The organism is Pseudomonas sp. B20, from assembly GCF_020515755.1.
Classification (GTDB): Bacteria; Pseudomonadota; Gammaproteobacteria; order Pseudomonadales; family Pseudomonadaceae; genus Aquipseudomonas; species Aquipseudomonas syringae.
Window position 1 is genome coordinate 1 of record NZ_JAHPJG010000034.1, and the last position, 52,311, is coordinate 52,311.

Here is a 52,311-nt window from a genome sequence, read left to right on the forward strand (position 1 = left end):
AGCGGACTTGTGCGTAACGATGGGTACTCCGCGTGGGCATGCGGTTCCGGAAGCTCTTGAAGCGTCTAAACGCTCTTCATCACTCCCGCACACGCCGCCTTGTACGCTTCGTGCTGATACTTGTTCAGGGTGTCGGGCAGGGCGAAGGTGTGTTTCTTGTTCTGCGCATTGACGGTCTGCGGTGAGATCAGCACCACGTTGCAATCGGACATAAGTTGAAAGATGGTTTCGATCTTGAAAGTGGTCGGGCCGCCAGCGAATTCGCCTTTCTTGCTGCGCTTCTTGATAACCACATGGCTGATGCCGTTTTCACGCACGAAACCGGCAAGTTGCGTGGAGAAGGCTTTGACGTTGGCGGCCTCGTCATCGTCCTCCAGTGCAAGCTTCTTCGTGGCGAGCGGCAGGTGCTCGATGTCGCCATTACGTCGAGTGGCGAGGGCGAAGATGGCTTCGCTGCCTTTGATTTCTACACCGCAAATAATCATGAGAAAACCTGATGAGCTCGTTCATATAAAGAGGCAGGTTATCTCATCGTAGACGTTATTCCTGAGCTATCGACTCCAGATACTCCGAACGCTCGTCACTCATGCGCGCAATGCAGTCGTTTTCGCTGATGGTGAAGGCCTTGCTGCCCGCTGCAGAAGGAAAGACCTCAACCGCGCAGTCGGCGTCACGTAGCTTTTCCCAGGCTTGCTGGGCGGTCTTGAGTTTGCTGGTAAAGTCGTTGAACTGCGTCTTGTTGGCAACGAACTGCGACTGAACGCGCTTGAGCAGGTTGTCGAAGTTCTCCTTGAGCAACTGTTCGGCAGTGGTGCGGCTGTAGGCCGAGCATTCCAGGGTCTGCTTGTCGTCCTCGACACCGTCGCAGGGCGAAGCGTCCGGATTCTGAGCGGCGTGTACGCCTGTCACAGCCGTCGTCATAAGGGCCAGGGTCAGCAAAAACGTTTTCATCGAGTCGCTCCGATCCATTGATAGGCTCGATTCTGTCTCAAGCGCGAGACATTGAACAGGTTTACGACATCGCACGACGACTCGCCGTCCCCCTTTGTCGCATCTTGACGCTTTCGGCAAACCCCCTGTCGTTTTTGCACCCGGTTCCCCTGACCCTCCGGCATATGCTGACCCCATTAGCGCCGACAGCCGATTCGGCGCACCGGAATCAAAAAAGGGGACAGCCTGATGAGCCCAGCCGAATTGCACGCCGACAGCATCGTTATTGACGGGCTGATCATCGCCAAATGGAACCGCGAGCTGTTTGAAGACATGCGCAAGGGCGGCCTGACCATGGCCAACTGCACCGTGTCGGTGTGGGAGGGCTTTCAGGCGACCATCAACAGCATCTGCACCAGCCAGAAACTGATGCGCGAAAACAGCGACCTGGTCATGCCCGTGCATACCACCGCCGACATCCGCAAGGCCAAGGAACTTGGCAAGACCGGCATCCTGTTCGGCTTCCAGAACGCGCACGCCTATGAAGACCAGATCGGCTACGTCGAGATCTTCAAGAAGCTCGGCGTCGGCATCGTGCAGATGTGCTACAACACCCAGAATCTGGTGGGCACGGGCTGCTACGAGCGCGACGGCGGGCTGTCGGGTTTCGGTCGTGAGATCGTCGCTGAAATGAACCGCGTCGGGGTGATGTGCGACCTGTCCCACGTCGGCTCGAAAACCTCGGAAGAAGTCATTCTCGAATCGAAAAAGCCGGTCTGCTATTCCCACTGCCTGCCGTCCGGCCTCAAGGAACACCCGCGCAACAAGTCCGATGCCGAACTGAAGTTCATCGCCGATCATGGCGGTTTTGTCGGCGTGACCATGTTCGCGCCGTTCCTGGCCAAGGGCATCGAGTCGACCATCGACGATTACGCCGAAGCCATCGAATACGTGATGAACATCGTCGGCGAAGACGCCATCGGCATTGGTACTGACTTCACCCAGGGTCACGGCCAGGAATTTTTCGAGTACCTGACCCACGACAAAGGTTACGCCCGCCGCCTGACCAACTTCGGCAAGATCATCAACCCGCTGGGCATCCGCACCGTGGGGGAGTTTCCCAATCTGACTGAAACGTTGCTCAAGCGCGGTCACTCCGAACGCGTGGTGCGCAAGATCATGGGCGAGAACTGGGTCAACGTTCTGGCCGACGTCTGGGGCGAGTAACCCGCCCGCCATACCTTATCGAATTGAACCCCCACGGCCCTTCGAGCGGTGGGTGTAGCCCGAATCATCTGGAGTTTGACCGCCATGGCTAAAATCGCCCCGCAACTGCCCATCGAAGTCGACAGCGAAACCGGCGTCTGGACCTCCGATGCGTTGCCGATGCTCTACGTGCCCCGGCACTTTTTCGTCAATAACCACATGGGCATCGAAGAAGTGCTGGGCGCCGATGCCTACGCCGACATCCTCTACAAGGCGGGTTACAAATCCGCCTGGCACTGGTGCGAAAAGGAAGCCGAATGCCATGGCCTGGAAGGCGTTGCGGTGTTCGAGCACTACATGAAGCGCCTGTCGCAGCGTGGCTGGGGCCTGTTCAAGATCCAGGACATCGACATCGAGAAAGGCACTGCCAGTGTGAAGCTGGAACACTCCTGTTTCGTGTACGTCTACGGCAAGGTCGGGCGCAAGGTCGATTACATGTTCACCGGCTGGTTCGCCGGGGCCATGGACCAGATCCTCGCAGCCAGCGGCAGCGCTGTGCGCACGGTTGCCGAGCAGGTTTACGGTGGTTCCGAAGAAGGTCATGACGACGGTCTGTTCGTCGTCAAGCCGCTGTAAATCGAGGATCGGGTTATGGCTTTCGAAGCGATGTTCCAGCCGATCCAGATCGGCAAACTCACCATCCGCAATCGCGTGCTGAGCACCGCGCACGCCGAGGTTTACGCCACCGATGGCGGCATGACCACGGATCGTTACGTGAAGTACTACGAGGAGAAAGCCAAGGGCGGCATCGGTCTGGCCATTTGTGGCGGCTCTTCAAGCGTGGCCATCGACAGCCCGCAAAGCTGGTGGAAGTCGGTCAACCTGGCAACCGACAGGATCATCCCGCACTTCCAGAACCTCGCCGACGCCATGCACAAGCATGGCGCCAAGATCATGATCCAGATTACCCACATGGGCCGTCGCTCGCGCTGGGATGGCGATCACTGGCCGACCCTGCTATCGCCGTCGGGCATCCGTGAGCCGGTACACCGGGCAACCTGCAAAACCATCGAGCCCGAAGAAATCTGGCGGGTGATCGGCAATTACGCCAGCGCTGCGGCGCGTGCCAAGGCCGGTGGCCTGGACGGCGTCGAGTTGTCGGCGGTGCATCAGCACATGATCGATCAGTTCTGGAGCCCGCGGGTCAACAAGCGTACCGACGAGTGGGGCGGCAGTTTCGAGAACCGCATGCGCTTCGGTCTGGAAGTGATCAAGGCGGTGCGCCAGGAAGTCGGCCCCGACTTCTGTGTGGGGCTGCGTCTCTGCGGCGACGAGTTTCATCCCGATGGCCTCAGCCACGAGGACATGAAGCAGATCGCCAAGTATTACGACGACACCGGCATGATCGACTTCATCGGCGTGGTGGGCTCGGGCTGTGACACCCACAACACCCTGGCCAACGTCATTCCGAACATGAGTTATCCACCGGAGCCGTTCCTGCACCTGGCGGCCGGGATCAAGGAAGTGGTCAAGGCCCCGGTGCTGCACGCGCAGAACATCAAGGACCCGAACCAGGCAACCCGAATTCTGGAAGGCGGTTATGTCGACATGGTCGGCATGACCCGTGCGCACATTGCCGACCCGCACCTCATCGCCAAGATCAAGATGGGCCAGATCGATCAAATCAAACAATGCGTCGGCGCCAACTACTGCATCGATCGCCAGTATCAAGGGCTGGATGTGCTGTGCATCCAGAATGCCGCGACGTCCCGCGAATACATGGGCGTGCCGCACATCATCGAGAAATCCACCGGACCCAAGCGCAAGGTCGTGGTGGTCGGGGCCGGTCCTGCCGGGATGGAAGCTGCACGCGTCTCCGCAGAACGCGGCCATGACGTGACCCTGTTCGAGAAGAAGGACTTTATCGGCGGGCAGATCACCACCGCATCGAAGGCACCGCAGCGCGACCAGATCGCCGGCATCACGCGCTGGTTCCAGCTGGAGCTGGCGCGCCTGAAAGTCGACCTGCGTCTGGGGACCGCCGCGGATGCGGCAACCATTCTCGACCTGCGGCCCGACATCGTGGTGCTGGCGGTCGGCGGTCATCCGTTTCTGGAGCAGAACGAACACTGGGGGGCCGCTGAAGGCCTTGTGGTCAGCAGTTGGGATGTGCTGGACGGCAAGGTGGCGCCGGGCAAGAACGTGCTGGTCTACGACACCATTTGCGAGTTCACCGGCATGTCGGTGGCCGACTTCCTGGCCGACAAGGGCTGCCAGGTCGAAATCGTCACCGATGACATCAAGCCGGGCGTGGCGATTGGCGGAACCTCGTTCCCGACCTACTACCGCAGCATGTACCCCAAGGAAGTGATCATGACTGGCGACATGATGCTGGAAAAGGTCTATCGCGAGGGCGACAAGCTGGTGGCGGTGCTGGAAAACGAATACACCGGGGCCAAGGAAGAGCGGGTCGTCGATCAGGTGGTGGTGGAAAACGGTGTGCGTCCGGACGAAGCGATCTACTACGCGCTCAAGGAAGGCTCGCGCAACAAGGGCCAGATCGACATCGACGCGCTGTTCGCCATTCAGCCACAGCCATCGTTGAGCCAGCCGGGTGACGGTTACCTGCTGTTTCGTATCGGCGATTGCGTGGCGCAGCGTAATACCCACGCGGCGATCTATGACGGCTTGCGGCTGTGTAAGGATTTCTGAGAGCAGCTGCAAGTTGTTAGCTTCAAGCGGCAAGTAAGCGCTTCTGTTCCGTGCTTTTTCTTGAAGCTTGTAGCTTGCAGCTTGAGGCTTTTGCCTTGAGAGCGACATGATGCTAGACACTCTTCTTCCGATCCTGCTGTTCAGCGCCCTGGCCCTTGCGGCGCTGGGCGCCTGGCGGCGGGTAACCCTGTGGCGCAACGGCCGGTCCTCGAAAGTCGATTGGCTGGGTGGGCTGCTGGCCATGCCCAGGCGTTACATGGTCGATCTGCATCATGTGGTTGCGCGTGACAAATACATCGCCAACACCCATGTGGCCACCGCGGGCGGCGCGGTGGCCTCGATTGTGCTGGCGATTCTGGTGCACGGTTTCGGTCTGCATAATCGCCTGCTTGGCTATGCGCTGCTGTTGATGACGGCGGTGATGTTTGTCGGTGCAGTGTTTGTCTATCTTCGTCGTCTCAACCCGCCTGCGCGCCTGTCGAAAGGCCCGTGGATGCGCCTGCCGAAAAGCCTGATGGCGTTTTCCGCGAGCTTTTTTCTGGTCACTTTGCCGGTTGCCGGCATTCTTCCCGAGCACTTCGGCGGCTGGGTGCTGGTGGTCGTTCTTGGGCTGGGCGTGCTGTGGGGTGTGAGCGAACTGTTTTTCGGCATGACCTGGGGCGGGCCGATGAAGCACGCCTTCGCCGGTGCGCTGCACCTGGCCTGGCATCGCCGGGCCGAGCGTTTTGGTGGCGGACGTTCCACGGGCCTGAAACCGCTGGACCTGAACGATCGAACCGCACCACTGGGCGTGGAGAAACCTCAGGATTTCACCTGGAATCAACTGCTGGGCTTCGACGCCTGCGTGCAGTGCGGCAAGTGCGAAGCGGCCTGCCCGGCGTTTGCGGCAGGCCAGCCACTGAACCCCAAAAAGCTGATTCAGGACATGGTGGTCGGCCTTGCCGGTGGCACCGATGCAAAATTTGCGGGCAGTCCGTATCCGTCGCTGGACGGCAAAGGCAAACCGCTGGGCGAGCATGGCGGCAATCCTCATCAACCCATCGTCAACGGGCTGGTGGATGCCGAAACGCTGTGGTCCTGCACCACATGCCGGGCCTGTGTCGAAGAGTGCCCGATGATGATCGAGCACGTCGATGCCATCGTCGATATGCGCCGCCATCTGACCCTCGAAAAGGGCGCTACGCCGAACAAGGGCGCCGAAGTGCTGGACAACCTGATCGCCACCGATAACCCCGGCGGGTTTGCGCCGGGCGGGCGAATGAACTGGGCGGCGGATCTGAACCTGACGCTGCTCAGCGAGAAAAAAACCGTGGATGTGCTGTTCTGGGTGGGTGATGGCGCGTTCGATATGCGTAACCAGCGTACCCTGCGCGCGTTCGTCAAAGTCCTCAAGGCGGCCGGTGTGGATTTCGCCGTGCTGGGCCTCGAAGAACGCGACAGCGGCGATGTGGCGCGACGTTTGGGTGATGAAGCGACCTTCCAGACGCTCGCCCGACGCAACATTCAGACCCTGTCCCAGTACAGTTTCCAACGCATCGTGACCTGCGACCCGCACAGCTTTCATGTGCTGAAAAACGAATATGGCGCTTTTGGCGGTGACTATCCGGTGCAGCATCACAGCACCTTCATGGCTGAACTGGTACGCAACGGCGCCCTGACGTTGGGCCAGCACAAAGGCGCCAGCGTGACCTATCACGATCCGTGTTACCTGGGCCGTTACAACGGCGAATACGAGGCGCCGCGTGAAGTGCTGCGTGCGCTGGGGATCGAGATCAGGGAAATGCAGCGCTCGGGCTTCCGTTCCCGCTGCTGCGGTGGCGGCGGTGGCGCGCCGATCACTGACATTCCCGGCAGGCAGCGGATTCCTGACATGCGCATGGACGACATTCGTGAAACGGCTGCCGAAGTGGTCGCGGTAGGTTGTCCACAGTGCACGGCCATGCTCGAAGGCGTTGTCGAACCGCGACCGCTGATCAAGGACATTGCCGAACTGGTGGCCGATGCGCTGATTGAGGACGTTATCCCCAACACGCCAGCGTCTGCCAAACGCGAACCTGCGGAGGTGCTCTGATGAGCGACATTATCCGCCGTGATCCACGCGCCGAGTGGATCGCCCGCAATCGACTGCATCCGTTGCACGCGGCCATGCAGCCTGCGCAGAGCAGCTGGATGGGGCCGAATGGCCTGATGCGCAAAAACGTGCATGGTCAGGGTTTTATCGGCCCCAACGGTATCAAGCGTATTGACCGCAGCGGCGCTCAGCAGGGCGGCGCGGTCAAGCGTTCGGTTGCTGCCGACGTGCAGCTGCCGCTGCATACCGTAGCCGAGCCAGCGTTCTATATCACGGTGGTGCCCGACATGGTCGGCGGCCGTCTGAGCAGCCACGACCGTGACTTGCTGGGGCTGGCGCGTCAGTTGGCGGGGGCCGACGGTGCCGTGCTGGCGGTGGTGTTCGGCGAGCACAAGGAGGCTGCATTCGACACCGCGGGCGTGGATCGGCTGTTGCTGATCGACGGTGCCGAGTTCGACGGTTACTCACCGGAACAGCGCGTGCAGGGTTTGCGGGCTGTGGATAACCAGTTCAACCCGCGCCACTGGCTGTTGCCGGACAGCCGCAGCGGCGGTGGCGAACTGGGTAGACGTTTTGCCGCCAGCATCGGCGAGCGACCCGCAACGCGGGTCTGGCAGGTCAAGGACCAACTGTGCACAAGTCGGGCAGGCGCTGGCCGCGAAGACCTGGTCCGGCCTCTTGCGCGCCTGATTCTCGCTGCTGTGGAGTGCGCCGAACCGGTCAGCGAAACCCGTCACGAGGTATTACCGGTCGAGTTGTCCACAGGCGTGGCGCGCAGCCTGCCGCGTATCGAGGACCTGGGGGCGGTAGCCGTCGATCCCCGGGTTATCCCCATGGCTGAAGCCGAATTCATTCTGTCTGGCGGCAATGGCGTCAGGGACTGGGACTTGTTTCATCAGGCCGCTTCGGCACTCGGGGCCACCGAAGGGGCGTCGCGGGTGGCGGTGGACGATGGTTTCATGGGCCGCGAGCGGCAGGTCGGCGCGAGTGGCACCTGGGTGACCGCAAGGGTGTATGTTGCCGTCGGTATTTCCGGAGCTATCCAGCATCTGCAGGGCATCGGCGCCTGTGACAAGGTCATTGCGATCAATCTGGATGCGGGGTGCGACATGGTCAAGCGCGCTGATCTATCGGTTATCGGCGAGAGCGCCGAAGTGCTCACGGCGCTGATCGCCGCAGTCGAAGCCTGGCGCAGCGGAGGTAAGCGCGATGCAGCCTGAAATGTCTGTGGATAAGCATGCGGTACAGATCATCAGTCTGGTGTCCATCGGCGCGCACCCGACATCAGGTCGTGCGCGCCGCGCCGAACAGGATGCGCGGGCCGTCGAGCTTGGCCTGCAACTGGCTGGGGATAACTTGCAGGTGCTGCACGCTGGCAATGCCGAAGAACCGGCGCTGCGCGCTTACCTTGGCATGGGGCTCAACGAGCTGCATGTGCTGGAGCAACCCGAGGGCGCCGATGCGCTGGTTGCGTTGACTGACTACCTCCGCGATTCTGCCGCACAGGTGGTGTTGGCCGGCAGTCAGGCTGAAACCGGTGAAGGGTCGGGCATGCTGCCCTTTCTGTTGGCCGAGAGGCTGGGCTGGCCGCTGGTGACCGGTCTGGCTGAAGTCGAGTCGCTGAATAACGGCACCGCGCTGGTGTTGCAGGCTCTGCCTCGCGGTCAGCGTCGTCGGCTGAAGGTTCGTCTGCCGTTTCTGGCCACTGTGGATAACGCAGCTCCCAAACCCCGGCAGAGCGCGTTCGGGCCTGCACAGCGTGGCACGCTGGACACCGAAATGGTTCAGGTCGTTGCCGATGAGTTATTGACCGCCCAAGCGCTGCAGCCAGCCAGGCCGCGACCCAAACGCCTGAAAGTGATCAAGGCCAAGAGCGGCGCTGATCGCATGAAAGCCGCCACTGCCAAGGCCAGTGGCGGCGGGGGCCAGGTGCTGAAGGGGCTGCGCCCTGAAGAGGGCGCAGCCGCGATTCTGAAGCTGTTGATCGATGAGGGCGTCGTCAAGTAAGGCTAGGGTCCTGTGCTGGCCTCTTCGACGGGCGGTTTGTCTTTCTGTTGGGAGGCAGGCCGGAAGTAGGCATAGGAAATACTCCCGCCCAGACCACCGCCGTTGCTGACTTCAACTTTGACATCCGCGGTTTCGTAACTGCGGTTGAAACTCGAAATCGTGATGGGTAACAAAATGGCTCGTTTGAACGTTACGCCTGTGCGGCCTTGGCTATAACCACCTTCTGGACTGCCAGTCACCGAGAACATCGATCCCTTGCCGGCCTTGAGTATTTTCGCCGAGCGTATTTCATCGTTGTCGCAGCCATAGTTGTTGTTGCCACTGCCCATCTTGAATTGCCTGTCGACGTTGAAGGGAACGGTGCAGACAATATTCTGTGTTGCCCCATTGCCTTCATAGAACACAATGCTTGCGTCACTGATGTCGTTATCGTCTGGCTTGTTAAGCACTCTTATTCGTGAAACCTTACCGTCGAGCCCGTTATTGCGAGAGGCGAGCTTACGGTAATAGAACGTATCGGTCGTGCCCTCGAATGAATCGACTCGCACCCTTTTGCCCATGGGGACCGATTGTTTGACGTCTATGAACGTGAAGTCATCCTGCCGGTCACCGTTGGGGTTGTCGTACAGTTCGATACGCGTGCCTGCGCGGACGCCCTCCAGTTCCATGGACCTGAGCTCATCGTTTTCACACCCGTTCGATGCCAGCCTTATGTCATATTGAACGCCGCTGTTGCCGCCGCTCTGATTAACCGGCAATACGCAGGAGGTGTCCCCTCCACGATCGGCATAGTTGCGTTCGTAGAAATAAAGACCGCCTTGAGACAGCGCTGCAGCATAGGGGCGCGTGTCGCCCACCTGGTTGAAATCAACGGCGAGATAGTTGGGTTTGCGCCAACCGGTCGGTTCGCCGCAATAGTGCTCCACTCGGCGCTGCAACAGCGTCAGGTTGTTATCCATGTCCGCGGCATGAGCCGTACTACTGCCAAAGGAATGGAATTGATTGAGGACATAGGTCCGCGGTAATTGCCCGTCAACCGTACGTAGCGAAAGGGCCATCGAGCCGTAGCGGCTCACGCACTGCCAGTTATGGCTCGCTGCTGTGTTGCCCAGGTTAAAGGTGTTCTCGACTTGCGTGTTCGGGGCCCAAAGAACCTCGGCCTTCTTGCCGTTCAGTAGATATACCTTGGCCACTTCTCCCTCCGAGAACATGACGAGGCGTTTATTCGTGCTGATCATTTCCTGGAGCGTTGGCCAACTGATGTGATCGGACACATGACTGTAGTCGGCTATTTCAGGGACTCGTTCCAGCACCGGGCGCAGCTCGTCTGAGGTCAATGTCGATTCGAACAGCAGGGAAATGACGGCGTTTCGGTCTTTCTTCAAATAGGCTAAAAACTCTTTGAGTAAGTCGCTTAGCAACGGGTTACTTGACGAACACCTATCGGAGAATACGGCGTGGCATACTCGAACTCTGCCAGCATAATCCCTGTGGATATCCAGCATGAACCCTCTCATACCGCGCTCCAGTTGCGGGGTCAGGTCGTTCATATAAGCATTGTGCGCCGTAGCCCATGTGTACTTATCGAATGTCTTGGTAAAGTCATTGATGCCCGGCGCTGCATAGGCATCCTTGTTGACAATGACCCAGTAGGCGTTTTCTGTTCCGGAGGTCGGGTAATACCAGAAATGCGCGGCCGCGTTGCCGGAAAATTTCGAACGGTAAAAGGTAATGTTATTCAGAGCGTGAATGGCGCCTGGGTAAGTAGGCTCGTCCCATTCCTTCGGATCCTGCCATGTCCCTGCATGATGCCCGGCATAGGTCCAGAAACCGTTATTCGTCTCACCAACAGGGTAGTACCAGTTGTGCCGTGCAGGACTGCCTTCCTGCAAGGCCTTGAAGAACCACGTTTGGCCATTTTGATCGTAGCGATGAACCTCCCCCACGCGGGTAAACTCATTCCACGTTTTGGGATGGGCAGGGCTACCCTCATTTTTGTAGAGGTATGTCCAGTCTGCCGTGCTGTATTCCGAGGTTGGAAAGTACCGGCCATAGTCGGCTGGGCGACCTTCTTTTTCAGCGCGGAATAACAACCGTTCGCCGTTGTAGTCGTAACTGTAGATATCATCCGCGTAGGCGTAGTCGTTCCAGGTATTGGGCACGTTGAAGGTCCCCCGTCCCTTGCGGAAGAACTCCCACCATGTAGAACTCTTGTCGGCATCGGGGTCGCCTTTTACGGGTTGATTCGTGGGGTAGTCTTTTTTTCCTGTAAATTTCGACCTGAACAGCATCGGCTGATAATCGATTACTTTCTGATGTATGAGCCCGGCCTGCGTCCAGTCAGATATCCCTTTGGGCTCGCTGCTGGTTCCGTTGAGATGCGTCACCCGAAGAAACTTCCAGGCGGGTGACTTTTCGACTGGAGCCGGAGGCTTCTTTACTTCGTCTGCATCCAGCGGCTCACTGGGTGGCGAAGTCCATTTATCCTGTTCTGGAATGCCTTCCTTGTCGGAGTTCACGCTAAACAATAAACGCATCCCGCTGACTTCACGCACATGAACGGCACCGCGCCAGCTGACTTCGTCCCACTCCTTGGGGTCATCGAGCGTGCCCGCGTTTCTCGAAATGCCATAGAAAATCCAGTTTTCGGTGTCTCCTCGGCTGGCGGGGAATGGCCAGTCGTTTAATGAAGGAACACCGCTGTTTTTCGCGATGAAATAATGATCACCGTCCACTCGGGTTGTTTTTACATAGTCGCCCGGTATGACGGGCTCCTTCTCATCCTTGGGATCGCTGATAGTACCGGCGTGTCTTTCGGTTGCTGCGTATAGGTAATAGGCATTGCTCGTGGCGTCTGTGGGGTAGGTCCAGTTCTGCTGGTTGGGTATCCCGGCGATCCTCGCTTTGAAATAGAAGCGTATACCGTCTTTTTCTACGCGATGAATCGCTCCCCTCCAGGTGACTTCATCAGGTCCATGAGGGTCGGCAAAAGTGCCTGCATGCGACGTCGTGCCGTAATAGGCCCACTGCTCGGTGCTGCTTTCATCTGTCGGGTAGTACCAGCCATGGTCTGAGGGTGTCCCTGTCATCTGTGCCTGGAAATAGAGTGTCTTGCCACCATGCTCATAGCGGTGCAGCCGGCCGGGCCAGGTATATTCGTCCCACTCTTTGGGATCGCTCAGGAGGCCTGAGTGCTTGCTGATGCCCAGGAAGTGCCAGGACTCGTTATCCGTCGGCGTCATTGGCCGCTCGCCTACCTCTACACCCATTTCGCCGGATTTTTTGGCCTCGAACAGAAACTTCGTTTCCCGGTCCTGATGGATGGCGCCCGCCCAGGTGGGCTGATCGAAATACTTGGGACTGTTCAGCGTGCCTTGATAAATCGAGTAGCCAACGTGTTCGAAGTTGTTTTCGTTCCCGTAGCCCTCTTCATCATCCAGGACATGCCCCCAGATTTTCGATCTGTAGAACCATCGCGTAAAGCTTTCGCCAATGAAGGTGGGGCGCTTCACTACATGCAGTGCGCCTGGCCAGGTTGCATCGGATTCAGGTTTCGGATCGAGCCAGCTGCCGGCGTGAATGCCCATGTCCAGATAAGACCATTGCTCGTTACTGTCAGGCGGTGTCGGGTAGTGCCATCCTTCCTGGCCGGGCGCGCCGTCAATGAGAGATCTTGCGAAGTAAGCCTTTCCATCGACTTCAAAGCGGTGAATCGCGCCAGGCCAGGTGATTTCGTAAGCATCCTTGGGCGATTGCAAGGTGCCTGCAAACGCACTTTTGCCGATATACGACCAGTCTTCATTGTTTTGCTGCGAGTCAGGCAGTGCGCGTTCAGCGTTGAAAATCCCGGCAAAACGAGCCTGATAATATTCGTCTGCTGTGCGGATAACCTTGACGGTGTCTCCAGGTCTGATCACCTCACCCGACTGTACCGGATCGCTCTGTGTGCCTTCATGGGCAGCCCGGCCTATGAAGGTCCACCAGGCATTGTCGGTTTCCGTCGCAGGCAGGGGGTGTTCGGCGCCGATGACTGCCAGGTTGCCCACAATTTTCGAGCTGTAATAGCGTCTGGTGTTTCCGTCTTGCTTCATGTGGATGGCGCCGGTCCAGGTCACTTCCTGCTGATCCTTCGGATCGATAATCTCGCCCGAATGCCTGGATTCCCCGACCACCGTCCAGTAATCATTGTCTCCGTCTTGCGGAATCGGCCAGTTGTTTTCGGCAAGCAGTCCATCGACTTTGGAAAGCAGATACAGCGTACGGTCTCTGGCTTGCACCGCATGAATTTTTCCGGGCGAGGTAAAGCCGGAGGAGCCTTTCGGATCGGCCCAGGTGCCTTCTGGAACGTTCGCGCCCAGAGACTCCCAGTACTCGTTGTCAGTCCCGGGCGCGGGGTAACTCCAGTCATTGGCCTGGGGTACGCCGCGTGCGAGGGCGCGGTAATAGACGTGTTGGCCTTCAATGGTAGTGGCGTGAATCAGCCCCTGGCTGGTCATTTCATCGAAGCCTTTCGGATCGGCAAAAGTGCCTTTGTGTCGCACCAGGCCCATCACTTTCCAATACTGTGTGTCGCCCGCAGTCGGCAGAGGCCAATTGTCGGCGATCGGACTTCCCGACTGCTGAGCGATGTAAAGCTGACTCCTGCCGGATGAGCTGTACTCGTGAATAGCGCCAACCCAGGTCTGGCCGCTCAATGTTTTGGGATCGGCGTAAGTGCCAGCCTGATCAGAGGTAAACATGAACTCCCAGAAGTCTGTGCTTGCCAGCTCTTCGGGATAAGGTGTTTGCGAAGAGGGCTTTCCGGTCATCTTCGATTTGAGAAGCGCTCGTTGGCCATTGATGTTGGCCACGTGTACCGCATCCGGCCAGGTAGGATCGGTGAAGGGTTTGGGGTCCGAGAAAGTGCCTGCGTGTTCTCCGGCGTACTCATAGAAGTCGTTGGATTCTTCACCTGAGGGATATACCGCCCCTACATCCTGGGCAAATCCGGAAAACCTGGTGCGAAAGAGTTTTTGACGGGTCAGGCCAAGCTGGTCGGCAAAGATTGCGCCGGGGGTGTTGATGTCGTTACGTTCGCGTGGCGTGTCGGCGCTGCCGCCGTTGAGTGAGGACACGTAGCTCCATTGATCATCGCTTGTTTCGCCCACCGGATAAATCCACCCGCCTGCGACCGGTTGAGCCTGCTGCCGGGCTGCAAAAATCAAGTGTTGATTCTCATCCAGGTGCAGTGCGCCCGGCCATGTGGCCTCATCACGGCCTTTCAGGTCGTCTGCCGTACCGGCATGTTTGAACACCGTGACGAACTCCCAGTGGGTGTTACTGGCAAGATCACCTGGGTAAGGCGTCGCTGCAGAGGGCGTGCCGTCGAACAGTGAGCGCAGCACTGCACGCTGACCCTTGATCGAGGCTTCATGCAGTGCGCCGATCCGGGTGATGTCATCGAAAGGCTTGAAGTCACTCCATGTGCCTGCATGCCGGCCTGCGTAGACCCAATAAGGATCGACGATACCCACCGTCGAGAAGCTGTCGAGATCGTTGGCGGGATAGCCCTCGTAATTGGAAACAAAGAACATGCGCTTGCCCGGAACAGTGCCATCGACGTAGACCGAACCTGCCTGGCTGTAGTCATCGAAGTGCCTGGGGGCTTCGAAAGTGCCCAGCGGTTGTATCACCGGAATATATGACCAGTGCTCGTTGCTTTCTGGTGTGGCTGGCAGCGGCCAGTCATGCTCGGAGGGCAATCCTTCTGCCAGCGAGACGAAATAGACCGGGTTGTGGTCAATCAGCGTTTCATGCACTGCGCCGGGCCAGGTAAATTCTTGTTGGGTCTTGGGGTCGGCTACTGTTCCTGCATGGAGCGAGACCCCCAATAACTGAAACTCGTCGGTCTGGCTGTAATCCCAGCCGGTTGGCGGCGCGGTCCAGGGTTTCAGCGCACGGTACAGCGCTTTTCCCTGGCCCTGCGGGGCTGAATGGATAGCGCCAACCCACGTTTCGGTGTCCAGATCAGTCCTGGGGTCCCACCAGGTTCCGGCATTCTGGGTGATGCTGCGCACGCCCCAATAAGTGGTATTGGTGGGCGACGTCGGGTAAGGCTGTTCAACCGCCCCTGAAAAGTGTGTCGCGAACGACACCCATTTGCCCTGCATTTTGGCTCGATGCAGTTTTTCGAGTGCCGTGTTTTCTCCGAAGGCCTTCTGGTCTGTGTACGAGCCTTCGTGTACACCACGATAATCCCAGTACTGATTGCTCTGCGGGCCGCCTGGGAATTCTGCATTCAGAAGGGGCGCAAACCCGATAAATGTGGAGGCGTAGTAGTGACTGCGTAGCGGGCTCAGCGGGCTACGATAATAAGAGCCCTTCGACACGCTCATGTCGGTCCAGGGCTTGGGGAGGGCGGCCGGAATGTCTGACACAGTCCCCGCCAGCTTCCAGTACCCTGCGCCTTGCTCTGTGCCGGGTGCAGGCCATCCATCGACGCCTGGGCGTCCGGTGTGCTGCGCAAGATAAACGGTTTTGCTCTGTTCGAAATAGACGAAGACGCCTGGCCAGACCAGATCCTGATCGGTCTTCATCGCTTGAGGCGTGCCGGGTTTATCGAAGAATCCGATGAAGTCCCAGAAATCGTTGCTCTGCGCTGTCGTCGGATAGGGCGTCTGCGGACCGGGCACTCCGCTGATTTTCGAGCTCAGCAAGGCGCTTTTGCCTTCGATCATCGCCAGGTGCAGCGCGCCCTCGCGGGTCGGCTCGTCGAACGGCTTTAGGTCAGGGCCCAGACCTGAATGCTGGCCTGCATAGGTCCAGAATTGCGTCGAATGTGGTGTGTCGGGCAGGGCTGGATCGAGCTGATCAGGCTGGCTGTCGAAGGCTGCGATGTAGAACGCGACGGACTGGCCCGTGTGGGCGGAGAACACGGCTCCCTCGAAAGCGGGTTCTCCGGCTAGTCGTGGTTGTTCGAACGTGCCCGCATTCACTTCCTCGCGGACGCCCGGCACCTGCGCAGCTGACACCGCGGGTGGTGCTATGGAAGAGGGGGCGTCTGGCGCAGCACTGACGAGCCAGGCCAATAGCAGGCCTGTGATGAACGCAACTGACAATACAGTCCTTTGATATTTTTTCATGACACTGGTGCGTCCATTCACAGTGGCTCGGAATCGCGTCTTTATTAATCGAAGAGCGCTGAAAAAAGCCTATGCGCATGGCGCGCGTCGAGGTACTCGCAAACCTGATAGGTTGACGTGGCAGCTCGCCGGGACGGACTTACACACAATCCCTGTGCGTGTGCCTGTGGATAAAGTGTTCGTTAACCGCTGAAGCTCTTGTGGCACGTGGCTTGTGACGTAGCGATCAAAAATTGATCAATCTAAGTGGTTATTTCCATTGAGCTTTTTGTGGATAAGCATTCAGGCGCTATCTGTCAGTCACTCATTTTGCCCACAATCTCTGTTGGTGTGACTGTGGACAACTTGTTCGTGGTTGCCTGCAGGCCTTATATTCAGAGGGTCTTGAGCTGCTGTTCAAAAAATGATCAGGGCGGTGTGTTGCTCGTGAAATCTTCTGGAAAGGGAGGTTTTTTCAGCCATTTCAGACATTGTCCACAGGGCATGGGGGATCTGGGCAAAGTTGTACCCAAAGTCTGTTGGCGCTTCTGTGGATAAGGTGTTCGTGCTCGTCTGTAGCCCAATGAAACCAAGTGCTACAGAGATTTGGTTAAAAAACATACAGACTGTGTGGCTGAGGTGTTCCACGGTAAGCCGTTGTTGTACGGGCTATTTCCGGACCGATAAAAAAACGACTTACCCATAAACGCTTTTTGGGCGCTGTGGATAAGTCGTTCAGTGATTACATCGTCACCGTCTGTTTATGAGCCAGGGCAGGTACGCGTGCGGTCACTGCCATTCTTTCGGCCAGTCGCGGAAACCTCTGCCAGCTGCTTGCTCCGTCCAGGGCGCCCATAGTGTCGGCGCACCGCCTGGGTACCAGTCTATTTGTGACGTGTGAGGATTGAGGCAGATGTAAGAGGCACCAGCATGCATCACCTTATCCCCCTTCACGTAGTCGGTATCTGTTTTCCATTCAGGCAATGCGGCGCTGGTCGAGGCCTGCACAACGTTGCTTGGGCCGGATAGTGCGTCCTCAGTGTCGTACGCGCCGACGATAAACTGATACACCGTGCCAGGGGTCAAACCTTCAAGGGTGCACGCGAGTATTTCTGGTCCGACAGGCACCCTGGCCGCGCCAATTCTATATACAGAGTAAAATTTGATGCCTGGAACACTGTCAGACTTGTCCCAGGCCAACGAAACACTGGTAGTCGTTGCGCCTGTCTGACGCAAGTTGCCGGGTGGCGTAGGTCGATCAGGTGATGCCTCGGTTTTTGTCGTTTCGAGGATTTCTTCAGACAGTTCGGAACTGATCCCTTGGCTGTCAGTGGCTATGATCTGATAACCATAAAGGTTGCTGTGCGAAAGACCCCCGTCGGTGAAGGGAGGGGTTGCGTCGCTACCCAACGAGAGCTTATCCCGGAAGAGCTCATACTTGAATGGACCGCTGGCATCCGTCGAAACACTCCAGTCCAGCGTTATCGACGTGGTGGTCCGCCCGGTTGACCTGAAGTCGACAGGCAATGAAGGTCTATAGGGTTCCGAATGGGTTGTGACTTCCACCTCGTTGCTGATCTCCGACCACTGACCCTGTATATCTTTTGCAACAACGAAGTAGGTATACGTTCTGTCCGCTATGAGGTTCTCATCGGTATAGACGCGCGGTTGGTCAGCAGGGACCTTCATAAAAGGCCAGCGATCCCGTGCAATTTGATACTCGAGGAGTCCAGCTTCGCTGCTGGACTGTGTCCATTCCAGCGACACACTTGTATCGGTGACGCCTGTCCGGCTCAAGAACGGTGGTGTCGGTTTCGCCCCGCCGCCGTTTCCTGCCTGGGTACTCACGCTGATCGCTGGAGAGAATGCCGAGGTGTTGTTCATGACATCGATGGCACGTACCTGATAACTGTAAGTGGTACCGGGCTGAAGGCCAGTGTCTTCATACGAAGGACTGTCCGCAAATAGCGATACGCTGTTGTCGCGGCGCAGCTCATAGCGCAGTACCGGGTTCTGGCCTACCGACAGCGACCAGACGAGCTTCACCGAATCCGGGGTTTGTCCGGTTGACCTGAGGTCAGTGGGCACTGAAGGCTTGTCCGGTATGGGCGTTTCGCCGCCGGTGAGATAACCGTAGCGTTTGGCAAACTCCCAGTCATAGGCGCGACCTTTGCTGACACCGTCATCCCGGTTATCGCCGTCACTGCCTTTACTAATGCCGTTATCCCAGTTGACCGACCAGGTCATCAGGCCGCGAATCGGGTTGCCTTCGTCCCGCAGTCTGTCCAGGGCGTATGTCACGTCGGCCGGATTGATCACATAACCTGTTGCGGCGGCGTCATTATTGGTGGGCAAGCCGATCGCAAGCCTGTTCGCCGGGATTTTGGTAAAGCCACGCGTGCCGTGGATCAGGCTGTCGGTCAGGTAGTAGAGAAATTCCTTCTTGTGGGCATCATCGTTTTGCGCCACCCACAGATTGGCCTCATCGACCCATATACCGTCGGCACCCTGGTTATAGTATTGAGGCGCGATAAAGTCATAGAGGTCCTCAAGCGCTTCGATATACGCGAGGTACGCGCCGCCACTTTTGAAGGACGTCAGAAAGGCGACGAATTCTTTCAGAAACGGAAACTGGGTGGTGATTTCCTTCAATAGCGGTGTATCGCGGGTAGCCGATCGCAGGTAGGGAAATTCCGGGGCCATGCTGATAATGAAGTGCTGGCCTTCGGTCTCGTAATGTTCGCGGACCATTCTCAGTGCGGCGGGTAACACGGTGCGGTTATCGGCAAAAGTGATGGCAGCCTGTTCGAGATCAATGTCCAGGCCGTCAAAGCCATAGACTTCGACCAGCCGAATAATCTCGTACGCCAGCGCTTCTTCCTGACCGGCATGCAGCTCAATATGCGCATCGGCCCCGCCCAGCGAGATCAGCACCGCACGGCCCTGGGCATTGAGTTCTGCCACCTGCGCACGGAACTGTTCATCACTCATGTCATAAGGCTTGAAGGTTGGTATGCCGGCGCCTTTCATGAAGGCCACTGCGATGACGTTGTACGCTTCATGTATGCCTGTCAGCGGCATTTCGGCAAACATTCCCTGCTGGTAGCCCTGGCCGGGTTCCGAGCGCCAGTTATGCCAGAAACCCATGAGGATATTTTTCCCTGATATATCCGTCATGGTCGATGCGGCGTCGACCTTTTTGTTTTTATATTGATTGATGATTTTTGGGTTGAGCATGATTCGTGTCTCCGTCCGTTGGATTGACTTCAACGAGAGTTGATCACGAAAGTTTTTTTCACGTAACTGTCAGAAATGACGGTATCGGCGGGAGGGCTTTTGTGTCGGCGTGGCTCGGGCTGACTCGCTTCCAGAATGAAGTGAGTCAGCCCTTGAGGATCGCGTTGGCGGGGTAGACGCTACTCGTGATTGACCGCTACGCCTTTCAAATACGGTGCAGGCTCTGCGCCGAGGTTTTCGAGCATGCGCGAGCTGTACCAGTCGACGAAGTTGACCACACCGAACTCATAGGTTTTCGAGTAAGGGCCGGGTTGATAGGCGCTGGAGTTGATGCCGCGCTGGTTTTCCTCGGCCAGACGACGGTCCTGATCATTGGTGGCGTCCCAGACCTGGCGCATACGCTCGACGTCGTAATCCACGCCTTCGACCGCATCCTTGTGGACAATCCATTTGGTGGAGACCATGGTTTCCTGTGCGCTGATCGGCCACACCGTGAAGACGATGATGTGATCGCCCATGCAGTGGTTCCAGGAATGCGGCAAATGCAGAATGCGCATGGAGCCCAAGTCAGGGTTCTGGATGCGGCCCATCAGTTTCTTGCAGCCGACCTTGCCGTCCATGGTCATCGACACTGTGCCTTTGAGCAGCGGCATGCGCACGATACGGTTACGTAGGCCGAAACTGGCGTGGGCGTACGGAATTTTCTCTGCATCCCAGGCGGCTGCAGACGCGGCCACATGATCCTTGAAGGTCTGATCGGCACGGGGATCGGTGACGTCGTCCCATTCCAGCAGGGTCTTGAGCAATTCCGGGTGCGAGCCACTGCAGTGGTAACACTCGCGGTTGTTTTCCAGCACCAGCTTCCAGTTGGCCTTTTCCATCAAGGTGGTTTGCACCGCCACCTTGGTGTTCTCCATGTCATAGGGTTCCATGTAGTGCCGCAGCGTCGACAGAAACTCGTCGATAGCAGGCGGGTTCTCTGCCAGGCTGATGAAAATGTAGCCGCCTGCGGTCTTGACGTGGACCGGCTTTAGGCCGAACTGCTTCATGTCGAAGTCGTCGCCCATCTCGGTACCGGCATACAGCAGGCGACCGTCCAGCTCATACGTCCACTGGTGATAGTGGCAAACCAGCTTGGCGACTTTGCCTTTTTCGGCCGTGCACAGGCGCGAGCCGCGATGGCGGCATACGTTGTGGAACGCGTTAACGACGCCGTCCGGGCCGCGCACCACCAGGATCGGGTTCTTGCCGATCTGCAGCGTCAGGTAATTGCCCTTGGTCGGGATTTCGCACGTCATCCCGGCAATCAGCCACTCTTTGTAAAAGATTTCCTGCATGTCGATTTCAAACAGTCGCTCATCACTGTAGAAGGGCTGCGGCAGCGAGTACGTGCGCTCGCGATTCTGCAGCATCTCGGCAGTGGCCTTGCGTGCAGGTTCCAGCGGATCGCCCAGGCTCAAGGTTGCGGTGACGTCCATCGATTGAATCCCTCATGACCGCGGCATGGGCGGCCTGCGAATGTGGCTGATACGGGTGTGATCGCGTTTCAAGCATGAGGATAGATCAGTCGATCATGCTTATGACCCTTGGTGGCGAGTGTGGAGCCGGGCGCGCTGTGAACCTTATCCATGGGCGACATGGCCGCATCCGTTCCCGACGCGACAGGCCTTGTTGGACGGGGCTGGTCGCGGTAAGTACGTGAATGTCGTTGATAGATAAATGGCCGCCTCGGGCGTTACGCAGAATCCGCAGCATGAGAGGCCGACAGTCGGCCGTGGAGATCGAGTATGTCCCAAAGTTTCCTGAGCCCGGTCACGACCCAGACATGGGCCAACGGGCGTCACCTGGTACGTGTCGTCAAAGTCATCCAGGAAACCTGGGACGTGCGCACGTTCTGCTTCATGGCCGACCAGCCGATCATGTTCTTCTTCAAGCCGGGCCAGTTCGTGACCCTGGAGCTGGAGATCGACGGCCTGCCGATCATGCGCTCCTACACCATCTCCAGTTCGCCATCGGTGCCGTACAGTTTTTCGATCACCGTCAAACGCGTGCCGGGCGGCAGGGTTTCCAATTACCTGCATGACACGCTGATTGAAGGGCAGGAGCTGGCGGTACACGGGCCGGTCGGGCTGTTTAACGCCATCGATTTCCCGAACCCGAAGATTCTCTACCTCAGCGGCGGTGTCGGTATCACGCCGGTGATGTCCATGGCGCGCTGGTTCTACGACACCAACGCCAATGTCGACATGGTTTTCGTACACAGCGCGCGTTCACCGAAAGACATCATCTACCACCGCGAGCTGGAGCACATGGCCTCGCGGATCGACAATTTCAGTTTGCACCTGGTCTGTGAAAAACACGGGCTGGGCGAGCCATGGGCCGGTTATCGCGGCTACCTGAACCAGAAAATGCTCGAGCTGATGGCGCCCGACTTCATGGAGCGCGAGGTGTTCTGCTGCGGGCCGACGCCGTACATGACTGCGGTCAAGCGACTGCTGCAGGAAAACGGCTTCAACATGGCGCAATACCATGAAGAATCGTTTGGTGCGACACCGCCAGAGGCCCGCGCCGACGCCGTCGAGCAGGCCGAAATCGCTGCCGACGCGCCGGATGTCGACGCTGCTGACCTGCATCAGGTGGAGTTCACCGACACTGGCAAGAGCATCCGCGTGGGACCGGGCGAAACCGTGCATGCCGCCGCCGCAAAACTCGGCCTGATGATCCCCAAAGCCTGCGGCATGGGCATCTGCGGGACCTGCAAGGTCATGAAGCTGAGCGGTGAAGTCGAGATGGAGCACAACGGCGGCATTACCGACGAGGATGTTGCAGAGGGGTACATCCTGTCCTGCTGCAGCGTGCCGAAGGGCGATGTGCGGATTGAATATTGAGCACGCCTGAAACCCTGTGACGCAGAGCATCACGAACGGCATACCCACGCAGAGCATGGGTACGATAGTTAAAGCCTTATCGTTCCTCACGCTCCAGCGTGAGAATGCATTGCGTGACGCTCTGCGTCACGGAACTGCGGATTGCGGTGTATCGCGCATGCTGAATGGCTCTGATGCATTTCTGTATCACAAAGACGATTTACACGGAGGTCTCCCGGCAGTAATCATCTCTTGGCACTTCGAGCTGAGTGCCTATAACCCCCACAGGACGTGTGATGTTACAAAATAATCGTCACAATCTGGAGCTTGAAAAGCTGCAACTGGAATGCCGTAAGCTTGTTGCAGAAACTCGAAAACTCCTTTCTGAAGACAGGAAATTGAAACGGGAGGCGTTCTGGTATCCGTTTCTGGTTGGCGCGGGCCTCATAACGGCGGGTAGCGCAATCCTTAAGTTATTGGCACCAAGCTGATTGCCATAGCCCCTACCCTTTGGCCCTTGAGTTTTAAAGGTGAAAGGTTCAGATTGTTCGCACGGGACGTGTGATAGGCCTGAACCCTATTTTTACAGGACGCATTATGGATACCTTGAATCCAAAAGCAGATTCATCCGTCAGTCATGAAATAGCTGATCTGGATGCACGCATGAGCGCCAAGGAGTCATTTGCTACACGCATTGGTCTTTTGCCGTTCGCAACCGGAGCTATTGCAGCGCTTATCTCATTGGTTGCAATGCAGGTCATTACTCACCTGTAGGTTGTACCTGGGGGCGCTCAGTCCCCTTGCATTTGTTACGCTGGAAGTGCATCGCGACCTTTCGGCAGGCAGACAATAATGCTCTGAACTCATTAGCCCGCCGCTCCATATCTTGCCGTGCATTTGGCGCAATGCTTCCATAACCTCATTCCTCCTCGAAGCGTAAGCGCTGCGTCTGTCGTCATGATCCACTCTGACTCTGCTTATAAGCCGCCAGCGCGGGCAGCAGTTGCTGGTCGATGGCCTGGCGCACGGCGGGGAGGAGGGTGGCGCTGCCGGTGAGGAGTTGTTCTACCAAGCGTCGCAAGGCGGTCGCGCGTTCGGCGTTGAGGCCGCAGACGGCGTTTGCGCAGGCTTGTTCAGCGGTTGCGCCGCCGGGTGCTTCGAAGCCCAGAGCTCTGAGCTGGCCGAGCAGGTCTTCCTGGTCAATCAAATCCGCGTGCATCATGACGTCTGTTCCTTTGATCGGGCTTGTTCCGATTCTGGAAGGACAACCGTCTGCGGGCAACCCCTGCCTGTCGAGAGTGGCAGGATTGGCTACAAGTGCGTCGTTTTCAGTTCATGCAGTCATTCGGTTTGCAGGTTGTCTATGGTTCTGTCGACCATGACCTTGGCCATTTCCACCAGGTGCATGATCGACAGCGTCATGTCGCGCTGGGTGCCGGTCATGCTGTCGCTGAATTCACAGGCGCTGGTGGCAGCGCAGCGCAGCAGGTCGCTGGCATGCATGAGGGCGTCTTCATGGCTGACGTTGGGGTTGGCGGTGAAGAGGGGCGGATCGGGGACGATTTTCAGCATGTGAGACTCCTAATCAATTTTTGGAAGGTCGTCACTTCGGCTACTAATCGAAGGTGGCGGCCGCACGCAGGTAGTAGCCCGGTGATTAGGAACCGGTGCATCCGAAGACGCCCCACGCACGGCCACCATAAAGATGCAGGCCGTAAACAAGCGCCTTGCACAAGGTGGCGCATTGCGCCTAATCACATCGAGGGCTACTAATCCTCACCGCTGAATATGCAGCGACGGGCGCAGAGTAGAGATCGAAACAGGCAGGCACAAGGGGCCGGGAGTTTCTCGGAAATTTCCTTCAAGTGAAAGAGACGAGTCCCGCAAATTCGTTACAAATTCTTGTTCGTTGCTCAGGTTTGCTAAACTGCGCAGCTTGCCAGGAGCTGCCATGAATTACCGTCACGCCTACCATGCCGGCAACCACGCCGACGTCTTCAAACACCTGACCCTGACTCGCCTGATCGCCCTCATGGCGCGCAAGGAGCAGCCGTTCGCCTATCTCGACACCCACGCCGGGCTCGGCCTGTACGACCTCAAAGGCGATCAGGCCTCGCGCACCGGAGAATGGCTGGAAGGTATCGGCCGTTTGTGGAACGCCACGGACCTGCCAGCGCTGGCGTCCGACTATCTGCAAGTGCTGCACGACATGAACCCGGATGGCGAGCTGCGCTACTACCCCGGTTCGCCGGAACTGGCTCGCCGCCTGACCCGCGAGCGCGAGCGGGTGCTGCTCAACGAGAAGCACCCCGAAGACGGGCGTCTGCTCAAGGAGAACATGAAGGGCGACCGCCGCGTGGCGGTGCATCTTGGGGAAGGCTGGCATGTCCCGCGCGCCTTGCTGCCCGTGGCGGAAAAGCGTGCTGTCATGCTCATCGACCCGCCATTCGAGCAACTCGATGAAATGAAGCGTTGCGCGGTTGCGCTCAAGGAAACCATCGGGCGCATGCGTCAGACAGTGGCGGCGATCTGGTACCCGATCAAGGATACCCGCCTGCTGCGCCGCTTCTATCAGGACCTGGCGGAAACTGGCGCGCCCAAGCTGTTGCGCGTTGAATTGTTCGTCCACCCGCTGGACACACCGGCCAGCCTCAACGGTTCAGGCCTGGCTATCGCCAATCCGCCATGGGGTCTGGAAGAAGAACTGCGCGAACTGATGCCATACCTCGCCCAGAAACTGGGCCAGACCCAAGGCGGCTGGAAGATGGACTGGTTGATTGCCGAGTAGGTGTGCCTGCATCCAGGCCGTGTTGCGCGGTCAGGGGCGGACGCAGAGCGTCCAGAGCTGCATTCCCACGCGGAGCTCAGCGTTATACATAAGCCCGCTTTTGATTCTGACCGTAGGTCGCAGGAGCGAACTTGTTCGCGAAAGGGCCAGTATATTCGGCGAAAATGCGTCACCTGAACTACTATCTTCGCGAACAAGTTCGCTCCTACGCCCTGCGGGCAGAAGCCTGAAAAACGCTGTTTTCGGGCCGCCAGGCGCGAATCAAGCCGGCATGCACACACCCGTGCCGCCCAGCCCGCAGTAGCCCTGTGGGTTCTTGGCCAGGTATTGCTGGTGGTAGGCTTCGGCAAAGTAAACCGTCGGGGCCTGCTCGATTTCGGTGGTGATGGTGCCCTTACCGGCCTTGTTCAGTTCCGCCTGGAACGTTTCGGCACTGGCTTTGGCGGCGTCGAGCTGCTCGGGAGTGGTGCAGTAGATCACCGAGCGATACTGCGTGCCGATGTCATTGCCCTGACGCATGCCTTGAGTCGGGTTGTGCACTTCCCAGAACACCTTCAGCAGATTCTCGTAGCTGATTTTTGCCGGCTCGTAGACCACCAGCACCACTTCGGTGTGGCCGGTCAGCCCGGAGCAGACTTCTTCGTAGGTCGGGTTCGGGGTAAATCCGCCTGCGTAGCCGGCGACAGTGCTCACCACACCGTCCTGTTGCCACAGACGACGTTCTGCGCCCCAGAAGCAACCCATGCCGAAGATGGCGAATTCGACATTGCTCGAAAACGGTCCCAACAGCGGATTGCCGTTGACGAAGTGAGTTTCCGGAAGCGCCATAGGTATTTCACGACCCGGCAGTGCTTGTTCGGCGGTAGGCAGTACGTTTTTATTCACTAGAATTTCCGAGCGCAAAGTCATGAACCATATCCTCTCGTGTGCAGACAGGCAGCGGGTGGCAGGACGGATGATCAATACACATACATAGGTCCCGTTACACGCAGAACAAGTGCTGCCGTGTAATAACAGACTTACAGTGTGCCCGAGAGAGCGGGGTGCAGGGAAGGTTGTCAGGCGGATGGGCGACGAGGGTAACGCTTCAGTTTCTCGATCAACTCTTCGCCGGGGATAGGTCTGTCGAACAGATAGCCCTGGCCGACATCGCAGCGATGGCGCCGCAGGAAGGCCAGCTGTGCCGCGGTTTCAATGCCTTCGGCGACCACTTTGAGCTTGAGGTTGTGGGCCATGGCGATGACCGCAGAGGTGATTTCCATGTCGTCTTCATCATCCGGAATATCGCGGATGAAACTGCGATCGATCTTGATCACATCGATGGGGAATTTCTTCAGGTAACTGAATGACGAGTAACCGGTGCCGAAGTCGTCCATGGCCAGTGACAGGCCGAGCTTCTTCAACGAGTCGAGTTGCTGGCGGGTATCTTCTGTCGCTTCCAGCAGCAGGCCTTCGGTCAGCTCCAGTTCCAGCAGCGAAGGGTCAAGCTCTTCTTCTTTGAGGATGGCGGCAATCGACGACACCAGTTCCGGGTCGGAGAACTGCTTGGGCGATACATTGATGGCTACTTGCAGGTTGCCGAACCCAGCGGCGGTCAGGTCCTTGCTCATGCGACAGGACTGACGCGCGACCCATTTACCGATGGGGATAATCAGGCCGGTCTCTTCGGCCACGCTGATGAACTGGTCCGGTCGGATCATGCCTTTTTCAGGATGATTCCAGCGCAACAGCGCCTCCATGCCCAGCAGACGACCCGTCAACAGGCACAGCTTGGGCTGATAGAACACCTCCAGCTCGTTCTGGGTCAGGGCGCGGCGCAGGTTATTTTCCACGAACAGCTTGTAGCTGGCCTCGGCATTCAAGGCTTCGGTGAACACCTGAACCTGATGTTTGCCGTTGGCTTTGGCCTTGTGCAGGGCCAGACCGGCGTTTTTCATCAGGGTCTGCGGATCACGACCATGCAGCGGCGCGCACGCGAGACCCACCGAACCAGTGACGCTGATCAGCTGATTGTCGACGAACATCGGCTTGTCCAGCGTGGCCAGCACCTGAGTGGCGGTGGCCTGTCCGGCTTCCTGATCGGTGTTGTCGATCAGCACGGCAAATTCATTACTGGCAAAGCGCGCCAGCACATCGGACGGGCTCAAGGTGTTGCGCAGGCGCCGCGCCAGACTGATCAGCAGTTTGTCACCGGTCTGGTGGCCGAGGCTGTCGTTGATGCGCTTGAAATTATCGATGTCGACCAGCAACAGGCTCATCGGCGTATCGGTGTCGCGGGCAAAGCGTTCGTCCAGATTGCGGATAAAGGCCGGACGGTTGCCCAGGTTGGTCAGGTTGTCGGTGTACGCCAGACGCTCGATGCGCTGCTGGGCCAGCTTGCTCTGGGTGATGTCTTCGTAGATGCCGATATAGTGCGTCAGCTCACGATTATCGCCATACACCTTGGAAATCGACAGCTGGCCCCAGTAGGGTTCGAGGTTCTTGCGCCGGCTTTTGAACTCGCCCTGCCAGCTGTTGCTGTTGGTCAGGCTGGAGTTGGCTTCCAGCAGCAACTGGTTGAGGTTTTCCAGCGCGGGCAATTCCGACAGCTTGTGCCCGGAGACTTCCTCCGAGCTGTACTGGGTGATCGCCGTGAAACTCGGGTTTACGTATTCGACCACGCCGTTGCAGTTGACCAGCAGAAAGGCGTTGGCGCTTTGTTCGACCGCGCGCTGGAACAGGTGCAGTGCGTTGGTCGCAGCGCGTCGGTTATGGTTGTTGATGACCTGGGCAAACTGGTCGGCCAGCTCACCGGCGAAGGCGATCTCGTCGGACTGCCATTCGCGCGTCGAGCCGGACTCTTCCAGACACAGCACGCCGATCACCTGCCCATCGATACGAATACTGGCATCGAGCACCGCCCTGGTTTCTCCCGGGTTCAGGCTTTTGGCCATTTCGCAGGTGCGCGGGTCAGTCTGGATATTGCTGGCGTCGATCGCCCGGCTGGTATTCAGCGCTTGCAGGTAGGTGGGGTAGGGGCTGATATCCACCGGCGTGCGAGACTGGTAGTCGCCGGTTTCACGGCTGTAGTCGGTGATCGGCTCCAGGCGCTTGTCGTTGAGGTTCCAGATACTGACATGGTCGACATCGTAGATATCACAGGCGCTTTTGGTGATCAGCTCTGCCGCTTCGAGCAAGGTATTGGCCGTGGTGTAGCGATGTCGGGTCAGGCGCAGGATCAGATCCTGCTGGGCGCGCACACGCTCCAGGTGGGCAAACTGGTCGCGCTGGGCGCGCTGGTTGAGTTCCAGCGCTATCTGCAGGCGCAGGTTGCGGGTTTCCAGATCGGAGTCCGTGACGGGTTCACCAGTCGTGACAAGGCCTTCGACGATCAGGAAATAACCACGTAACAGATGGCGGTTGTGCTGTTTGTAGGCTTCGCCGATTTCCAGCAGGCCAAGGGGGCCCTTGGGGCTGTGAAGGGTGTAGCGGATCAGGTAATTCGTGGAAGAGGCCAGTTGCAGCTGGATGTCATCGTGCAGTTGATAACGTGCTTCCGGCTCCATGAGGCTGGCATAAGGGGATCCAATCAAGGCGCAAAGGTCAACAGCTGCCAGTCCGAGCTGCCTTTCGCAATTCGGATCGAGAAACAATAGCGCCCAATTGGCTTCATTCAGCCGCTCGAAACGCAGCATGCCCAGGCGCGAAGGCACTGGCAATTGCGTCACTACCTCGGCTGCGGATCTACCGGCAGCATCGGTTTGGCTTTTCATGAACAAACTCGCTTCCGAAATACTAGTCGCGACGGGGATAAAACCCACTTTCGCGTATGGCAAGGTTGCATCATGCGGCCCGTGCTTACAAGAGACCACAGTGGCTTAGTGCTATAAAAGTGTCGGCCGCTTGTTCAGGTTCTTCAATGTATCTGGTCGGATACTCATATTCGTTGAATTTTCGGGCAAAACCCCTGTTTTCCAGGGGAATTCGCTTTGCAGATTTGCTCCAGTCACGTGCCGTTGTCAATCAGGCTTTGGCTATCCTGGGTTCCTTCGCTGGCAATTGCAGGAAAATACCTGCTGCAAACATCGCCAGCACCCCGACACTCAGGAAGGTCAGCTGGAATGCCCCCAACATGCTGCTGACCTCGCCGGTGGCAACTTCTTCGCTGAAACCACCCAGCAAGGCTGCTGCGCTTGCCACGCCAAGACTCAGCGACAGCTGCGCCACCACCGAAAGCAGGCTGTTGCCACTCGCTGCACTGGCATCGTCCAGATCGATCAGCGTGACCGTATTCATGGCCGTAAACTGTAAGGAGTTGACGGCGCCGAGCAGTCCCAGATGCACCAGCAGCACCCAGTATGGGGTTTGCACATCCACCAGCGCCAGGCTGGCCAGGAGGATGCCCAGCAGCAGTGTGTTGCCGGTCAGAATCATGCGATAGCCCAGCCGCTCGATCAGCCAGCGGGCAACGGTCTTGGCGAACATGCCCGCGGCCGCCAGCGGCAACATGCTCATACCCGCCTGGGACGGCGAATACCCCAGCGCCACCTGCAGCAGCAACGGCACCAGAAACGGCAGGGCACCGCTGCCCAGGCGGGCGAACAGGTTGCCCATGATGCCGACCGCAAACGTTCGGGTACGGAACAATGAAGGTGCGAACAACGGCGATTCGATGTGCCCGGCACGCAGCCAATACGCTGCCAGACAGCCCATCCCGGCAAACAGCAGCAGCACCACGCGCATGTGCGGCAGGTGCAGCTCGCCCAGGCCCTCCAGGGCAATGGTGATCAGTATCATCGCCGCGCCAAACAGGATGAAGCCGACGCCGTCAAACCGAGTTCGACCGCCTCCCGGAAGATCAGGGATGAAGTGTTTGACGGCATAGCAACCGAGGATGCCGACCGGAATGTTGATCAGGAAAATCCAGTGCCAGCTCAGATACTCGACCATCCAGCCGCCAAGCGTCGGGCCCAGCAATGGGCCCAAAAGGCCCGGCACGGTGATAAAACCCATGATCCGCACCAGTTCCGATCGCGGATAGGCGCGCAATACGATCAGGCGTCCGATGGGCAGCATCAGCGCGCCCCCCAGCCCCTGAATCACCCGGGCGGCCACCAGCACGTTCAGTGACCAGGACAGCGCGCACAGCAATGATCCGAAGCTGAACAGCAGGATGGCGCTGAAGAAGATGCGCTTGATCCCGAACCGGTCGGCGATCCAGCCCGAAGCCGGGATCAGCAGCGCAATGGTCAGCATGTAGGCGATGACCACCGACTGCATGCGCAATGGGTCTTCTGCCAGTGAGCGGGCCATGGACGGCAAGGCGGTGTTGAGAATCGTGCCGTCCAGGCTTTGCATGAAAAATGCGATGGCGATGACCCAGGGCATCCAGCGCAGGGTCTTTTCGTCCATGATCGGCGCTGCTGAGTTCTGCATAGGCTCCTGCTATAGCGTGAGGGTGAGTCGGCTGATCAATGCGCCAGGCAACTGGATTGAACCGGTCTGGCGCTGACTGTAGGTGCTCGATTGGAGAATCAGTTCCCTTTCTTTGGTCAAGTCCTCCAGTGCGCTGCCCAGCAGGCTGTAGGCGCTGTCATCGAAGCGCATGGTGCTCACCGGCGCGACGATCTTGCCCTCTTCGACCCAGAACGTTGCGAAGCGTGTCATTCCGGTGAGGCGCGCAGCGGCGCGGTCGGAGAAGTTCAGGTACCAGAGGTTACTGATGTAAAGCCCGGTGCCGAGCCTTGCGAGGATCTGATCCAGCTCCAGCGAACCGCCGGCAATGCTCAACGCGCTTGGGCCTTCGCCATAATCCGCACCGTTGGCAGGCAGGTCGTATTCGGCAGCGCTGCTCGAATCCACCAGTCGATCGCGGGCTTGCCCGTCGACGATCAGTTTCAGGTCCTTGCGCGGGTAGCCTTCGCGTGAAAACGCTGGTGAAAGCGAACCGCTGACTTTTTCGTCGAAGTTGACCAATGGGCTGAAAGGCGTCTCGCCGTCATACAGCCTTTGCAACGGGCTGCGTTTACTGGCCAGTGACTGCGCGGAAAATCCGCCCCAGGTGAGCATGCCGATGACTTCGTCCAGAGCCGCTGGCGCCAGGTAAGCGCGGTATTGTCCGGGCGTGAGCGCATGCAGCGGGCGGCCGAGAAATTCGAGCTGTTCGCGGGCCTGCTGAAAACGCTGCGCGAAGGCTTCGTCGCTCCAGTCGTGACCCGCGTAGTTGGCTTTCACTGCCTGGCCGTTTTCATGAAACAGGCTCCAGTCGAAATTGAAGCTGTTGGCCTGGTGCCAGCCAAGCGCGCCCCAGGAACTGGCGAAGCCCCGGTAAAGCGGGCCTGCCGCATAGAAACCTACCAGGTCCAGATCGCCTGACAGTTCGCTGATCTGCTCGACGACCCGGGCGCTGTCCGGCAGTGGCAAGTCTTGAACGTTGCTGCTTTGCCAGGCATTGGTGTTCGGCAACAGATAGGGATCCCTGGCCAGCGACGGCAGTGTTTCGCGTAATTGTTGCAGGGCGTCGACAAGGCGCTGCTGGTCGGTCTCGGCGTCGCCGGACAAGGTCAGCTCCAGATTGGCATGCCGGCCGTCATCAATCAGTTTGAACGTCGCAATGACCTGCTGGACGCTCCCGGCCTGTCGAACCTGGCCGTGGTTGAAGCGGATGAAGTCAGACGCCTCGGCGTCGTAGGCCAGAGTGAAGTGTTCCTTCGGGCTGATGGCAGCCTTGAGCACGGCGACCAGCGCCTCGAACTGCTGTTGGTGCGACATCAGGCATCTCCTCCAAACACATCGACATTGGCAAACACACACGCCGGAGAGGCATGACCTACGCGGATCACCTGGTTGGGTTCGCCCTTGCCGCAGTTCGGCGTGCCCAGCACTTTGAACGTGCTGGCATCACCCACTGCGCTGAGGTTTTTCCAGAATTGCGCGGAGATCGCCCGGTAATTGGGGTTCTTCACCACGCCCTTGAGCTCGCCGTTTTCGATCAACTGGCCCCATTCGCAGCCGAACTGGAATTTGTTGCGTGCGTCATCGATGGACCAGGAGCGATTGCTCGACATCAGGATGCCGTGCTCGATGTTACCGACCAGACTGTCCAGCGACTGGTCACCCGGTTCGATATTCAGGTTGGCCATGCGGTCGATGGGGGCACGGTTCCAGCTGGAGGCGCGGCTGTTGGCGACGCCTGCCAGGCCGCTGCGGTATTGCGACAGGGCACCGCCGAGCGGGCGCTGCAGCAGGCCGTCACGAATCAGGAACTGCTTGCTGGCTGACGTGCCATCGTCATCATGCGCGTAGCTGGCCAGTTGCTCGGGAATCTCCGGGTCGAAGGTCACGTTCAGCAGGCTGGAACCGTATTGCAGGGTGCCGAAGTCAGTCGTTTTGACGAAACTGGTGCCTGCGTAATTGCGCTCGTCACCGAGAATCCGGTCCAGCTCCAGGGGATGGCCGATGGACTCGTGAATCTGCAGGACCATCTGATCGGGCATCAGCAGCAGGTCGCGTGGGCCTGACGGCGTGTTGGGGGCGAGGATCAGCTGCAACGCTTCGTCGGCGACGTTGGCGGCAGACCCGATCAGGCCACAACTGCTCAGCACTTCGATGCCACCCTGCTGGCCGAAGTTATGCCCGCCGAGGGTGCGCGTCTGGCTGTCGCGACCGTCATAGGCCGTCACGCTCATGCCGGGAAACACAAAGCGCTGCGCCTGACGCAATTGCGCGCCCGCGCTGTTGAGGTAGATCTGCTCGACGGTTTCCAGGTCCAGTATGGCCTGCCAGTTGACCAGGCGTTCGTCTGCCGGGACCGCGCTGGACTCGGCCATCAGCAGGCCGATGCAGTCGCTGAGTGGCGGGAAGGCTCGATCCATGTTTGGCGACAGGTAGTCAGCCTTGGCGCTCGAGACCGCTTGATCGCTCAGGTCCAGCAGCGCATGCGGTGCCAGACGGCGGGCCAGCGTTTCGGCCTGCTGCAAGGCAGCCTGCAAACCCTTCAGGGAGATGTCGTTGGTAGCGGCGTAGGCTTCAACGCCATTCAGGCGCACGGTCAGCATGGCGCCCTCGTCGCTGATCAGTGACGGCGGTTCGGCCACATTCTTGCGCACGCACAGGCGTTGGCCGGCGCGGTGCACGTAACGTACGGAAAAGAATTGCGCTTCACTCTGCAGGGCAGCGAAATGCTGCTTGAGCCGGGCGGAGAAATCGAACATGCAGACAAGCTCCTTCTTGAGGGCGGTCGGTAAGGTCCGGACGGCCTTGTGGGCCGTTTGCCGTAGAGAAGGAGATTACCCCGTCGCTCGTCAGGCTGCACCTGCAAGCTTGATTTAGACGCTTCAGCCCTGCATCACCAGCCTGATATCGGCGGCCAGTTCACGCACGCGCTCTTCTTCGGTGTCCCACGAGCACATGAAACGTGCGCCGCCGTTGCCGATGAAGGTGTAGAAACGCCAGCCTCGCGCGGTCAACGCAGCAATGGCCGGCTCCGACAGTTGCAGGAACACGCCATTGGCCTGCACCGGGAACATCAGCTCCACGCCAGGAATGTCCTTGACCAGTTCGGCGAGCAGTTGCGCGCAGCGGTTGGCATGACGGGCGTGTTTGAGCCAGGCGTCGTTTTCCAGCAGGCCGACCCACGGTGCAGACAGGAAGCGCATCTTCGACGCCAATTGCCCGGCCTGCTTGCAGCGATAATCGAAGTCTTCAGCCAGATCATGGTCGAAAAAAAGAATGGCTTCGCCCACTGCCATACCGTTTTTGGTGCCGCCGAAGCACAACACGTCAACGCCGGACTTCCAGGTCAGTTCAGCCGGGGAAGCCTCCAGAAAGGCGCAGGCATTGGAGAAACGCGCGCCGTCCATGTGCAGATGCAGGCCCAGTTCCTTGCAGGTCGCGCTGATTGCCTTGAGTTCTTCCGGCTGATAAACGCCGCCCACCTCGGTGGCCTGGGTGAGGGTCACGACGCGCGGCTTGGGGTAGTGAATGTCCTGACGCTTGAGCGCCACTTCACGAATCGATTCCGGGGTCAGCTTGCCGCCTGCGCTGCGGGCTGTCAGCAGTTTGGAGCCGTTGGAGAAAAACTCCGGCGCACCACATTCATCGGTTTCGACGTGAGCCGTTTCCGAACAGATAACACTGTGGTAACTCTGGCACAACGATGACAGCGCCAGTGAGTTGGCCGCCGTGCCGTTGAAGGCGAAGAATACTTCGCAGTCGGTTTCGAACAGTCGGCGGAAATCATCCGAAGCGCGTGCAGTCCATTGATCGTCACCATAAGCGCGTTGATGGCCCTTGTTCGCCTGTTCCATGGCTGCCCAGGCTTCAGGGCAGATACCGGAATAGTTGTCGCTGGCGAACTGTTGGCTTTGGTCTGTCATGGCCGATTCCTTATGGGCGATTATGGTGCGCACTGTAGCGACAATATATGGTTCGGTCATGTGTTGGCTGCATGACGCAATTCCCCGTTCAGGAGCACTATGGATCTTTCCAACCCGCCTTTTCTGCCCGGACGCAACAAGGCGCTGGACCTGCTCAAGTGGCTGGCGATGTTGAGTATGGTGCTTGACCACCTTCGCTATGTGGGCTGGTCAGTCGATTTTCTTTACGTGCCGGGGCGTTTTGCCTTTCCCTGGTTCTGCCTGGCAATCGCCGTGAATCTTTCCCGGCGCAGCGCAGCGATTGTGGCCCCGCGCGTGCAATGGCGTTATCTGGGCTGGCTGCTGGTGTTTGCCGGGCTGTCGGAGATCCCGTATCGGCTGTTCATGGCTGACGCGGGCGTGCTGAATGTGATGCCGACCCTGCTGCTGGGGCTGGTGATTGCTCAGGGCTGGCAGCAGCGCAATCCGACAACCCGAGTGATGGCCCTTGTCGCCTTGCTGCTGACGGCGATCTTCCAGAAATACCTGATGTTTGGCTTTGCCGGCGTGCTGCTAACGCTGGTCTTTGTGCTGGTGCTGGAAAAAAGGCTTTGGTATGCGGTGTTCCCGGCGGTCTTTTGTCTGGCGGGGAATGCGTGGTCGCAGATGTTTGCCGGTGCGAGCTGGGGCGATCCGATTTCCATCGGTTCGATAGTCGCCTGTGTGTTGGCGCCTGTACTGGGCATCGCGCTGCTGCGGGCAAAGCCCGGGTTCGCAGTGATCCCGATGCGGCGCTGGGCCTATGCGATCTATCCGCTGCACTTTCTGCTGTTGCTGGGCGTGCGAATGGTGGTGGGCAGGGTTTGATCGGGAGTGTGCAGTGAGTCCTCACACACTTCTCGTTCCTCACGCTCCGCGTGGGAATGCAGTTCGCGACGCTCTGCGTCGCAAGAGGACGCAGAGCGTCCGGAACGGCGTGCCAACGCAGAGCATTGGCACGATAGTCATAGTCAGGAACAGCGAGCGCTTGTAGGCGCGACGAGGCCGGGCGCTTCGATATCAGCTGTTGGGCAGCAGCCGGCAGGTGATGCTCTTGATGTAGCGCGTTTCGGCAATGGCCGGGTGTACCGGATGGTCCGGGCCCTGGCCGCCGCGTTCCAGCAGCTGGATGTTGCGGTCCAGATGGCGGGCGCTGGTCAGGAGGATGTTCTGCAGGTCGTCTTCCGGCAGGTGCATCGAGCACGACGCGCTGACCAGAATGCCGTCCTTGCTGAGCAGGCGCATGGCTTGCTCGTTCAGGCGGCGGTAGGCGCCTTCACCGTTTTTCATGTCTTTCTTGCGTTTGATGAATGCAGGCGGGTCGGCGACGATTACGTCGAAACGTTCTTCTGCGGCTTTCAGTTCCTTGAGCGCTTCGAAGACATCGCCTTCGATGCAGGTCATCTTTTCTGCAAAACCGTTCAGGGCTGCGTTGCGCTCCACGCCGTCGAGGGCGAAGGACGACGCGTCGACGCAGGTGACATCGCTGGCACCGAAAGCCGCTGCCTGAATGCCCCAGCCGCCGATATAGCTGTACAGGTCGAGCACACGCTTGCCTTTGACGTAAGGGGCGATGCGCGCGCGGTTCATGCGGTGGTCATAGAACCAGCCGGTTTTTTGCCCGGCCATGACCGGTGCTTCGAACTTCACGCCGTTCTCTTCCAGCGCAACCCATTCCGGTACCAGACCGAACACGGTTTCGACGTAACGATTCAGGCCTTCCGCATCGCGAGCCGCCGAATCGTTCTTGAACAGGATGCCGCTTGGCTTGATGACCTGAACCAGCGCCGCGATGATGTCTTCCTTGTGGTTTTCCATCGTGGCCGAGGCCAGCTGAACGACCAGAATGTCACCGAAACGATCGACAACCAGACCCGGCAGCAGGTCGGAATCTCCGTAGACCAGGCGATAGAAGGGCTTGTCGAACAGGCGCTCACGCAGCGACAGCGCAACGTTGAGGCGATGGACAAGCAGAGACTTGTCGAGCGGCAGCTTGATGTCGCGGGACAGCAGGCGTGCGCAGATCAGGTTGTTGGGGCTCATGGCGACGATGCCCAGCGGCTTGCCGCCCGCAGCTTCGAGGATGGCCTGATCACCGGCTGCAAAACCATGCAGTGGGGTGGCGGCTACATCGATCTCGTTGCTGTAGACCCACAGATGACCGGCGCGCAGGCGGCGGTCGGCGTTGGCTTTGAGGCGCAAGCTAGGCAGGGACATGACGTCGCTCCTGAAAAAAGAGCGGGATTATAGCGCGTCATCCCGGCGCTGGGCCGGGATGACTGCAATTAACTGACGGAATCTGTCAGGCAGACAGTGCTTCGATCAGTTTGCTGTTGAAGGCGGGGATGTCGTCGGGCTGGCGGCTGCTGATCAGCTTGCCGTCGGTGACGACTTCCTGATCGACCCATTTTGCGCCCGCGTTGACCAGGTCATCTTTCAGCGTCTTGAAGCTGGTCAGGGTTTTGCCTTTTACCAGGCCGGCCGAGATCAACAGCCAGCTGCCATGGCAGATAACCGCCACTGGCTTGCCCGCAGCCTCGATGTCCTTGACGATCTTTTGCGCGTCGCTGTCTATGCGGATGGTGTCGGAGTTCTGCACACCGCCCGGCAGTACCACGCCATGATAGTCACTGGCATTGGCAGCCTTGAACGTGCCGTCGATCTTGAAGTCATCGGCAGGTTTGTCGTGATTCCAGCCTTTGACCTTGCCCTCTTCAGCGGAAAGGATTTCCACGGTGGCGCCTGCTTGCTCCAACGCTTCTTTCGGACCGGTCAGTTCAACCTGTTCGAAACCGTCGGTTACAAGAATTGCTATGCGTTTGCCAGTCAATGCTTTAGACATGGGATCCTCCAGTGTCGGGCTTCAGGGGTAGCGCCTGGCCGGCCGTTTTGAGGCCGCCGTTCACGCTCGTAACACAAAGTCCGAAGCTTCGTACCAGGCAAAGTTCCGAGAATATCTTCGTCTTGGATGATGGACCGTTTCTCCGCAAGGGGTCAGAATCCAGTCATCACCGTGAGTAAATTCCTATGTCCGAAGAGCTAAGCCCAGAACAGATCCAGCAAGCGTTGCAGGGCATCAGTGTCCCTCCGCAGCCGCAAATCATGGTGGATCTGCAGATGGAGCAATACATGCCCGACCCGGACCTGGGGGCGATCGCGCGATTGATCGCGCAGGATCCCGGGTTGTCCGGGGCGCTGTTGAAGATCGTCAACTCCGCCCACTACGGCCTGTCCAACAAGATTGCCTCCATCGACAAGGCGGTGAATCTGCTGGGCAGTCGGACGGTGATCAACCTGATCAACGCGCAGTCGATCCGGGGCGAGATGACCGATGAAACCATCGTTGCGCTCAACCGTTTCTGGGATACGGCGCAGGATGTCGCAATGACCAGTCTGACCCTGGCCAAGCGTATCGGCTCGCAGACGGCGGACGAGTCCTACGCCCTGGGCCTGTTTCACGACTGCGGCATTCCGTTGATGCTCAAGCGTTTCCCCAACTACATGCCGGTGCTGGAAGAGGCCTACGCCAACGCGGGCCCTGATTGCCGTATCGTCGATACCGAAAACAGCGCCTTCGACACCAACCATTCGGTCGTCGGCTATTACACGGCCAAATCCTGGCGTCTGCCTGCACACATTACCGACGCGATCGCCAATCATCACAACGCATTGGCGATTTTTCAGGACGATACCAGTCGTAATGCCACGCTCAAGAACCTCCTGGCCCCGCTGAAAATGGCCGAGCATATCTGCCAGTCCTATCGGGTACTGGGCAATCAGCACGAGGATCATGAGTGGGAGTGCATCGGTGCGCTGGTGCTGGACTACGTGGGCCTGTCCGAATATGACTTTGAATACCTGAGGGAAAGCATCCGCGAGCTGGGCGCGCGCTGATCCGGCGTCGCCCCGGCCTGTCCTTTCTGCACGACCGAGTTGTCCATGCCTGAATTACCTGAAGTCGAAACCACCCGTCGCGGCATTGCGCCGCATCTTGAAGGTCAGCGTGTCAGCCGCGTGATCGTGCGCGACAGCCGCTTGCGCTGGCCCATTCCCGAAGATCTGGACGTTCGCCTGTCCGGCCAGCGTATCGTGCAGGTTGATCGACGCGCCAAGTACCTGCTGATCCAGGCCGAGGTGGGCACCCTGATCAGCCACCTGGGCATGTCCGGCAATCTGCGTCTGGTCGAAGCCGGGCTTCCGGCGCTCAAGCACGAGCACGTCGATATCGAACTGGAGTCCGGGCTGGCCTTGCGTTACACCGACCCGCGTCGCTTCGGCGCGATGCTCTGGAGCCTTGATCCGCACAACCACGAACTGTTGATCCGCCTGGGGCCGGAGCCGCTGACCGATCTGTTCGATGGCGAGCGTCTTTACGAGCGTTCGCGTGGCAAGTCGATCGCGGTCAAGCCGTTCGTCATGGACAACGCCGTTGTGGTCGGGGTGGGCAATATCTATGCGACCGAAGCGCTGTTCGCCGCCGGCATCGACCCGCGCCGCGAAGCGGGGAGTGTGTCCCGGGCGCGTTACCTGAAGCTGGCCATCGAGATCAAACGTATTCTGGCCTACGCCATAGAGCGTGGCGGCACCACCCTGCGTGACTTCATCGGCGGTGACGGCAAGCCCGGGTATTTCCAGCAGGAATTGTTTGCGTATGGGCGTGGCGGTCAGCCATGCAAGGTGTGCGGCACGACGCTGCGTGAGGTCAAACTCGGCCAGCGCGCCAGCGTGTATTGCCCGAAATGCCAGCGCTGAAATACGCATGACAGGGGCTCTGGGCCATTTGCTTAACCCACAGCCCTGTTTATAGTGATGGCACCTTAATTATTTGCGACGCCTGAAGGATCAAGCCATGAGCCCGTTTCGTATTCTCGCTGCCACGCTGACGTTGTTCATCGGCCTGCAGGCGCTGCCGGCGGTTGCCGCCGATGTCACCACAGGCAGCGGCGATCCGGTCTACACCATCCAGAACCCGCCGGCGTTTGCCATGATCGGTGATTTGCTGATTGCCCGACCCTTGCTGATCGCGGCCACCGTTATCGGCACGGGACTGTTCGTGATCGCTGCGCCTTTTGCGGCGGCAGGCGGCAACCTCGGGGCAACAGGCAAGGCGCTGGTGGTGGATCCGGGCAAGGCAGCCTTCGTGCGTTGTCTGGGTTGCACGGGCGACGGCTACGGCAAGCAGCAGTAAAGGCCGTTATCAGGCCTTGCTGGTGATGATCCGGTACTTGTCCATCAACTGCTCTTTGCTCTCGACGTGATTCTCATCCAGAGGGATGCAGTCGACCGGGCAAACCTGCTGGCATTGAGGCTCGTCGTAGTGACCGACGCATTCGGTGCACAGGTTCGGGTTGATCACGTAGATCTCCTCACCTTGTGAAATCGCCTCGTTTGGGCACTCGGGTTCGCAGACGTCGCAGTTGATGCAATCGTCAGTGATGATAAGGGACATGAATTGCTCCTGCCGCGGCCGACGCCGGGGCACATTAAAACCAATGCGGCGAATTGTGCCGCATTAGGCTTCGGGATGCACCTTCACATGCAGCGAGTCTAGCGCTTGAAGCGCTCGGTCAGCGCCTGGGCAACTGCAGGATGTACGAATTTGGTGATATCACCGCCCAACGCGGCGATTTCACGCACTAACGTCGAGGAAATGAACGAGTAGCGCTCGGAGGGCGTGAGGAACAGGCTTTCGACGTCCGGTGCCAGCTGACGATTCATGTTGGCCAACTGAAACTCGTATTCGAAATCCGACACGGCACGAAGTCCGCGCAGAAAGACATTGGCATTCTGTTCCTTGGCAAAATGCGCCAGCAGGGTCGAAAAACCGACCACTTCCACATTGGGCAAGTGCTTGGTGACTTCGCGGGCCAGCTCGACGCGTTGCTCCAGAGGGAACAGCGGGTTTTTCTTCGGGCTGGCGGCAACCGCAATGACCACTTGGTCGAACAGACGCGAGGCGCGCTCGACCAAATCTCCATGGCCCTTGGTAATCGGGTCGAAGGTGCCTGGGTACAACACTCGGTTCATCGCGTCGTCCTGGTCGGAGTCCGTTGTGGGACTCGGATGGTATCGCAGCCTTCCCGATGGGCCAAGCTGCGTAGCGGGTATCAAACGTCGTATTGCGCCGATTATCGGCCATGTTTCTACTGAAATCCCTGATTTTGGGGCTATTTGGCGCAGTCACAGCGACTGGTCGGCGGATGAAAAAGTTTGTAGGACGGACGCTTGTTGACGAGCGGCACGTCATCCGGATTTTCGATCCGTCCAGGTCGTGCCCCAGGTGTATATGCCTGCGTCGACCTGACACTCTTACCGCAACGATTCTGCCACCATTGCAGCATCAGCCTGCGCTAAGATTGCCACCATCTGATCAGCATAGAGTGGTCTGGCCCAGCATGGCACCGCGTACCAAAACCCGTGAACGAATCGTGCAAACCAGTCTGGAACTGTTCAATCAGCAGGGCGAGCGTAGTGTGACCACCAATCACATCGCTGCGCACATGGAAATCTCGCCCGGCAATCTCTATTACCACTTCGCCAACAAGCAGGCGATCATCGCCGAACTGTTCTCCGAGTACGAGGTGCTGATCGGCAGTTTCCTGACTCTGCCAGCCGACCGTACGCCGACCATCGAGGACAAGCGCGATTATTTCCTGGCGATCATCGACGCCATGTGGCGCTACCGTTTTCTGCACCGAGACCTTGAGCACTTGCTGACGTCGGATGAGGAACTGGCGCGGCGCTATCGGCGTTTTTCGTACCGCTGCCTGATGCAGGCGATGACCATCTACCGGGGATTCATCAAGGCAGGCATCCTGAAGATGGATGAGTCGCAGATCGAATGGACCAGTCTCAACACCTGGATCGTCCTGACGTCGTGGGTGCGTTTTCTGTGCACCAACCGGGAAAACTCCACGGAGATCAACCAGTCGGCTATTCGACGTGGCGTCTATCAGGTACTTATGCTCGAATCTGTTTTTGTCGCGCCTCAGGCTCGCGAAGCGTTCGATGCACTGTGTGAAACGTTTCACGCATCGTTGCCCGAGGTTCTGATGTGAATTCCGGGACCGACGAGCAGCCAGCTTGTCGGTTCTCTGCCACGGGAGAGTGTCATGTCCATTGCGCAACTGATCAACCCTGAGCAACTGGCTGAACGCCAGAAAGCTCCAGGCCTGGTGATTCTCGATTGCCGCTACGCGCTCGAAGACTCCGACTATGGTCAACGCAGTTATGCCCAGGGGCGTATCGAGGGCGCGTCTTTTGCCGATCTGAAGCGCGACCTCAGCGGGCCTGTGATCAAGGGCAAGACCGGACGTCATCCACTGCCCGATCCCGCCGCTTTGCTGCAATGCTTTCAGGCATGGGGCATCAACGCCGACAGCGATGTGGTGCTGTATGACGATGGTCCGGGAATGTATGCCGCACGGGCCTGGTGGTTGCTGGCCTGGATGGGCAAGCGTGAAGGCGTCTACCTGCTCGATGGCGGGCTGAAGGCCTGGCACGCGGCGGGGCTGCCGTTGAGCCTCGATGCGCCGAATCGTGAACCCGGTCATTTCATCGGTGAACCGGACATGTCCATGGTGCTCAGCGGCAGTCGCTTGCAGGGTCGTCTGGGACGCCCGGAAATGACCTTGATCGACGCGCGCGCCGAAGCCCGCTTTCGAGGCGATGTAGAACCTCTGGATCCGGTGGCCGGGCATATTCCCGGTGCGCAGTGTGCGGCCTGCACTGACAACCTTGGCGCGGATGGACGCTTTTTGCCGCCCGGGCAGCTCAGGCAGCGTTTCGCTGAAAAGCTGCAGGACCGGCCGCCCGAGAGCTTGGTGTCCTATTGCGGTTCAGGTGTCACCGCCTGCCACAACCTGTTCGCCCTGTGTCTGGCGGGCTATCCGCTGGCAACGCTGTATGCGGGTTCGTGGAGTGAGTGGATCACCGATCCTGAGCGTGCAATCGCCACGGGCGCCGATTGATTCGTTATCCAATCGTGGGCGAGCCATCGCGATCCTGGGTGGCGCATAGCCACAGCGGGATGCGACGTTCTAGGTAGTAGCGCGGAGTGCGAAGCGAGCCTTCGACGAAGCCGACATGTCCGCCCTTGGTGTGCAGTTCGAATTCGGTGCAGGACGATAGCTCGCTGGGCTCGGGCAGGCTATGAGGGAACACGAACGGGTCGTCGCTGGACTGGATGATCAGCGTCGGCGTCTGGATCTGGCCCAGGTAGTAGCGGCTGGACGCTCTGCGGTAATAATCCGTGGCATCGGTAAAACCGTGCAGCGGCGCAGTCACCCGGCCATCGAAGTCCCAGAAGGTGCGCATGTTCTCCAGTGAGCCCAGCGCGGCGAGTTCGGCCAGCCCCTCGCTGATGCCTTCATGCTGGAACCTATGCTGCTTGTCACGGATATAGGCCAGCATTTCGCGCATGAAATGGCGCTGATAAACCCGCGAGAAGCCTTGGCCGATACGGTTGGCGCATTCGTCCAGACGAAACGGCACGGACACCGCCACGGCGCCCCGTAGATCACTGTTGGCGCCGGACTCACCGAGGTACTTGAGCAGCACATTGCCGCCCAGCGAATACCCCACGGCATAAATCGGAGCCAATGGACGCAGCGAACGCAAATGGGCGATCACCTCGGCCAGATCCTCGCTCGCCCCGGAATGATAACTGCGCGACAGCAGGTTGGGTTCTCCCGAGCAACCGCGCCAGTTCAATGCCACACTCGGCCAGCCCAGCGCTGCCATGGCCTTTTGCAGGCCGGCAACATAGGGCGAGTTGGACGATCCGGTCAGGCCGTGCAATACCAGCACCAAGGGTTTGTCGGGCTCATCCGGACCATGCCAGTCCATGTCCAGAAAGTCCCCGTCCTGCAACCACAACCGCTCGCGCGTCCGCGCCAGCAGCGTCGGCTTGCGCAGCAGCGGCCCCCAAAGCGTCTGCAAATGCGGATTGCCCATGCCGACGGCCGGGACGAATGGATTGGCATGGGACAGAAAGGTAGGGCGTGTGGGCACGTGCTTGCTCAACGATCAGTTCAGGGGTGACCGGCTATACGTTGCCACTAAGCAGTCCGGGATGTAAGGGGGGAATTCAAGTAGCGTGGTGGCTTGTCCCCGTGACGCGTTGCTAACCTTGACCTGCTCTGACATAAGGCTCGATTGGCGGCTGCTCGCGATGCTCGGCCTGCCAAAGGTCGTGATCGGCCTGAATGCTCAGCCATAGACGCGCGCTGCTGATGCCCGCCCGTTCAAGCCTTACTGCCAGGTCAGGGCTTACAGGCGCAAGGCCATGCAGTATTTCCGAAAGGGTCTCTCTGGCAAAACCCAGATGGCTGGCGAACTCCGAAACAGTGGTCTGCAGACCGGGAATCACCTCTTCAAGCAGGATTTCGCCCGGATGTGGGGGGTTATGCATTTCCACAGGGACCTCCGCTCAGTGGTAATCCAGATAATCGACCAGTTCGACATCTGTTTCTAGGAAACGAAAAATAATACGCCAGTTGGCGTTTACAGTTATTGACCAGAACCCTTCCAGTTCTCCCTTGAGGGGGTGAAGTCGCCAGCCGGGTATATTGACGTTAGCTGGCTCTTTCGCTCGATTCAGAATCATCAGGGCATGTGCGATACGTCTTGAGTGATCCGCTCTGATTCCGCTTGTAGAACCGGTTTCAAAAAAAATCCTGAGACCTTTGTGCCTCCAGCTGACAATCAAACTGTGATTGTGATGCGACACATCACACTCCGCAATCGCCATTTTGCTGTCCTGTTTTCTTTGCTCATAACTTTCCTTCGTGCACGCAGGGGCCATGCCGAACGTCTAAATGTCGTGAGCAAATGGGACTATTTTTGCAGTTCCGGGTCAACGAGTGCTACGTAGGATGGGTCTTTGATTCAAGTAGGTCGCATTATCTGGGAGGGATATTGAGGCAGGAATGGAGCGCGCCAAACGCTCCATTCAGTGGTACTTGGGCTAGCCCCGCTGCCACAAGGCGTAATACACCTGCCCGGCCTTTTTCTCGCGGTGCAATCGCCAGCTGCCCGGCAGGCCGGTGGTCGATGGCGGTATTTCGCTTTCGGTGTAGATCCAGGCGGTGTCGGCCAGCCAGCCGTGGCTTTCCAGCAGGTTGCAGGCTGATGCCAGCAGGCCCTGATGGAAGGGCGGGTCGAGGAACACAACGTCGAAGGGCGACGCTGTGGCGGTTTCCAGATGGCGCAGGGCGTCGGTCTGGGAGACCTGGCCGCTGGTGCAGTTCAGTGCATTGAGGTTCTGGCGCAGGCTGGCGATGGCTGCCGCGTTGCTGTCCAAGGCCAGGCCCATGCTGGCGCCACGCGACAAGGCTTCGAAATACAGCGCGCCGCTGCCCGTGAAAACGTCCAGCACCCTGGCACCGGCGATGTAGGGGGCCAGCCAGTTGAACAGGGTTTCGCGCACGCGATCAGGTGTCGGGCGCAAGCCTGGGGCGTCTGGGAAGGTCAGGCGGCGGCTGCCCCACTCTCCGCCGATGATACGAAGCTGACCCAGGCCGTTGTGGCCCTTCGGACGTGGATTGGCCATCAGTGTTCCGGGACCCCTGCAGGTTGGCGGACGGGTTTGTCGGTTGGCGCCGGCAATGGTTTTTGCTCGACGGTCGGGCCCACGGTGACGATGACCATCTTGTCGGCGCTCAGGTGCTTGCTCATTGCCGCTTTCACCTGTTCGACGGTCACGTTCTGGGCGGCAGCCATGTAGTCCTCGAGGTAGGTCAACGGCAGGTTGTAGAAGCCGATGGCGCCCAACTGACCCACGATGGCTGAATTGCTGGCTGCGGTCAGCGGGAAGCTGCCGGTCAGTTCGCGCTTCACATCGTCGACTTCTTTCTGGGTCGGACCATTGGCGAGGAAGTCGCGAACGATGTCCTGCACCAGCTTGAGGGTGTTGTCGCTCATTTCCGCACGCGTCTGCAGGCCGATCATGAACGGTCCCGCCACCTGCATGGCAGTGAAACCGGAAGACACGCCGTAGGTCAGACCGCGTTTTTCCCGCACTTCGGTCATCAGCCGGCTGCCGAAGCCGCCACCGCCCAAGACCGAGTTACCCACGGTCAGCGCCGCGTAGTCCGGATCGTTGCGGTCGACACCCAGCTGCGCGAGCATCAGGTGCGTCTGGTTGGAGGCAAATTCGATGTGTGTGGTGCCTGCCTTGGGCTCGACCGGGTCAGCGACTTTTGCCAGCGCCGGACCTTTGGGCAACGAGGCCGAGACCTGTGCCGCGATGGCCTGCGCTTCGTCTCGCGACAGGTCGCCGACCAGAGCAATCACCGCATTGCCCGCCGCATAGCCCTTGGCGTGGAATGCCTTGAGCTGAGCCAGGGTGATGGCGTTGACGCTCTTGGCGTCGCCTTCGCTCGGGTGAGCGTAGGGGTGATCGCCGTACAGACGATTGAACAGTTCCTTGCTGGCGATAGCGCCGGGGTTCTGTTTCTGAGTCTCGAAGCTGGCGATCAACTGGTTCTTGATGCGGGCCAGAGAATCGGCAGGGAAGGTGGGCTTGCCCACCACTTCACTGAACAGCTTCAGGGCCGGATCGCGCTTGTCCGCAGCACTCAGGCTGCGCAGTGAGGCCACCGCCATGTCGCGGTAGGATCCGTTGCTGAAGTCGGCGCCCAGACCTTCGAAGCCCTGGGCGATCGCGTTGACGTCCTTGCCTTTGATGCCCTCGTTGAGCATGGCGTTGGTCAGCAGGGCAATGCCGGGCGATTTCTGGTCCTGGCTGCTGCCTGCGGCGAACGTCAGGCGCATGTCGAACATCGGCAATTCGCGGGATTCCACGAACAGCACGCGGGCGCCCTCGGCGGTATTCCAGGTCTGGATATTCAGGGCGCGGCGGGCCGGAGCCTTGCCGTCCAGTTCCTTGAGGGTCTGCAGGTTGCTGCCCAGCGCGGGAGCGGCCTGGCCCTGCTCGGCAGGGGCGTCGTCGGCCAGGGCTGGCAGTGCGACAAAGGCACCGAGCGAACCGGCCAGGATCAGGCCAAGCAGCGCATGACGTGGAGCATTGCGCGTGATCATTTGGCTTTCTCCTCAGGCAGAACGTGCGCAACGCTGAGGCGCTCACGGGTGAAATAGGTGTTGGCAGCTTTCTGGATGTCTTGCGGGGTTACGCTCTGCAGCGCCTCCAGTTCATTGTCCATCAACTTCCAGGACAGGCCGACGGTTTCCAGTTCTCCGATCATGGTTGCCTGGCTGGTGATCGAGTCGCGCTCGTAGACCACGCTGGCAATTACCTGAGCCCGGACACGCTCCAGCTCCTCGGCGGACGGTGCCTTGGTTTTCAGCTCATCGAGCAGGCGCCAGATTCCGGCTTCCACGTCGGCCAGGGTTTTCTTCTTCTGCAGGTTAGGTGTGGCGCTGATCATGAACAGGCTGTCGCCGCGAGCGAACGCGTCGTAACGCGACGAGGCGCCGGAAACCAGCTCTTCGCCACGTTCCAGGCGTGAGGAAATGCGTGCGCTGTAGCCACCGTCGAGCAGCGCTGCGATCAGACGCAGGGCGTTCGCCGAGCGTGGATCTTCAGCGGTCGCGACACTCGGTACGTTGAAACCGTAAATCAGGCTAGGCAACTGGGTTTTGACGTGCAGGGTGATCTTGCGCTCGCCCGGCTCGGCCAGCTCCAGTGGTTTTTTCGAAGGCGGTACAGCGCGGCGCGGGATCGATCCGAAGAAGCGTTCTGCCAGGGCTTTGACGTCGTCCGGCTGCACATCACCGACCACCACCAGCGTGGCGTTGTTCGGCGCATACCAGGATTCGTACCAGTGGCGCAGTTCTTCGACTTTCATGCGCTCCAGGTCGGCCATCCAGCCGATGGTCGGCGTGTGGTAGCCGCTGGCAGGGTAGGCCATCGCCTTGAAGCGCTCGAACGCCTTGCCCATTGGTTGGTCATCGGTACGCAGGCGACGCTCTTCCTTGATGACCTCGATCTCGCGGCTGAACTCGTCGGCGGGCAATTTCAGGGTTGCCATGCGATCGGCTTCCAGTTCCAGCGCGACGCTCAGACGGTCACGCGCCAGCACCTGGTAATAGGCGGTGTAGTCGTCGCTGGTGAACGCATTCTCTTCAGCGCCCAGATCGCGGAGAATCAGCGAAGACTCGCCCGGTCCGGTTTTGCTGCTGCCTTTGAACATCATGTGTTCAAGTGCGTGGGACAGACCGGTCTGGCCCGGCGTTTCGTAGCTGGAGCCGACCTTGTACCAGATCTGCGACACAACTACCGGGGCGCGGTGGTCTTCGCGGACAACGACCTTCAGGCCATTGTCGAGGGTGAATTCGTGAGTCGGTTGCGGATCAGCAGCCAATGCTGTCAAAGGCAGACAAATTGTGCTGAGCAGCAGGCCTGCGGCGCGGCGGGCTAAAGCATTCATTCGTAGTTTGAACCTGTAGGACGGCCCGCTTGAACTTAGCGTCGGCGGGCGCGGGGGTGTTAGGATACTGATCCGTTTGCTTCAGAGACAGCCTTCACTGGCCGATTGCGAGTGAAACCTGTCTGAAACGCAGGTAAAGGTAGCTGCACAAGCGGCCGTTGAGTGAACAAGAAGTCCTAAACGCAGTCTGTTTTGCATGTCAGAATTTTTCCGGGTCGCCCTCTGGCGCCCCGCAACCTTGAGATAGCCGTCATCCATGTTTGGTTCCAACGACGACAAGAAGACCCCAGCCGAGGCTGGAGAGAAGAAAGGCCTGTTCGGATGGCTGCGCAAGAAGCCGCAGCAAGCCGAGCCGAAGCCAGCAGAATCATCCCCGACGCAACCCGACCCGATCGCCGATCAGGTTGCCGCGACGCCGCAGGTTGAGCCTCATGTTGCCTCGCAATCGGTGCCCGAAGTCACTGTCGAAGCAACTGCGCCTGCATCGCAACTGCATGTGGAGCCCGGCGCGCCGTCGCCTCAGCCCTGGTTGACCTTGCCGGTGACTGAAGAGCCGGTGGCCTTGAGTGACGAGCGCGAGCCGCATGTCACGCCGGCCATCCCTGAACAAAACCATGCCCCTGTTGCGCCCGAATCGCTGGAGCCTGAACCTGCCGTAGCGGAGCCGGTGGCGGATATCGTGCCGCTGGCGATGCCTGAGCCGGTCCTGGTTCAGCCTGTTGCAGAGCCACAGCCGCAACCTGTTCAGCCTGCTGCGCAAGAGCTTGCAGTGCCTGCGCCGACACCTGAGCCGGAAACCGGCAAGGTCGGCTTCTTTGCACGTCTCAAGCAGGGCCTGTCGAAGACCAGTGCCAGTATTGGCGAAGGCATGGCCAGCCTGTTTCTGGGCAAGAAGGCCATCGATGACGACCTGCTGGAAGAAATCGAAACCCGTCTGCTGACCGCCGATGTCGGCGTTGAGGCCACCTCGGTGATCATCAAGAGCCTGACCCAGAAGGTCGCGCGCAAGCAGTTGACCGACGCCCAGGCACTGTACACCTCGTTGCAGGGCGAGCTGGCCGCGATGCTCAAGCCTGTCGAGCAGCCGCTGGTGATCAAGTCCGAACACAAGCCGTTCGTGATTCTGGTGGTCGGCGTCAATGGCGCGGGCAAGACCACGACCATCGGCAAGCTGGCCAAGAAGCTGCAACTGGAAGGCAAGAAGGTCATGCTGGCGGCGGGCGACACGTTCCGCGCTGCAGCCGTCGAGCAATTGCAGGTCTGGGGTGAGCGTAATCACATACCGGTCATCGCCCAGCACACCGGTGCCGACTCGGCTTCTGTCATCTTCGATGCCGTGCAGGCCGCCAAGGCTCGTGGCATCGACGTACTGATTGCCGACACCGCTGGCCGTCTGCACACCAAGGACAACCTGATGGAGGAGTTGAAGAAGGTTCGCCGTGTGATCGGCAAGCTGGACGCAGACGCTCCTCATGAAGTCCTGCTGGTCCTCGATGCGGGCACCGGGCAGAACGCTATCAATCAGGCCAAGCAATTCAACCAGACCGTCACGCTGACCGGGCTGGCGCTGACCAAGCTCGATGGCACCGCCAAGGGCGGCGTGATTTTCGCCCTGGCCAAGCAGTTCGGCTTGCCGATTCGCTATATCGGCGTCGGTGAAGGTATCGATGATCTGCGTACCTTCGAGGCCGAACCCTTTGTTCAGGCACTGTTTGCGGAGCGGGAGCGTCCATGATTCGATTCGAGCAGGTCGGTAAGCGCTACCCGAATGGACATGTCGGGTTGCATGAACTGAGCTTTCGAGTACGTCGCGGCGAGTTTTTGTTCGTCACCGGTCATTCCGGTGCCGGCAAAAGCACGCTGCTGCGCCTGTTGCTGGCCATGGAGCGTCCGACCACCGGCAAACTGATGCTGGCCGGTCAGGACCTTGGGCAAATCAGCAACGCACAAATCCCGTTTCTGCGTCGTCAGATCGGCGTGGTGTTCCAGAATCACCAGTTGCTGTTCGATCGCACGGTGTTCAACAACATCGCGTTGCCCTTGCAGATCCTCGGCCTGTCCAAGCCCGAGATCGCCAAGCGGGTCGACTCGGCGCTTGAGCGGGTGGCGTTGTCCGACAAGGCCGAGCTTTACCCGGGTGACCTCTCTACCGGTCAGCAACAGCGTGTCGGCATTGCCCGCGCCATCGTTCACCGTCCGGCCCTGCTGCTTGCCGATGAACCGACCGGTAACCTCGACCCACGCCTGGCGGCGGAGATCATGGGTGTGTTTGAAGATATCAACCGACTGGGGACCAGCGTGCTGATTGCCAGTCACGACCTGGCATTGATCGCCCGCATGCGCCATCGCATGCTGACCCTGCAGCGCGGTCGTCTGATCGGTGACGGGGAGGCCGGAGTATGAGTGCCACACGCAGCCCCAAGGTTTCAGAGCGCGTCGCGCCCAAAGCCGCCGATCCGGTGCCGCCGAAACAGAAAAAGCAGCGCCACGACCACGATGACGACGGCCCTGATTTCAGTGCGCTGCTGTCCGCCTGGCTGGAAAGCCATCGCTCCAGTCTGCTGGACAGCCTGCGCCGTCTGGGCAAGCAACCGATTGGCAGCTTCTTTACCTGTCTGGTGATGGCGATTGCCTTGAGCCTGCCGATGGGCTTGTCGTTGCTGCTGAGCAATGTCGAGCGTCTGGGTGGTTCGTGGCAGCGCGCGGCGCAGATTTCGATCTACCTGAACCTGGATGCCAGCACTGCTGATGGCACTCGCCTGCGCGATGAAATCAAGGCGATGCCCGGTGTGGCAGATGCCGAATACATCAGCAGCGAACAGGCGTTGGGTGAGTTCAAGCAACAGTCCGGGTTGGGCGAGGCGCTCAAGGAATTGCCGGAGAACCCGCTTCCGGGCGTGGTGCTGGTGACGCCGGACGAAGTGGACAAACCTGCGCTGGAAGCCTTGCGTACGCGACTGGCCGAATTGCCTAAAGTAGAACAGGCGCAACTGGACCTGGTCTGGGTTGAAAGGCTGGCCGCGATCCTCAAACTGGGTGACCGTTTCGTTTTCGGCTTGACGGTTCTGCTGGTCTCGGCTTTGCTGTTAGTAATTGGTAACACAATTCGTCTACACATTGAAAACCGCCGCATCGAAATCGAAGTCATCAAGCTGGTGGGCGGTACCGACAGCTACGTGCGCAGGCCCTTCCTCTATATGGGCGCGCTGTACGGCTTCGGGGCAGGCATACTGTCCTGGGGCGTTCTGGCTTATGGCCTGAACTGGCTGAACGGCGCGGTTGTCGGACTGGCAGGTCTCTATGGAAGTGACTTTGCGCTGGCCGGTGTGCCGATGGGTGATGGTCTTTCCCTCTTGCTTGGAGCGGTTCTGTTAGGGTATATCGGTGCCTGGATTGCGGTGGCCCGACATCTTCGTGAACTGGCGCCCCGGTAGAGCCACATTATTGTTTCACCAGACTGGCCTCTGAAAATCAAGGAACTTGGTTAGCGGTTCCGGGTCAATCTGGCTAATGCTGAACTGCACATTACCTGTGCGCTGGAGGTTTTTTCGTATGACCACTTCTTTGCAACCTGCTTATGCTCTAGTCCCGGGTGCGAACCTCGAGGCCTATGTGCACACGGTCAACAGCATTCCCTTGCTGACGCCCGAGCAGGAGCGTGAACTGGCTGAGAGTCTCTACTATGAGCAGGATCTGGACGCGGCCCGTCAAATGGTCCTCGCCCACCTGCGATTCGTCGTGCACATCGCGCGCAGTTACTCGGGTTACGGTCTGGCTCAGGCCGACCTGATCCAGGAAGGTAACGTCGGTCTGATGAAGGCCGTGAAGCGTTTTAACCCTGAAATGGGCGTGCGTCTGGTGTCTTTCGCCGTGCACTGGATCAAGGCCGAAATTCACGAGTTCATCCTGCGCAACTGGCGCATCGTCAAGGTCGCCACGACCAAGGCGCAGCGCAAGCTGTTCTTCAACCTGCGTAGCCAGAAGAAGCGTCTGGCCTGGCTGAACAACGATGAAGTGCATCGCGTTGCAGAAAGCCTGGGCGTCGAGCCGCGTGAAGTGCGTGAGATGGAAAGCCGTCTGACGGGCCACGACATGGCGTTCGACCCGGCCGCCGAAGCGGATGACGATAGCGCCTTTCAGTCGCCAGCCAATTATCTGGAAGACCACCGCTACGACCCGGCGCGTCAACTGGAAGACTCCGACTGGACCGACAACTCCACCGCCAATCTGCATCAGGCGCTGGACGTGCTGGACGAACGCAGCCGCGACATCCTCTATCAGCGCTGGCTGGCAGAAGAAAAAGCCACGCTGCATGACCTGGCGCAGAAGTACAACGTCTCCGCCGAGCGTATTCGTCAGCTGGAAAAAAGCGCGATGAACAAGCTCAAGACGTCGATCGCCGCGTAAGGCTACCCGGTAACGAAAAACGCCCCGAGATGATCGGGGCGTTTTTGTTTGTGTATCAGCTATCGTGCGACGCTCTGCGTCCTCTTTGTGAAGCAGAGCGTCACGAACTGCCTAGTTTTGAGCGAACTTGTTCGCGAAAGGGCCAGTACAGTCGCAAAAGATTCGTCGTTCGAAACAATGCCTTCGCGAACAAGTTCGCTCCTACAAAAGCCATCCGGCTC

At 59.0% G+C, this 52,311-nt stretch carries 43 protein-coding genes; 20 read left to right on the forward strand and 23 right to left on the reverse strand.

What is annotated here, in order from left to right; genetic code table 11:
• Positions 1–65: 65 nt before the first annotated feature.
• Both LIX91_RS24525 and LIX91_RS24530 read right to left on the reverse strand, forming a co-directional pair.
• Positions 66–485: a DUF3010 family protein gene (locus LIX91_RS24525; RefSeq protein ID WP_003411995.1), complete on the reverse strand. Its 420-nt coding sequence runs from the start codon at positions 483–485 to the stop codon at positions 66–68.
• Positions 486–540: 55 nt separating this feature from the next.
• Complete coding sequence (locus LIX91_RS24530; protein WP_003405168.1) at positions 541–951, reverse strand: lysozyme inhibitor LprI family protein; 411 nt, start codon at positions 949–951, stop codon at positions 541–543.
• Between the two features lie 228 nt (positions 952–1,179).
• Between LIX91_RS24530 and LIX91_RS24535 the strand changes: the two genes are divergently transcribed.
• From LIX91_RS24535 to LIX91_RS24560, 6 genes are all read left to right on the forward strand, one after another.
• Positions 1,180–2,157 carry a dipeptidase gene (locus LIX91_RS24535; RefSeq protein WP_003372603.1) on the forward strand — a complete coding sequence of 326 codons (978 nt, stop codon included), beginning with the start codon at positions 1,180–1,182 and terminating at the stop codon, positions 2,155–2,157.
• An 84-nt stretch (positions 2,158–2,241) separates the two neighbouring features.
• On the forward strand, positions 2,242–2,772 hold the full coding sequence (locus LIX91_RS24540) for a DUF5943 domain-containing protein (RefSeq protein WP_010429336.1): 531 nt from the start codon (positions 2,242–2,244) through the stop codon (positions 2,770–2,772).
• Positions 2,773–2,787: 15 nt separating this feature from the next.
• A complete protein-coding gene (dgcA, locus tag LIX91_RS24545; protein ID WP_003420091.1) occupies positions 2,788–4,848 on the forward strand; it encodes a dimethylglycine demethylation protein DgcA in 2,061 nt (686 codons plus the stop codon).
• Positions 4,849–4,957: 109 nt separating this feature from the next.
• Positions 4,958–6,919 (forward strand): dimethylglycine demethylation protein DgcB, encoded by a 1,962-nt coding sequence (gene dgcB, locus LIX91_RS24550; RefSeq protein WP_181017146.1) that lies wholly within the window; start codon positions 4,958–4,960, stop codon positions 6,917–6,919.
• Positions 6,919–8,139: an electron transfer flavoprotein subunit alpha/FixB family protein gene (locus LIX91_RS24555; RefSeq protein WP_226489339.1), complete on the forward strand. Its 1,221-nt coding sequence runs from the start codon at positions 6,919–6,921 to the stop codon at positions 8,137–8,139. The genes dgcB and LIX91_RS24555 overlap by 1 nt, the downstream gene beginning before the upstream one ends.
• Entirely contained in the window at positions 8,129–8,926 is a 798-nt protein-coding gene (locus tag LIX91_RS24560; protein ID WP_226489340.1) for an electron transfer flavoprotein subunit beta, read from the forward strand. The genes LIX91_RS24555 and LIX91_RS24560 overlap by 11 nt, the downstream gene beginning before the upstream one ends.
• A 2-nt stretch (positions 8,927–8,928) precedes the next feature.
• Here LIX91_RS24560 and LIX91_RS24565 read toward each other — a convergent pair whose 3' ends face one another.
• The 3 genes from LIX91_RS24565 to gbcA form a co-directional block, all read right to left on the reverse strand.
• A complete protein-coding gene (locus LIX91_RS24565; RefSeq protein WP_226489341.1) occupies positions 8,929–16,047 on the reverse strand; it encodes a PI-PLC X phosphodiestherase-like domain protein in 7,119 nt (2,372 codons plus the stop codon).
• Between the two features lie 768 nt (positions 16,048–16,815).
• The gene (locus LIX91_RS24570; protein WP_226489342.1) at positions 16,816–19,263 is read right to left on the reverse strand and encodes a fibronectin type III domain-containing protein; all 2,448 of its coding nucleotides are present in this window, start codon (positions 19,261–19,263) and stop codon (positions 16,816–16,818) included.
• A 179-nt stretch (positions 19,264–19,442) separates the two neighbouring features.
• Positions 19,443–20,741 (reverse strand): glycine-betaine demethylase subunit GbcA, encoded by a 1,299-nt coding sequence (gene gbcA / locus LIX91_RS24575; RefSeq protein WP_226489343.1) that lies wholly within the window; start codon positions 20,739–20,741, stop codon positions 19,443–19,445.
• Between the two features lie 309 nt (positions 20,742–21,050).
• On the opposite strand from gbcA, the gene gbcB reads away from it, so the two are divergent.
• The 3 genes from gbcB to LIX91_RS24590 all read left to right on the forward strand — a co-directional run bounded on the left by gbcB (position 21,051) and on the right by LIX91_RS24590 (position 22,904).
• Positions 21,051–22,151 carry a glycine-betaine demethylase subunit GbcB gene (gbcB, locus tag LIX91_RS24580; RefSeq protein ID WP_046271579.1) on the forward strand — a complete coding sequence of 367 codons (1,101 nt, stop codon included), beginning with the start codon at positions 21,051–21,053 and terminating at the stop codon, positions 22,149–22,151.
• Between the two features lie 275 nt (positions 22,152–22,426).
• Positions 22,427–22,621, forward strand: coding sequence for a hypothetical protein (locus tag LIX91_RS24585; protein ID WP_003347260.1), 195 nt, complete (start codon positions 22,427–22,429; stop codon positions 22,619–22,621).
• 106 nt (positions 22,622–22,727) lie between these two features.
• Positions 22,728–22,904, forward strand: coding sequence for a hypothetical protein (locus LIX91_RS24590; RefSeq protein ID WP_154218250.1), 177 nt, complete (start codon positions 22,728–22,730; stop codon positions 22,902–22,904).
• 181 nt (positions 22,905–23,085) lie between these two features.
• Here LIX91_RS24590 and LIX91_RS24595 read toward each other — a convergent pair whose 3' ends face one another.
• Both LIX91_RS24595 and LIX91_RS24600 read right to left on the reverse strand, forming a co-directional pair.
• Positions 23,086–23,352: a hypothetical protein gene (locus LIX91_RS24595; protein ID WP_046271580.1), complete on the reverse strand. Its 267-nt coding sequence runs from the start codon at positions 23,350–23,352 to the stop codon at positions 23,086–23,088.
• Between the two features lie 119 nt (positions 23,353–23,471).
• On the reverse strand, positions 23,472–23,702 hold the full coding sequence (locus LIX91_RS24600) for a DUF6124 family protein (protein ID WP_010430134.1): 231 nt from the start codon (positions 23,700–23,702) through the stop codon (positions 23,472–23,474).
• Between the two features lie 379 nt (positions 23,703–24,081).
• Between LIX91_RS24600 and LIX91_RS24605 the strand changes: the two genes are divergently transcribed.
• Positions 24,082–24,918 (forward strand): 23S rRNA (adenine(2030)-N(6))-methyltransferase RlmJ, encoded by an 837-nt coding sequence (locus LIX91_RS24605; protein ID WP_003393665.1) that lies wholly within the window; start codon positions 24,082–24,084, stop codon positions 24,916–24,918.
• A gap of 261 nt (positions 24,919–25,179) precedes the next feature.
• Here LIX91_RS24605 and msrA read toward each other — a convergent pair whose 3' ends face one another.
• The 6 genes from msrA to LIX91_RS24635 all read right to left on the reverse strand — a co-directional run bounded on the left by msrA (position 25,180) and on the right by LIX91_RS24635 (position 34,274).
• The gene (msrA, locus tag LIX91_RS24610) at positions 25,180–25,827 is read right to left on the reverse strand and encodes a peptide-methionine (S)-S-oxide reductase MsrA (RefSeq protein ID WP_003411967.1); all 648 of its coding nucleotides are present in this window, start codon (positions 25,825–25,827) and stop codon (positions 25,180–25,182) included.
• A 149-nt stretch (positions 25,828–25,976) separates the two neighbouring features.
• Positions 25,977–28,670 carry a GGDEF and EAL domain-containing protein gene (locus tag LIX91_RS24615; protein WP_032698865.1) on the reverse strand — a complete coding sequence of 898 codons (2,694 nt, stop codon included), beginning with the start codon at positions 28,668–28,670 and terminating at the stop codon, positions 25,977–25,979.
• A gap of 250 nt (positions 28,671–28,920) precedes the next feature.
• The gene (gene mdtD / locus LIX91_RS24620; RefSeq protein WP_003402270.1) at positions 28,921–30,333 is read right to left on the reverse strand and encodes a multidrug transporter subunit MdtD; all 1,413 of its coding nucleotides are present in this window, start codon (positions 30,331–30,333) and stop codon (positions 28,921–28,923) included.
• 9 nt (positions 30,334–30,342) lie between these two features.
• Entirely contained in the window at positions 30,343–31,668 is a 1,326-nt protein-coding gene (locus tag LIX91_RS24625) for a TldD/PmbA family protein (RefSeq protein ID WP_226489344.1), read from the reverse strand.
• Positions 31,668–33,110, reverse strand: coding sequence for a TldD/PmbA family protein (locus LIX91_RS24630; protein ID WP_226489345.1), 1,443 nt, complete (start codon positions 33,108–33,110; stop codon positions 31,668–31,670). Before LIX91_RS24630 ends, LIX91_RS24625 begins: the two co-directional genes overlap by 1 nt.
• A 123-nt stretch (positions 33,111–33,233) precedes the next feature.
• Positions 33,234–34,274: a low specificity L-threonine aldolase gene (locus LIX91_RS24635; RefSeq protein ID WP_003316332.1), complete on the reverse strand. Its 1,041-nt coding sequence runs from the start codon at positions 34,272–34,274 to the stop codon at positions 33,234–33,236.
• A gap of 99 nt (positions 34,275–34,373) precedes the next feature.
• Between LIX91_RS24635 and LIX91_RS24640 the strand changes: the two genes are divergently transcribed.
• On the forward strand, positions 34,374–35,120 hold the full coding sequence (locus tag LIX91_RS24640) for a TraX family protein (RefSeq protein ID WP_226489346.1): 747 nt from the start codon (positions 34,374–34,376) through the stop codon (positions 35,118–35,120).
• 192 nt (positions 35,121–35,312) lie between these two features.
• On the opposite strand, the gene LIX91_RS24645 is transcribed toward LIX91_RS24640, so the two are convergent.
• Together LIX91_RS24645 and LIX91_RS24650 are read right to left on the reverse strand one after the other, a co-directional pair.
• The gene (locus LIX91_RS24645; RefSeq protein WP_003393654.1) at positions 35,313–36,509 is read right to left on the reverse strand and encodes a class I SAM-dependent rRNA methyltransferase; all 1,197 of its coding nucleotides are present in this window, start codon (positions 36,507–36,509) and stop codon (positions 35,313–35,315) included.
• Positions 36,510–36,594: 85 nt separating this feature from the next.
• On the reverse strand, positions 36,595–37,134 hold the full coding sequence (locus tag LIX91_RS24650; RefSeq protein WP_003372548.1) for a type 1 glutamine amidotransferase domain-containing protein: 540 nt from the start codon (positions 37,132–37,134) through the stop codon (positions 36,595–36,597).
• 185 nt (positions 37,135–37,319) lie between these two features.
• On the opposite strand from LIX91_RS24650, the gene LIX91_RS24655 reads away from it, so the two are divergent.
• The 3 genes from LIX91_RS24655 (at position 37,320) to LIX91_RS24665 (ending at position 39,480) form a co-directional block, all read left to right on the forward strand.
• Positions 37,320–38,186, forward strand: coding sequence for an HDOD domain-containing protein (locus tag LIX91_RS24655; protein WP_003411948.1), 867 nt, complete (start codon positions 37,320–37,322; stop codon positions 38,184–38,186).
• 45 nt (positions 38,187–38,231) lie between these two features.
• Positions 38,232–39,044, forward strand: coding sequence for a bifunctional DNA-formamidopyrimidine glycosylase/DNA-(apurinic or apyrimidinic site) lyase (mutM, locus tag LIX91_RS24660; RefSeq protein WP_003372546.1), 813 nt, complete (start codon positions 38,232–38,234; stop codon positions 39,042–39,044).
• Between the two features lie 97 nt (positions 39,045–39,141).
• On the forward strand, positions 39,142–39,480 hold the full coding sequence (locus LIX91_RS24665; protein ID WP_003420063.1) for a hypothetical protein: 339 nt from the start codon (positions 39,142–39,144) through the stop codon (positions 39,478–39,480).
• Positions 39,481–39,489: 9 nt separating this feature from the next.
• Here LIX91_RS24665 and LIX91_RS24670 read toward each other — a convergent pair whose 3' ends face one another.
• Both LIX91_RS24670 and coaD read right to left on the reverse strand, forming a co-directional pair.
• Positions 39,490–39,741 (reverse strand): YfhL family 4Fe-4S dicluster ferredoxin, encoded by a 252-nt coding sequence (locus LIX91_RS24670; RefSeq protein ID WP_003316325.1) that lies wholly within the window; start codon positions 39,739–39,741, stop codon positions 39,490–39,492.
• 98 nt (positions 39,742–39,839) lie between these two features.
• A complete protein-coding gene (gene coaD / locus LIX91_RS24675; RefSeq protein WP_003348749.1) occupies positions 39,840–40,319 on the reverse strand; it encodes a pantetheine-phosphate adenylyltransferase in 480 nt (159 codons plus the stop codon).
• A gap of 368 nt (positions 40,320–40,687) precedes the next feature.
• On the opposite strand from coaD, the gene LIX91_RS24680 reads away from it, so the two are divergent.
• Positions 40,688–41,350 carry a TetR/AcrR family transcriptional regulator gene (locus tag LIX91_RS24680; protein WP_003393649.1) on the forward strand — a complete coding sequence of 221 codons (663 nt, stop codon included), beginning with the start codon at positions 40,688–40,690 and terminating at the stop codon, positions 41,348–41,350.
• A 54-nt stretch (positions 41,351–41,404) separates the two neighbouring features.
• Entirely contained in the window at positions 41,405–42,262 is an 858-nt protein-coding gene (locus LIX91_RS24685; RefSeq protein ID WP_103689515.1) for a sulfurtransferase, read from the forward strand.
• Positions 42,263–42,266: 4 nt separating this feature from the next.
• On the opposite strand, the gene LIX91_RS24690 is transcribed toward LIX91_RS24685, so the two are convergent.
• From LIX91_RS24690 to LIX91_RS24715, 6 genes are all read right to left on the reverse strand, one after another.
• Positions 42,267–43,304, reverse strand: coding sequence for a hydrolase (locus LIX91_RS24690; protein WP_003411939.1), 1,038 nt, complete (start codon positions 43,302–43,304; stop codon positions 42,267–42,269).
• 112 nt (positions 43,305–43,416) lie between these two features.
• Entirely contained in the window at positions 43,417–43,710 is a 294-nt protein-coding gene (locus LIX91_RS24695; RefSeq protein ID WP_024961230.1) for a HigA family addiction module antitoxin, read from the reverse strand.
• 12 nt (positions 43,711–43,722) lie between these two features.
• The gene (locus LIX91_RS24700) at positions 43,723–44,001 is read right to left on the reverse strand and encodes a type II toxin-antitoxin system RelE/ParE family toxin (protein ID WP_080052679.1); all 279 of its coding nucleotides are present in this window, start codon (positions 43,999–44,001) and stop codon (positions 43,723–43,725) included.
• A gap of 258 nt (positions 44,002–44,259) precedes the next feature.
• Entirely contained in the window at positions 44,260–44,844 is a 585-nt protein-coding gene (rsmD, locus tag LIX91_RS24705; protein ID WP_103697322.1) for a 16S rRNA (guanine(966)-N(2))-methyltransferase RsmD, read from the reverse strand.
• Positions 44,844–46,334 (reverse strand): M16 family metallopeptidase, encoded by a 1,491-nt coding sequence (locus LIX91_RS24710; protein ID WP_100073740.1) that lies wholly within the window; start codon positions 46,332–46,334, stop codon positions 44,844–44,846. The genes rsmD and LIX91_RS24710 overlap by 1 nt, the downstream gene beginning before the upstream one ends.
• Positions 46,331–47,683, reverse strand: coding sequence for a M16 family metallopeptidase (locus LIX91_RS24715; RefSeq protein WP_003420053.1), 1,353 nt, complete (start codon positions 47,681–47,683; stop codon positions 46,331–46,333). The genes LIX91_RS24710 and LIX91_RS24715 overlap by 4 nt, the downstream gene beginning before the upstream one ends.
• Before the next feature lie 256 nt (positions 47,684–47,939).
• Here LIX91_RS24715 and ftsY point away from each other — a divergent pair, with 256 nt between their 5' ends.
• From ftsY to rpoH, 4 genes are all read left to right on the forward strand, one after another.
• Positions 47,940–49,418 (forward strand): signal recognition particle-docking protein FtsY, encoded by a 1,479-nt coding sequence (gene ftsY / locus LIX91_RS24720; RefSeq protein WP_226489347.1) that lies wholly within the window; start codon positions 47,940–47,942, stop codon positions 49,416–49,418.
• The gene (gene ftsE / locus LIX91_RS24725; protein ID WP_002555631.1) at positions 49,415–50,086 is read left to right on the forward strand and encodes a cell division ATP-binding protein FtsE; all 672 of its coding nucleotides are present in this window, start codon (positions 49,415–49,417) and stop codon (positions 50,084–50,086) included. Before ftsY ends, ftsE begins: the two co-directional genes overlap by 4 nt.
• Complete coding sequence (gene ftsX / locus LIX91_RS24730) at positions 50,083–51,117, forward strand: permease-like cell division protein FtsX (RefSeq protein ID WP_003393643.1); 1,035 nt, start codon at positions 50,083–50,085, stop codon at positions 51,115–51,117. The genes ftsE and ftsX overlap by 4 nt, the downstream gene beginning before the upstream one ends.
• A gap of 118 nt (positions 51,118–51,235) precedes the next feature.
• Positions 51,236–52,090 carry an RNA polymerase sigma factor RpoH gene (rpoH, locus tag LIX91_RS24735; protein WP_002555629.1) on the forward strand — a complete coding sequence of 285 codons (855 nt, stop codon included), beginning with the start codon at positions 51,236–51,238 and terminating at the stop codon, positions 52,088–52,090.
• Positions 52,091–52,311: the final 221 nt, after the last annotated feature.

Excerpts from the sequence above, each read along its gene's own strand:
- LIX91_RS24525 (WP_003411995.1), bottom strand. The coding sequence starts at position 485 with ATGATTATTTGCGGTGTAGAAATCAAAGGCAGCGAAGCCATCTTCGCC.
- LIX91_RS24530 (WP_003405168.1), bottom strand. The coding sequence starts at position 951 with ATGAAAACGTTTTTGCTGACCCTGGCCCTTATGACGACGGCTGTGACA.
- LIX91_RS24535 (WP_003372603.1), top strand. The coding sequence starts at position 1,180 with ATGAGCCCAGCCGAATTGCACGCCGACAGCATCGTTATTGACGGGCTG.
- LIX91_RS24540 (WP_010429336.1), top strand. The coding sequence starts at position 2,242 with ATGGCTAAAATCGCCCCGCAACTGCCCATCGAAGTCGACAGCGAAACC.
- dgcA (WP_003420091.1), top strand. The coding sequence starts at position 2,788 with ATGGCTTTCGAAGCGATGTTCCAGCCGATCCAGATCGGCAAACTCACC.
- dgcB (WP_181017146.1), top strand. The coding sequence starts at position 4,958 with ATGCTAGACACTCTTCTTCCGATCCTGCTGTTCAGCGCCCTGGCCCTT.
- LIX91_RS24555 (WP_226489339.1), top strand. The coding sequence starts at position 6,919 with ATGAGCGACATTATCCGCCGTGATCCACGCGCCGAGTGGATCGCCCGC.
- LIX91_RS24560 (WP_226489340.1), top strand. The coding sequence starts at position 8,129 with ATGCAGCCTGAAATGTCTGTGGATAAGCATGCGGTACAGATCATCAGT.
- LIX91_RS24565 (WP_226489341.1), bottom strand. The coding sequence starts at position 16,047 with ATGAAAAAATATCAAAGGACTGTATTGTCAGTTGCGTTCATCACAGGC.
- LIX91_RS24570 (WP_226489342.1), bottom strand. The coding sequence starts at position 19,263 with ATGCTCAACCCAAAAATCATCAATCAATATAAAAACAAAAAGGTCGAC.
- gbcA (WP_226489343.1), bottom strand. The coding sequence starts at position 20,741 with ATGGACGTCACCGCAACCTTGAGCCTGGGCGATCCGCTGGAACCTGCA.
- gbcB (WP_046271579.1), top strand. The coding sequence starts at position 21,051 with ATGTCCCAAAGTTTCCTGAGCCCGGTCACGACCCAGACATGGGCCAAC.
- LIX91_RS24585 (WP_003347260.1), top strand. The coding sequence starts at position 22,427 with ATGTTACAAAATAATCGTCACAATCTGGAGCTTGAAAAGCTGCAACTG.
- LIX91_RS24590 (WP_154218250.1), top strand. The coding sequence starts at position 22,728 with ATGGATACCTTGAATCCAAAAGCAGATTCATCCGTCAGTCATGAAATA.
- LIX91_RS24595 (WP_046271580.1), bottom strand. The coding sequence starts at position 23,352 with ATGATGCACGCGGATTTGATTGACCAGGAAGACCTGCTCGGCCAGCTC.
- LIX91_RS24600 (WP_010430134.1), bottom strand. The coding sequence starts at position 23,702 with ATGCTGAAAATCGTCCCCGATCCGCCCCTCTTCACCGCCAACCCCAAC.
- LIX91_RS24605 (WP_003393665.1), top strand. The coding sequence starts at position 24,082 with ATGAATTACCGTCACGCCTACCATGCCGGCAACCACGCCGACGTCTTC.
- msrA (WP_003411967.1), bottom strand. The coding sequence starts at position 25,827 with ATGACTTTGCGCTCGGAAATTCTAGTGAATAAAAACGTACTGCCTACC.
- LIX91_RS24615 (WP_032698865.1), bottom strand. The coding sequence starts at position 28,670 with ATGAAAAGCCAAACCGATGCTGCCGGTAGATCCGCAGCCGAGGTAGTG.
- mdtD (WP_003402270.1), bottom strand. The coding sequence starts at position 30,333 with ATGCAGAACTCAGCAGCGCCGATCATGGACGAAAAGACCCTGCGCTGG.
- LIX91_RS24625 (WP_226489344.1), bottom strand. The coding sequence starts at position 31,668 with ATGTCGCACCAACAGCAGTTCGAGGCGCTGGTCGCCGTGCTCAAGGCT.
- LIX91_RS24630 (WP_226489345.1), bottom strand. The coding sequence starts at position 33,110 with ATGTTCGATTTCTCCGCCCGGCTCAAGCAGCATTTCGCTGCCCTGCAG.
- LIX91_RS24635 (WP_003316332.1), bottom strand. The coding sequence starts at position 34,274 with ATGACAGACCAAAGCCAACAGTTCGCCAGCGACAACTATTCCGGTATC.
- LIX91_RS24640 (WP_226489346.1), top strand. The coding sequence starts at position 34,374 with ATGGATCTTTCCAACCCGCCTTTTCTGCCCGGACGCAACAAGGCGCTG.
- LIX91_RS24645 (WP_003393654.1), bottom strand. The coding sequence starts at position 36,509 with ATGTCCCTGCCTAGCTTGCGCCTCAAAGCCAACGCCGACCGCCGCCTG.
- LIX91_RS24650 (WP_003372548.1), bottom strand. The coding sequence starts at position 37,134 with ATGTCTAAAGCATTGACTGGCAAACGCATAGCAATTCTTGTAACCGAC.
- LIX91_RS24655 (WP_003411948.1), top strand. The coding sequence starts at position 37,320 with ATGTCCGAAGAGCTAAGCCCAGAACAGATCCAGCAAGCGTTGCAGGGC.
- mutM (WP_003372546.1), top strand. The coding sequence starts at position 38,232 with ATGCCTGAATTACCTGAAGTCGAAACCACCCGTCGCGGCATTGCGCCG.
- LIX91_RS24665 (WP_003420063.1), top strand. The coding sequence starts at position 39,142 with ATGAGCCCGTTTCGTATTCTCGCTGCCACGCTGACGTTGTTCATCGGC.
- LIX91_RS24670 (WP_003316325.1), bottom strand. The coding sequence starts at position 39,741 with ATGTCCCTTATCATCACTGACGATTGCATCAACTGCGACGTCTGCGAA.
- coaD (WP_003348749.1), bottom strand. The coding sequence starts at position 40,319 with ATGAACCGAGTGTTGTACCCAGGCACCTTCGACCCGATTACCAAGGGC.
- LIX91_RS24680 (WP_003393649.1), top strand. The coding sequence starts at position 40,688 with ATGGCACCGCGTACCAAAACCCGTGAACGAATCGTGCAAACCAGTCTG.
- LIX91_RS24685 (WP_103689515.1), top strand. The coding sequence starts at position 41,405 with ATGTCCATTGCGCAACTGATCAACCCTGAGCAACTGGCTGAACGCCAG.
- rsmD (WP_103697322.1), bottom strand. The coding sequence starts at position 44,844 with ATGGCCAATCCACGTCCGAAGGGCCACAACGGCCTGGGTCAGCTTCGT.
- LIX91_RS24710 (WP_100073740.1), bottom strand. The coding sequence starts at position 46,334 with ATGATCACGCGCAATGCTCCACGTCATGCGCTGCTTGGCCTGATCCTG.
- LIX91_RS24715 (WP_003420053.1), bottom strand. The coding sequence starts at position 47,683 with ATGAATGCTTTAGCCCGCCGCGCCGCAGGCCTGCTGCTCAGCACAATT.
- ftsY (WP_226489347.1), top strand. The coding sequence starts at position 47,940 with ATGTTTGGTTCCAACGACGACAAGAAGACCCCAGCCGAGGCTGGAGAG.
- ftsE (WP_002555631.1), top strand. The coding sequence starts at position 49,415 with ATGATTCGATTCGAGCAGGTCGGTAAGCGCTACCCGAATGGACATGTC.
- ftsX (WP_003393643.1), top strand. The coding sequence starts at position 50,083 with ATGAGTGCCACACGCAGCCCCAAGGTTTCAGAGCGCGTCGCGCCCAAA.
- rpoH (WP_002555629.1), top strand. The coding sequence starts at position 51,236 with ATGACCACTTCTTTGCAACCTGCTTATGCTCTAGTCCCGGGTGCGAAC.